Origin of the sequence: Pontibacter sp. JAM-7, assembly GCF_048548695.2 — a bacterium.
Lineage (GTDB): Bacteria > Pseudomonadota > Gammaproteobacteria > Pseudomonadales > Balneatricaceae > Neptuniibacter.
On the sequence record NZ_JBLYIF020000008.1, the window covers coordinates 1 to 57,671 of the forward strand.

Below are 57,671 nucleotides of genomic sequence, written 5' to 3' on the forward strand. Positions count from 1 at the left end.
CCGATGCCCACCAGCTCGATGCTGCCGTCCGGATTTACCTCCGCAACCAGACACACCACCTTGGAGGTGCCGATATCCAGTGCCACAATCATCTTATTAGCCATTGCCATCTGCATTAATGCATTACCCTGCTGTTGCTTCAGGTGCTGTGACGTCACGCCACTTCACAGCCACCCCATTGGTGTAGCGAATATCAATTTGCTCAATCTGCGCAGCCCTTTCGGACAAACCCAATTCATAAACCCGTAAAAAACGTTGCAACCGTTGCTCGATATTTTCACGGCCAACAATGACCCTGATATTGTTATCAAGTTCCAAACTCCAGGCACCACGCGGCTCCAGATTCAAACCAACCACCTGCAACCCCAGCGGCCTAAACACCTGATTCAGATCGTGAAACTGCGCCATGACACGACTGGTTTCCGGTGCGGGCCCCGACAAGCGCGGCAATTCCAAATACTCCTGCTGCAATTGCGGCCAAAATATATCTCCCTGATGATTCAACAGGCCATGCTCACTCCATCTCGCTACAGGGACTTCTTCCTCTACCTCAACTGCCAGCGTCTCCGGCCAATCTCGTCGAATCGCGGCAATATGCACCCAGGGTTGATCTTTCACCTGCTGCCGGATCACATCTATATCTACCTGCAGCAATGACTGCTGAACTCCACCAGCAATCGTCCTGGCCAGCTCATTACGATTCAGGTGACGGGTTTCACCATACAGCCGCACTTCAGCGACAGGACGATCCAGCCAATGCCAGAATTTAGCCGTCAAACCACTGAGCAACCCAACAAACAGCAACAACACACTCACACGGGAGAACACATACCACCAACTCTCAGTCTCTGAACCTGAGACTGAGACTGGCTGGGGTGTTTTATTCGCATGCTGTTGCATTCGGCGACACCGTGGTTAATAAAATTTTCACTACCAGAGCCTCAAAACAGATACCTGCTTCTGCTGCGGCCATGGGCAGCAAACTATGATCCGTCATTCCAGGCGCGGTATTGATTTCCAACAACTGAAAGTTACCGGCTTCGTCTTGCATGACATCGACCCGACCCCAGCCATGGCACCCAAGAACAGAGAATGCCTGCTCTGCCAGCTGTTGCAGTTCGCTGGCTTGCGCAGATGTTAATTCGTGGTCAAACCGGTAGCGGGTGTCATTAGCCAGGTATTTTGCTTCGTAGTCATAAAAATCATGACTGGTTTCCAGCTTGATCACCGGCAAGGCCTGACCTTCTAAAATACCGACAGTAAACTCAGCACCACTCATCCAGCGTTCAGCAATGACACTGCGGTCAAAACCAGCGGCCGTGTTATAGGCTTGTTGTAAACCTGCTGCATCATCCGCCACGCTCATCCCAATACTTGAGCCCTCATGCACAGGTTTGACAATCATCTTGCTGCCCAGGCCAGCCGCAACTGCACTAAAGTCAGTATCCTGTGTCAGCACTGCAAAAGGAGGTGTTGGCAGACCCGCACCACGCCAGAGCTGTTTGGTACGCAACTTATCCATGCCAATTGCTGAGGCTGCCACACCGCTGCCGGTATAGGGCTTTACCAGCATTTCCATCACACCCTGCAAAACACCATCCTCACCACCGGCGCCATGCAAAATTAAGAATGCACGGTCAAATGTTGCGGCCTGCAACTGCTGCACAGGATTCTCCGCACCCTGATCGCCGCCCAGATCAATACCAAAGGCATCTACGCCTGCACGCTGTAAGGCAGACAACACAGCCGCTCCGCTTTTCAGCGAGACAGGACGTTCTGATGATGTGCCACCGTGTACTACAGCCACCCGACCCAAGGTTGCCGCAGTCTGAGCATCGACACGGTACTCGGTCATGACTGCTCCTCTCGTGCTAATGAAACCTGATTCAACTCATGCGCCAACGCGGTAATATCGCCCGCCCCCTGCGTCAGCAACAGATCTCCAGGCTGTAAAATATTGCGTAATAACTCTGCCACTTCTGATTTGTCGTTAACGTATACCGGTTCAATCGCCCCGCGCTGACGAATGCTGCGGCAAAGGTTTCGACTATCAGCACCGGTAATCGGCTCTTCACCCGCGGGATACACTTCTAGCAACAGCAACAGGTCCACTTCAGAGAGCACCTGAGTGAAGTCTTCATACAAGTCACGCGTGCGGGTATACCTGTGCGGCTGATAGATCATAACCAAACGTTTATCCGGCCAGCCTTCACGCACGGCTTTGATGACCGCCTGCACTTCACGAGGATGGTGACCATAGTCATCCACCAACATGGCGGTACCACCGGTAACAGGAACATCACCCAATACTTGGAAGCGGCGACCAACACCGGCAAACTTCTCCAGCGCCTGGCAGATTGCTTTACCTGCAATCCCCTCATCTGTGGCCACAGCAATGGTTGCCAGCGCATTCAGTACATTGTGCTGGCCCGGCATATGCAGCTTCACCTGCAAAGGGTCGAGATTGTCAGGACGCTGCACTGTAAAACTTGAGTACATACCGACCTGTTCGATATTTACCGCCCTAAAATCGGCATCTTCAGAAACACCATAAGTCAGAATCGGCCTGCTAACTTCTGGCAAAATCTCACGTACCACGGGATCATCAATACACAGCACAGCCAGACCATAAAATGGCAGGTTATGCAGAAATTCAATGAAAGTACGCTTCAAACGTGAGAAGTCATTTTCATAGGTTTCCATATGATCGGCATCAATGTTGGTAACAATGGCGACCATGGGTTGTAGGTGCAGGAACGAAGCATCACTTTCATCCGCTTCAGCAACCAGATAGCGGCTGGTTCCCATTTTGGCATTGGTTCCCGCACTGTTAAGGCGACCGCCAATAACAAACGTAGGATCACGCTCGCCCTCAGCAAATACCGATGCCAGTAAACTGGTAGTTGTGGTTTTGCCATGAGTACCAGCAACCGCGATGCCATGGCGATAACGCATCAGCTCAGCCAACATCTCGGCACGCCTTACTACCGGCGTTCGCTGTTCCCGGGCGGCAACCAGCTCAGGGTTTTCTTCATTAACTGCAGTGGAAACCACTACAACATCAGCCGTCGCAACATTGTCTGCAGCATGGCCGATGAAAATTTCCATGCCTAACTGCACCAGACGTTGCGTGGTCGCAGATACCTTCAGATCAGAGCCCGAAATGTCATAACCCTGATTAAGCAGTACCTCAGCAATACCGCACATACCAACACCACCGATACCGATAAAGTGGATACGACGTATACGACGCATTTCCGGAATTTCATGCATAGTTGCCGGCTGTTTCATTAACCCATTTCCTCTTCACACACTGCTGCTACACGCTCCCGAGATTCAGGAATACCCATTGCCCGGGCTTTAGTAGCCATCTGCAGCAGTTGTGACCGATGACTCATAGTATCGGTTAGCATTGCCAGCAGACCTGCAGAAGTCAGTTCATGCTGTTGCACCAACTGTGCAGCACCCGACTGACTTAAAAAATTTGCATTGCCTGTTTGATGATCATCCACGGCATAGGGGAAAGGCACCAAGATAGAAGCCACCCCCGCAATGGCCAGTTCACTGACCGTCAGTGCACCCGCCCGGCATAACACCAGATCAGCCCAACCATAAGCTTCCGCCATATCCTCGATAAAAGGCACCACACGCACATCTGTAACACCGGCATCAGCGTATGCTTGTTCCGCAGACAACAAATTACGCTTACCTACCTGATGCCAAACTTCAGGGCGCTGCTCTGGCGTCATCTGCGTTAACACCTGAGGCAAAAGGTCATTAATTGCCTGTGCCCCCAGGCTGCCGCCCAATACCAGCAGGCGCAAGGCTCCTGTGCGTGACGCAAAGCGTTGTTCTGGCGCGGGCAGATCAAGAATGGTGCCGCGCACCGGGTTGCCCATCACTTCGGTTTTGCAGGTCACTGGAAAGGCCCCACCAAAGGCTTCCAGCACGCGACTGGCAACTTTAGACAACCAGCGGTTAGTCATGCCTGCCACCGCATTTTGTTCATGTACGATAACCGGCACCCGCAGCAGCCAGGCAGCTACGCCACCGGGACCTGAAGCAAACCCCCCCATACCCAATACCGCATCCGGCCGAACCTGACGTAGCACTTGAAGTGCCTGCCACACAGCCATTAGCAGTTTGAACGGTGCCAGCACTAAACTCAGCTTGCTTTTACCACGCAAGCCCCGGACTTCAATCGCATGCAGCGTTATGCCAGCAGCAGGCACCAGTTCACCTTCAATGCCATGGCGGCTACCCAGCCACTCAACATGCACACCACGCTGCTTAAGCACCTCAACCGTCGCCAAGGCAGGGAATACATGTCCTCCGGTACCACCAGCCATCACCAGTAAGGTTTTTACGCTATTCATCAACCACCTCCCGGTGATTTTTGTCACCTCTGAGTTGCTGGCATTTCAGTTCATAATCTACCCGCAAAATAACCGCGAGCATGATACAACTCACCAACAAACTGCTCCCGCCATAACTGACCAGTGGCAGCGTTAAGCCTTTGGTTGGCAACGCCCCCACATTCACTCCGATATTGATCAATGCCTGAGCGGCGAAAATAATGCCAAACCCGTAACAGATATACGCCGGAAAAAAGGCTTTTTGCTTTTCTGCCCGGCGACCAATACGGAAGATGCTCACCACCAGAATGGCGAACAAAACAATCAACACAGCGGCGCCAGCAAACCCCAGCTCTTCTGCCAGTACTGAAAAGACAAAATCAGTATGCGCTTCGGGTAGATAAAACAGCTTCTGGACACTGTTGCCCAGCCCAGTACCAAACCAGTCACCACGACCAAAGGCAATCTGGGCCTGGGATAACTGATAACCACTGCCAAACGGATCGGCCCAGGGGTCCAGAAAACTTTTCAGTCGCGCCACACGGTAAGGCTGTAACCCCACCACGGTGACCAGCAATAACAACACGCCACTCACCACGGTGAGAAACTGAGAAAAGCGCATACCACCAAGGAAAATCATTCCCATGACCGTGCCCATCAGGACCACCAACGCACCAAAGTCAGGCTCGAAATACAGCAACACACAGAAAATACCCAGGGGTAATGTTGGTTTTGCAATCCCCTTCCAACTGCTGCGCACCTCATCCAGTCGGCGCACCAAATAGCCGCCCATGTAAATCACCATGCAAAACTTGGCGACCTCTGATGCCTGTAAATTCAGAGGCCCGAGGGGCAACCAGCGATGGCTGCCATTAACGCCCTTACCGATGCCCGGAATTAACACCAGAACCAGCAATACGCCTGCCATCAACATCCACCAATGACCGGTCTGCTGCCAAAATGAGAGTGGTATACGCCAGACCACCATGGCAGCAAATAAGGCAATGGCCATAAATGTCATCTGCCGAAACACGTAGTAATACGGGGTGCCATTATTACGCATCGCCACATCCAGCGAGGCAGAACTAATCATCACAAACCCGAACAACATCAAACTCAGTGCAGCTCCCAGCACCCATGGATCAAAAGGTAACAGTTTGCTGTTGTCGCGTGCAGCAGATGCTGCCAGCCATGGCCAGTTGAGAGCAATCATTGCAGCCCCTCCACTGCCTGCACAAAGACTTCACCGCGAGCCGGGTAACCACTAAACATGTCAAAGCTGGCACAGGCAGGGGAAAGCAACACTAGGTCCCCGGGTTGCGCCAGACGGGCCGCCTGACCAACAGCTGCAGGTAAACTCTGCGCCGCAAAGCTTTCTATATTACCGACCTCAGCCGCAAGCTGAGCGCCGTCCTGGCCGAAATACACTAACGCCCGGCCATACTGCGCCAGCGGGGCTGCCAACTCACTGAATTCAGCGCCCTTGCCTACACCACCCGCCAGCAAAATGATTTTTTGTTCACCCGTTAATGTCTGCCCCAGCCCATTTAACGCTGCCAGGGTAGCGCCTACATTGGTGCCCTTAGAGTCATTGAAGTAGTGAACACCAGCGATTTCAGCCACCCACTGACAACGGTGTTCAAGTCCGGGGAAGGCACGCAGTGCCGCTAACATCGCCGACATAGGCAAACCGGACATCTGGCCCAGTGCCAGCGCCGCCAGTGCATTGGCAATATTGTGGCTGCCACGGATCTTCAATTCTGTGACATCCAATAGCAGCTCCGGCCCCTGAGCTAACCACTGCCGGCCATCCTGCTGGATCAAACCAAACTGTTTTAGGTCCGGGCAACCCAGACGATAACTCACCGTAGGTATATCTTTAGGCAACAAAGGAGCCGTAAGTGGGTCATCACAGTTTATTACTGCATGGCGACAGCCACGGAATATTCGGTGTTTAGCCTGATAATAGGCCTGCATATTGGGGTAACGGTCGAGATGGTCCGGACTGATATTCAGCACTGTGGCCACTTCAGCCCGCAGTTCATGGGTCGTTTCCAGCTGAAAACTGGACAACTCAATGACATACAGATCCATTGCTGGCTGTTGCAGCATCTCCAGCACCGGCAAGCCGATATTGCCGCAGACACCTACCCGCTTACCGGCGGACCGAGCCATCTCACCGACCAGCGTAGTCACTGTGCTTTTGGCATTAGAACCAGTGATGGCGACAATCGGTGCAGACACCTCACGGCAGAACAGATCAATATCACCAATAACCGGCACACCCGCGGATATTGCAGCCTGTATAGCAGGCTCACTGGTAGCCACCCCAGGACTGACAATTAATTCCGCCGCCTGCTGCAGATAATGGCTATCAAAATCGCCACAACGTAATTCAACATCCGGCAATTCAGCTTTTAACTCTTTAGCACCGGGTGGCTCGGAACGACTGTCGACAACAGCAAATGGCCAACCTTTTTTCGCCAGATAACGAGCACAGGCCAGCCCGGTCTGACCCAGGCCGATCACTATGCGAAATTGATCTGTGGCGATAAGTGCCATTTACGTTCCCGTTTAACGAAGTTTCAGTGACGCCAGGCCAATCAGCACCAGCACCACAGTAATAATCCAGAACCGAACAATTACCCGCGGTTCCGGCCAGCCTTTCAATTCAAAATGATGATGCAGCGGAGCCATGCGGAATATCCGCCGCCCGGTCAACTTGAACGATGCCACCTGCAAAATCACCGATACTGTTTCCGCTACGAAGATCCCGCCCATAATAAACAGCACCAGCTCCTGGCGGATGATCACTGCAATCACACCCAACGCAGCCCCTAGAGACAGTGCACCCACATCACCCATAAATACTTGGGCGGGATAGGTGTTAAACCAGAGAAAGCCAAGTCCGGCACCAACAATCGCACCGCAGAAAATAATCAGTTCACCGGCGCCGGGAATGTAAGGAATCAACAAATAATCAGCAAATTTGGCATGCCCTGACAGGTAGGCAAATACCCCCAGGGCTCCACCGACCAGCACCGTTGGCAGAATCGCCAAACCATCCAGCCCATCAGTCAAATTCACCGCATTAGATGAACCGACGATGACAAAATAGGTAAACACCACAAAGAAGACACCCAGTGGCAGGGTGACGTCTTTCAGGAATGGGATCAGCAAACCGGTCTCAGCCGGGGTTTGCGCAAAGTAATACAACAATAAAGCTGCACCCAGGCCACCCACTGACTGCCACAAATATTTCCAGCGGGCAGGCAGGCCACGAGGGTTCTTTTCTACCACTTTCCGGTAGTCATCAACCCAACCAACTGCACCAAAAATCAGCGTAACACCCAGTGTAATCCAGACATACTTGTTACTTAGGTCACTCCACAACAGCGTACTGCTGGCGATAGCCACCAGTATCAAGGCGCCCCCCATGGTTGGCGTACCTGCTTTGCTCAGGTGAGTCTGCGGGCCATCACTGCGCACTGCCTGACCAATTTGTTTGGTGCGCAGCTGCCGAATCAGCCAGGGGCCAACCCACAATGAAATCATCAGCGCCGTGAGAACGCCAAAAATACCCCTTAGCGTCAGGTACTGAAACACAGCGAAGCCACTGTAGTACTGCGATAAGAAGTCGGCAATCAGTAATAACATGCCTTTTTATTCCCCTTGTTCCAGGCCAGCAACGACCTGTTCCATCCCGGCACTGCGGGATCCTTTGACCAGAATATTAACTCCGGCCTTCGCCCGCGGCAGTAACGCCGCTATCAGTTCATTCTTGTCAGCAAAGTACTGACCGTCCGCACCGGCTGCATTCGCATAGCCAGTAACGGTGTGCCGAGACAGCACACCCGTCACCCACAGGTGACAGATCCCCTTCTGTGCTGCCCGGCAACCAACTGTTGCATGCGCCTCTTCAGCGCCATCACCCAACTCCGCCATATCCCCCAGTACCAACACGGATTCCCCTGGCAATGTCGCCAATAAATCCACCGCGGCTAACACCGAACCTGGATTGGCGTTGTAGCTATCATCTATGACTAATGCGCCATTACTTGACTGGCATGGGCGCATACGCCCTTTTACCGCTGCAAAGCGCTCCAGCCCGGCGACAATTTCAGCCAACGGCAAACCGCCAGCGTCCACTGCCGCGGCAGCAGCCAGCGCGTTCGCAACATTGTGTTGACCCATCACCTGCAACTGCACCAACGCAGACCCAGTTTGCAGATGTAAACGGAAGCAATAACAGCCATTCTCTCCGGCTTGCAGTTCCGAGGCGTAGCAATCGGCTGCCGTGTTATGCAAAGAAAAAGTGGCCTGTTTCTGCCCTGTGGTTTGTTGCAACCAAACATCTGCATGCGGGTCATCAAGGTTAATCACCGCCGTCCCATTTCTCGCTGCTAGCTGGTTAAAAATTTCACCTTTAGCTTTCACCACGCCCTGCAGAGAACCAAACCCCTCCAGATGCGCACCCATGGCATTATTCAGGATCGCCACATCGGGCAATACCAGCTCAGTGGTATAGGCAATTTCTCCCACTGCACTCGCCCCCTGCTCGATCACCGCAACTTCACTGTCATCATCCAGTTGCATCAGCGTCAGCGGTACACCGATGTCATTATTCAGATTACCCTGCGTCGCCAGCACTCTGTGCTGACCAGACAGAATCGACAGCAGCATCTCTTTTACCGTGGTTTTGCCACTGCTGCCGGTGACTGCGTATAACGGTCCCTGAAAGCGACAGCGGTTCGCCAGCGCGATGTGCCCGAGGGCAAGCCGCGTATCCTTTACCTGCCATTGCGGTAGCGTGCTGTCCACTTGCTGGGACACCACCAAACCTGCAGCACCCGCTGCTGCCGCTTGCTGCACAAAGTTATGGCCATTGAAGTTTGGCCCTACCAAAGCAACAAACAGATCACCCTGTTTAATGGAGCGTGTATCCGTGCTGACACCACTAAACGAGGTATCCTTAGTCACGGCGCCGGCAAACTGCTGCAAATCCGATAGATGCCATGTGCCGATCATATCCTCGCCTCCAGCGCCTGCTGACAAACGTCATAATCACTAAAGGAATAACGCTGACCGGCAATCTCCTGGTAATCCTCATGCCCTTTGCCTGCGACCAGTACCAGGTCGGCCTTACCCGCCTGCTGCACGGCCCGGGTAATTGCTGTAGCACGATCCGCTTCTATATAAGGCGTGTGCTGCTTAACGCCCGAAGCCACCATGATGATGATACTGTCTGCATCTTCATGCCGCGGATTATCACTGGTGATAATAACTTCATCTGCCAAGCGATCTGCCACTGCACCCATCAGAGGGCGTTTGCCCTGATCTCTATCACCGCCACAACCAAACACACACCAAAGCACGCCAGAACAATGTGCTCGGGCACCCTGCAAAGCTTTTTCCAATGCATCCGGGGTATGGGCATAGTCAATAATGACCACCGGCCCTTGCCCGGCAAGCAAGGCTTGCATGCGCCCTGGCACAGCTTGCAGGCCAGATACGGCGCTGCTGATCTGTTCGGCAGAATAACCTTCCGCCTCAAGTACAGCGGCAACCAACAACAGGTTATCCAGATTAAACTCACCCAGCAGGCCACTCTTAAAAGGAATCGCACCCAAGCGAGTATTAAACTCTCCTTCTAGCCCCTGCTGAGTTAAACGATAGGCTTTGAGATGAACATCCCCCTGGCTACGTCCGACGCAGCAAGCCTCGCCCGCCAAGTCAGCACGCAGCAACAAGGACTCACCAAAAGCATCATCACGATTGATCACAGCCATTTTCAGTGGGTAATCGGTGAACAGTCGCGCTTTGGCAGCACCATAAGCCTCCATGGTGTCATGGTAATCAAGGTGGTCACGGGTCAGGTTAGTAAACAGACCATAATCAAATGCCACGCCCGCAACCCGCATCTGTTCCAGGGCATGACTGGACACCTCCATCACCACGATCTCCGCCGCATCAGCCTTAAATTCCGCCAGCAGTTTTTGCAGGCTAATCGCATCTGGAGTGGTATGTGTTGCCAGATCAAGCTGGCCCGGAAAACCATTACCAACCGTACCGATTAACGCGGTTTTTCGGCCCAACTGATTCAGCGCCTGCGCCAGAAAATGAGCACAAGACGTTTTGCCATTAGTGCCAGTAATACCAATCAACACCATCTGATGGCTGGGGTCAGCGTAATAACGTGCGGCAACCAAACCGAGCTGGCCCACCAAATTGGGAATAGCAATGACCGGCACATCTACTCGCGGACAGGATGGGAGTTCAGAGGCATCCACCAGTACTGCACAAGCACCAGCTGCTACGGCTGCCGGCACGAAGTCAACACCCTTATGCTGCAGACCGCTGCGGGCGCAGAACAACATTCCAGGCAACACCTGACGGCTATCCTGGCACAGACCAGAAACAGCAATACCGGTGCAGGCTGGTGTTGCCCACTCCGGTATCAGTTCTGTCAGTTGTCTGTTGCGCAGTTGCATTATGTTCTCACCTTAACGTTGTACCACTTGACCGGTAGGTTTCGGCCAATCATCTGGCGGCACATTCAACAATCTCAAAGCTCCGGATAGGGTGCGCGAGAAAACCGGCGCGGCGACTTCGCCACCGTAGTATTCCTGTCCTTTGGGATTATCCACCATCACCACCGTCACCAAACGCGGATTACTGGCTGGAGCGATACCAGCAAAAACCGAAATATATTGATCATCTATGTAACCGCCACTGCCGACTTTATGCACGGTACCGGTCTTACCGGCAACCCGATAACCGGGTACCGCAGCACGCCTTCCGGTACCAGACGCACTGATGACGGTTTCCATCATAGCTCTGACATTTCGCGCCACATCGGTAGGCATCACCCGAACGCCTGTATTCGCTTCCGACTGTCTAATCAGACTCGGCGGTGTCATCACCCCGTCATTGGCTAATGCCAGATAGGACTGCGCCAACTGCAATGGGGTAACAGACAAACCATAGCCGTATGACATAGTGGCGCGTTCTACCACCTGTTTATCTGCAAGATAAGGCAGTACGCCACTGCTTTCGCCCGGATAACCCAGGGTTGTGGCCTGGCCAAGACCAACATTCCGCATCAGGTTAACCACAGCGCCCGGATCCATACTCAAGGCCAGCTTGGTTACACCTACATTACTGGATTTAGTAATGATGCCCGTCAGGTCAAGGTCACCATAATTGCGGTGGTCCCTAATGGTGTTACCTTTAACCCGAATGTAGCCCGGCGCAGTATGCACCACGGTTTCAGGGCGATACTTGCCGCTCATTAAGGCCGCCGCGACGGTCAGCGGCTTCATAGTTGAACCCGGCTCAAACACATCGGTAAGCGCCCGGTTACGCAACAGAGATGGTATCCGTTGCGCCGGGTCATTAGGGTTGTAAGAGGGCTGATTAACCATAGCCAGAATTTCGCCGGTGGCGGCATCCAGCATCACCAGAGAACCACCATCAGCCTTATGTGTCTGTACAGCTGCCTTTAACTCTCTATAGGCCAGATACTGCAACCGCAGATCAATGGTCAGCTGCATATCACTGCCGTTCTGCGCCGGACTCAGTTCACGAATGTGTTTAATTGTGCGGCCAAGTCGGTCCTTCATCACCATCTGTTTACCGGGTTCGGCGTGTAACCAATCTTCAAACGACAGTTCCAGACCTTCCTGGCCTTTACCATCTAAATCGGTGAAACCCACTAGATGCGTGGTGACTTCACCAGCGGGATAAAAACGTTTGTACTCCCGATCAATATGCACACCAGGAATCGCCAGCGCCAGCACTTGCGAGGCCAGTTCAGGGGTTACCTGACGTTTTAGATAAATAAACCGACGTTCGCGATTTTCACTGAGTTTGCGCAACAATACCGGGCGGCTCATCTGCAGTAGCGCCGCCATTTTACCCATGCTGGCATGCTCTAAATTCATTTTCGCCGGATCTGCCCAAATCGTTGCTACGGGCGCACTCACCGCCAACGGCTCACCATGGCGATCAGCAATAATGCCTCGATGCGCAGGGGCCTGAATCACGCGCACTGTGCGTGCCTCACCCTGTCCCTGCAAAAAGTCCTGTTCGGTGATGTACAGGCCGAGCATGCGACCGGTGATACCCAGCGCCACCAGCAACAGCAACAACATCACCAGCCAAAGACGCCAGCCTCGGCTAATGGCTGCTGTGACTGGTTTATCGCTCATTTTCAACCACCTCAATCTGCTCAATCCCCGGCACGGTCATAGCCAGGTGTTTTTCTGCTTGTTTCTCAACCCGGTTATTAGCGGCCCAGGCACTTTGCTCCAGCAGCAGCTGACTCCACTCCACCTGCAGCTCATCACGCTGCTCAACCAAAATCTGATGCTGGTTAAATAAGCGACGGTACTCAAAAGCATTCAGCACCACCGCCAGACAACAACCCACCACCAGCAGCACGCTTGCCGCAGCCACTAAACATCTAGGCAGCAGTTCTTCAGCACTGTAAAACTGACCGACTAGCTCAGCATCCGTGTCACTTTTGGCTGCCGGCCATAATCGACGCAGTAGCTGTTTCACGCTACTTTCTCCGCCACCCGCATCACTGCGCTGCGTGCCCGAACATTGACTTCGGTCTCGGCCTTACCTGCCTTGACCGCTTTACCCACATTTTTCAGACGAATTTTGAGCATCGCCTGAGTTACCGGTATATCCAGTGGCAGGTGCTCATCGCCTTTAACATGCTTACGAATAAAGCGCTTCACTATACGGTCTTCCAATGAATGGAAGCTGATCACCACCAATCTGCCGCCTACCCGCAAGACTTCCAGAGCCTGATCAAGGCAGCGTTCAAGGTCTTCAAGTTCACGATTAATATGTATTCGAATACCTTGAAATGCCCGAGTAGCCGGGTGCTTTCCTTTCTCCCACGCTGGATTAGCCGCCGCCACCACACTGGCCAATCTGCCAGTAGTCGTAATCGGTGCCTGTTCACGCTCAGCTACGATCGCCCGCGCCATGCGTCGGCCGAACCTCTCTTCACCGTAGGTAAATAGAACATCTGCTATTTCAGCCTCGGTTGCATGAGCAATCCAATCCGCAGCACTTTCTCCCCGACTGGTGTCCATACGCATATCCAATGGACCATCCTGCATAAAACTGAAGCCACGACTGGCATCATCCAGTTGCGGCGATGACACGCCTAAATCCAGCAGCACCCCATCGACCTGCCCCATATAGCCGGCTTGCTCTACCAGTGCCTGCATCTCAGCAAAGCTACCGTGGGCAATTTGGAATCTAGGTTCATTAGCGAAGCGTTGACGGGCGTGTTTGATCGCTTCTGGATCTTTATCAATCCCCAGCAACTGCCCGGCATCACCAAGGCTTTGCAATACCAAGCTGGAATGACCGCCCCGGCCAAAGGTGCCATCCACATAAAAACCATCGGGATTCTGAACCAGCGCATTCACTGCTTCCTGCAGTAAGACGGTGATATGTCCATATGCCTGCGTCATGTACTCAGCCCCATATCAGAGTGAAAGATTTAAAAGTTCATCAGGCAGTGCTGTTCCTTCTTCAGCCAGTGCTAAATAGCTGTCGCGGGTTGCCAGCCAGCGCTCCTCACTCCAGATTTCAAACTTCTGCCCCTGCCCCAACAACACAACCTTTTTGTCCAGTTCGGCATATTCCCGCAGTGGCGCAGGCAGTAACACACGACTGCTGCCGTCCAGGTCCAGATCGGTGGCATGACCGATCAACAACCGCTGAATCCGGCGAGCAGCTGGATTAAAGCTAGGCAGAGATTCAATTTTCTCTTGAATCTCCTCCCATTCAGGCAGGGGATACAGCAGCAGGCAACGCTCTTCGGTATCAATCGTAGCAACCAACTGTCCGCCACAGCAGTCAACAAGCCGGTCGCGATAACGCGACGGCACTGCCATCCGCCCTTTGGCATCGAGGTTGATTTGATTAACACCTCTAAACATATCTACTCGCTAACCCACATATAAATCAAAATATCCCACTTTTACCCACTTTATCCCACTAAAGCACACTATAGAAATTAACAACATGTAAAGCAAGGACAATCCCTGCCGCTTAAGAAAAAAACACACCGCGTATTTTTAGGCCAAACAAAAGCCTAAGAAATTCATAATATCCTATATAAATCAATAATTTAAAAATGAATAAGCGCAAAAAAATATACGCATAGATGAGACGCTAATGCAGCCACACTCATGATGAGTGCCACGGGACACGGGGCTTAAAGGCCCAAGAAGCTTAAATAGGCATAGATAAAGCAGAAGGAGGAAAAACGAGAGTTCACCGATAAGCCGGGTTCTGTCTAGGACAGTCATTCATCTGGGATGCACGTCACCATGCACCTCAAGCGACCTACCCGAACCCAGCGCGGGCCACGCCTATTGGGTTCCTATTTGGTCTTGCTCCGGGTGGGGTTTACCTTGCCGTGAGGTGTTGCCACCCACGCGGTGCGCTCTTACCGCACCATTTCAACCTTACCGGCACCCGAGGGTGCTTAGGCGGTATATTTTCTGTTGCACTGGCCGTCGGCTCACGCCGCCCAGACGTTATCTGGCACCTTGCCCATTGGAGCCCGGACTTTCCTCCACTTATAAATAAGCAGCGACTGTCTGGTGAACTCTCGGCGGCAAGACTACCAAAACTCTGCGGTCGGCGCGAGCTGATTTACTCATCCTCAGCCTGCTTTTCCAATGCCAATTGATACAGAGTCTTTTTCTTTATCCCCGTCAGTTTGGCAGCCAGAGCGGCCGCCTGACTCACCGGCAACTCCGCCAGCAAAATATCAAGCACCTCAATAGAGCGTTGATCAGCCTCCGGAGATTTCTCTTTAGCCACCCCTTGCACCAACACAACAAATTCACCGCGCTGCTGATTGCTATCAGCTTCCATCCAAGCAATCAATTCAGTCAGTTGATCTGCCCGAATGGTTTCATAAGTTTTGGTTAATTCACGTGCCACTGCCACAACCCGCTCGCCACCAAACACCTGACGCATATCCTGCAGCGATGCAAGAATCCGGTGTGGCGATTCATAAAACACCAGAGTGCGCGGCTCTGCGGCCAGATTCTGCAAATACTGCTTGCGAGCACTGCTTTTTGCAGGCAGGAATCCTTCGAAGACGAACCGGTCCGTGGGCAAACCCGCAGCCGACAGGGCTGCCACAAACGCCACACAACCAGGAATAGGCACGACACGAAAGCCTGCTTTACGAATTTCACGCACCACCACATAACCAGGATCTGAAATCAGCGGCGTTCCTGCATCCGAAACCAAAGCGACACTGGCACCACTTTCCAGCTGGTGTACAATCGTATCGATTCGCTGACGTTCATTGTGTTCGTGCACAGAGATCAGCCGGGTATCTATATTGAAATGCGCCAGCAAACGGGCGGTATGACGGGTATCTTCGGCTGCAATAACTGCCACCGCCTTGAGCGTTTCCACCGCACGGGGAGACATATCCTCTAGATTTCCAATCGGGGTGGCAACAACGTACAGTGCAGATTCCAACATGACGGACACTATCCTCAAATCCGGATTGAGAAGTATATGAAATTTAGCTACCGACTGTCTCTGTTAACCCTCTGTGTTCTAGTAATTTCCGCCTGTAGTAACAACCTGCCGCGCCCTACGGTCGAAGATGCCACGCCGGAAAACCAAGTTGAGTCACTACTGAAACAGTCCACCAGCGCCAAACCCATCCGTGCCGCAGAACTGCGCATGGAGGCTGCCAAGCTGCTGCTCACGCTGAACGAAAAACAACGCGCGCTTTCCGTGCTCGATCAAATTGATCTGTCACTGCTGACACCCTCCCTGCGCTTTGATATCGCCAAACTCAAAGCTAAAGCGGCTCTGGAACAGAGCGATGCCAGACAAGCATTGATTTACCTCGACCAAATTCCGGAAGCAAGCAGCAACGATTACCCAGCAGCACAGGCCATTGAATACCGTGAGCTGAGAGCCGAAGCCTACCAACAACAAAATGATCCACTGAGCGAAGTCCGCGAACTGATCAAAATTGCCCTGCTCACACCTGCTGCAGAACAGCAGCCTCTGCACGACCGAATCTGGGATCTATTACTCCAATTTAACCCAGACACCCTGCGCCAACTTATTCAGTCAGGCACCAACAGCTACTTTGAACAAGGCTGGCTGGAACTGGCAATGACGTTGCTCAGCAACACCGCACTGGACAGCCAAAACCAGGCCTTGCAGCGCTGGCAAGCACTCTGGACTGATCATCCAGCCAACGCTTTACCGCCCAGCCAGCTCAGCAACATGAATACAGCTCAGCTAAACGCTCAAAAAGTAGCAGTGCTGCTACCCAATAGCGGACAACTCAGCGGACCCGCAACCGCGATTAAAGAGGGAATTCTGCAGGCTCATTTCAGAGATGGCTCCTTGACGAAGCCGGAACTGCTATTTTTGGACTCCAGCCAGATAAATAGCCCATTCCAGCTGATACCACTGCTCAACACGCTGGAAATCGATCTAATTATCGGGCCTCTGGACAAAGAGTTTGTCATCCAGTTAGCCGACCAGGGCACACTCACCTCTCCCGTCCTGGCACTGAACTATAGCGAAGGACCAAGCGCGGCCCAGCTGTTTCAGTTTGGCCTGTCAGCCGAAGACGAGGCACGCCAGGCGGCAACAAAAATGTGGCAGGATGGCCACCGCCAAGTCGCCAGCATTACGCCCGCCACAGAATGGGGCAGCCGAATTGCCTCGGCATTTAACCAACAGTTCACAGAACTGGGGGGCAAAGTGATTACCCAAACTCAACTCGGCAACATCGATACATTTGCCGGCAGCATTGCCAGCCTGCTCAATACTGATGCCAGCCAGAGTCGATTTAAAGCGCTAAAACAACGTCTGCCGGGAATAAAGCTGGAATTTGAAGAGCATCGCCGTACTGATATCGACGCCATCTACCTAACCGCGCTACCGAATGACGCTCGTCAGATTAAACCGATCCTAGCCTTCAATTTTGCCGGCGATTTGCCCATTTACGCCAGCTCGCATGTATACAGCGGCAGCCAAAATCCAGTACTTGATCAGGATTTAAACGGTATTCACTTCTGCGCCTCGCCCTGGACACTACAGCCACCCAGCCAAGATAAAATTTTGCTTACCCAGCAACGCGCCAATGCGGAAAGCCGGTTTGGACGTCTATACGCATTAGGTCTGGATGCCTACCATGTATACCCTTACTTAAACCAGCTACAAGCCGTGCCCGGCACACAAATTCAAGGTGAGACCGGGCAATTAAGCATCAATACACGTGGTGAAATAGTGCGCACCCTCCTCTGGGCCAGATTCCGGGATGGAGTACCTCAACTTATTGAATAGGATCATGCATGGATCGCAAACAACGCGGCAAGGACGCCGAAAAAATCGCAGAAAAGCTACTGGCACGTCACGGCTGCAGACTACGCAGCCGTAACTACCACTGCCGCTTCGGTGAGATAGATCTGATCATGCTGCAGGGAGACATCCTACTCTTTGTGGAAGTGCGTTATCGGTCAAGCCAGACATTTGGCGGTGCTGCTGCTTCTGTCAGCCGCCAAAAACAGCAAAAAATCATTCGCACTGCAATGCATTACCTCAGTCAACAACCCCAAGGGCACACACCAACCTGTCGCTTCGATGTGATAGCTTTTGAGGCAAGTGAAGCAGGCCTGCATCCGGTATGGTATAAAGATGCCTTTCAAGCCTAGAAACAGAAGCCCATACTATGGAACTTCAGGATCGCATCGTTAGCCACTTTCACAACTCGATGGAGATCAACGCGATCACCATTGAGCAATACACGCCTCTGATCGCCCATGCCAGTGAACTTCTGCTGCACTGCTTAGTCAATGAGCACAAGATCTTGTGCTGCGCCAACGGCGCGTCATCCGCGCTTTCACAGCACTTCACAACCTTGCTAATGAGCCGTTTTCAGCAAGAGAGGCCCGGACTGCCCGCAATTAACCTGAGCACCGACGGTGCCACCATGAGCGCCATTTCAGAGGATGGCAGCTTTATTGATGCTCAGGCCAAGCAGATACATGCACTGGGACAGCCGGGTGATATTTTATTACTGCTGTCGATAAGTGGCCGCTCCAGTAATCTGGTTCAGGCAATTCAAGCAGCACATGACCGGGATATGAGTGTGATTGCCCTGAATGGCAATGATGGCGGGGATATCACCGCACTGTTAAGCCCCGACGAAGTGGAGATTTGCATCCCAAGCCAAGATCGGGCACTGGTACACCACTCGCATCTGATGGTGCTGCACATTCTCTGCGATTTAATTGATTACCAACTGTTTGGAAGCGAAACCTGATCATGAAGAAAAGCACAGCTCTGTTATTGATAACCTTGTCCACAACCATCGCACTGTCCGGATGTTCCGATCTGATCAGCGCGACACGGGAACAACCCATTGCCCAGGAGCGTACCGCACGCACGGTAGGTGCTTACGTAGATGATGAAATCATTGAAACCCTGTCGCTGGTAAACCTGAAAAAAGGCAGCGCCGAGCTGGTTGCCTCGAATATCAGCGTGACCAGCTATAACGGCATCGTGTTGCTGACCGGCCAGGCACCCTCGGACCGGGCTCGCCAGGAGGCTGAGCAGGTTGTCAGCAATGTAAAAAAAGTTCGCCGCATCAATAATGAAATTAAAATTTCAGGTGTCTCGTCAGCATTATCCCGTACCAACGATGCCTGGCTTACCACTAAGGTGAAGGCACAGTTACTCACCAATAGTCAGGTCGATGGCTCACGGATAAAAGTGGTTACCGATAGCAGTACCGTCTACTTAATGGGCTTGATGACCCAGGCAGAAGCCAATCGGGCAGTCAGTATCGTACGCGGTATTGCTGGCGTAGAGAAGATTGTGAAGGTGTTTGAATATATCGACTGAGTTTGTTCAGCAACAAAAAAGGGAGGCATGCCTCCCTTTTTTATTTAACAACTTTCAGGGTTGGCTTCTTAGCAGGCCGGCCTGAGGTTTCTGTATTCCGTTCGCTGGCACTTGGCTCTCCGGCTACCGGCGCGGCCTGCAGGTAATATTCAGCGGCAGGCTCTTGACCAAACACCATACCCTGCCCATTTTCCCTGGCATACAATGCCAACAGGGCAGCTAAAGGCACATAGACCTGCATTGGCTGGCCTGAAAACCGGGCACTAAACTCTATTACCTGATCATCCATGATTAACCCCTGCACAGCGCCAGGTGCAATATTTAGGACAATCTGACCATTCTCGACAAATTGTCCAGGCACCTGAACACCTTCTTGCGTGGTATCAACCACGATATGCGGCGTCAAATCGCAGTCTAACAACCAGCTATACAAGGCCCTGGCAATATAAGGACGACTGGGTTTCATGATTACCTCCTCCGTGAGCTACTCACACTTTTTGTGCGCCTGCTCACTGTACAGGAACATTTACTGCCGTTACCAGCAATAAAAAAGGGATGCTTTAACATCCCTTTTTCTGCATTGCAGTGGATCAATCGTGCATTTCACGCTCAGCTTCGGACAAACTCAGCTGAAATGCCTCACGCTCAAATAAACGTTCCATGTAGCGCAGCAGTGGTTTACATGGCCCCTCTGGCAACTCGATGCCCAATACTGGCAAGCGCCATAATAACGGGGCGAGACAACAATCAACCAAGGTAAATTCTTCGCTCATGAAATAAGGTTTTTCAGCGAAAATAGGTGCCGTAGACACCAAACTATCGCGCAACTCCTTACGGGCTGCCTCAATAGCTGCTGGATCTCCGTCACGCATACCTTGCACAATGGTATCGGCCAAGTCACACCAGTCACGCTGGATACGATAGATATACAGACGACTTTCTGCACGCGCTACCGGATATACTGGCAACAACGGTGGGTGAGGAAAACGCTCATCCAGATACTCCATCATCACGTTGGGCTCAAACAGCACCAGGTCCCGATCTAACAGTGTCGGCAGACTATTATAAGGATTTACCGAAGTCAGATCCTCCGGCAGATTACTCTCATCACAGTCATATACTTCAACAGCAACACCTTTCTCAGCCAGCACGATACGTACCCGGTGGCTATATTGGTCTTCACCGTTCGAGTAGAAACACATGGAAGAACGTTTAGCGACAACACCCATTGATGAAACCCCTTCAAAGCAGATGCGCGGCCACCTAACGGGGGCCGCGCCGGAAAAATACCGTCTGATTATATCACACGTATTTTAGTGAACGTCTCTCCAGTACTCTTTCTTCAGCGCAAATGCGACAAAGAAGAACAGTACCAGGAAGATCAGCACGTAGGTGCCGATGCGATGAGAGTCCAGTTTGGACGGCTCACCGATGTAAGCCATAAAGTTAACAAGGTCATATACTACCTTATCAAACTCTTCAGGGCTCAGCTCACCGGTTCCCTTAACAATGCTGGAACAGCTATTCAACGGCAGGTTAGTCAGAGGATCAACTCCCTCACCACGCATACCATGCAACGCCATTTCCTCATGGGAACAGGTTGCAATTTGCACACCCTGTAGAGGCGCCAGCACGTTTGGCATACCTACATCCTTGAATACCGCATTGTTGACGCCCCATGGACGGCTATCATCGGCATAAAAGCTACGCAGGTAGGTGTAGATCCAATCTGGGCCGCGCAGACGCGCCTCCAGAGTCAGGTCAGGTGGAGGGTTACCAAACCACTTACCCGCGTCGCCAGCAGACATAGCAATAGTCATCTGCTCACCGACTTTCTGATCACCAAAGATCAAATGCTCTTGCACCAGTTCAGGATCCATACCCAGGTCAATAGCAGCACGCTCAAAACGCTGGTACTGAGCAGAGTGACAACCCATGCAGTAGTTAACAAAGGTTTTCATGCCGCGCTGCAATGATGCCTGGTTATGCAGATCAACATCCATGTGGTCCAGGTGACCAGAACCACCAGCGGCATTAGCTGTAAGAGGCAGCACCGCCATTACTAATGTGATTAAAAACTTTTTCATCAGCCTGTAACCCTTTCTGGAACTGGTTTAGTACTTTCCATTTTGGTGTAGAACGGCATAGCAAAGAAGTACAAGAAATAAAGCGCAGTACAGATCTGGGCAACAACTGTGCGTCCTGGGCTAGATGCCACAACACCAAGGTAACCCAAAATCACAAAGCTAATGCAGAAGATTACCAACATAATCTTACTCGCCATACCCTTGTAACGGATCGACTTAACCGGACTACGATCGAGCCAAGGCAGCACAAACAGAATGGCAATTGCACCACCCATGACAACCACACCCGGGAACTGAGAACCCAAGATCGGCGGAATTGCACGCAGCATGGCGTAGAAAGGCGTGAAGTACCAGACAGGCGCAATATGTGCTGGCGTTTTCAGCGGGTTAGCCGGTTCAAAGTTTGGTGCTTCAATCAGATAACCACCGCCTTCAGGGAAGAAGAAAATGATTGCACTAAAGACAAACAGGAAGACCACAACGCCAACAATATCTTTGACTGTGTAGTACGGGTGGAATGGGATACCATCCAGCGGCACGCCGTTCTCATCTTTCTTCTCTTTGATCTCAACACCGTCAGGGTTATTAGAACCCACTTCATGCAGCGCAATAATGTGCAGAACCACCAAGGCCAGCAGCACGATCGGCAGCGCAATAACGTGCAGGGAGAAGAAACGGTTCAGGGTAATACCAGAAATCAGGTAATCACCACGAATCCACTCAGCCAGATCAGGACCGATCACCGGTACCGCAGAGAACAGGGATACAATTACCTGAGCACCCCAATAAGACATCTGACCCCAAGGCAGCAGGTAACCCATAAAGGCTTCTGCCATCAGTGCCAGATAGATGGTCATACCAAACAGCCATACCAGCTCACGCGGTTTGCGGTACGAGCCATACATCATGCCACGCAGCATGTGCAGATAAACCACAGCAAAGAAGGCAGAGGCGCCGGTGGAGTGCATGTAACGCAACAGCCAGCCATATTCCACATCACGCATGATGTATTCGATAGATGCAAACGCACCTTCTGCTGACGGGTTGTAAGACATGGTCAGCCAGATACCAGTCAGAATCTGGTTAACCAGCACCAATAGCGCCAGGGAACCAAAGAAATACCAAAAGTTGAAGTTCTTTGGTGCGTAGTATTTAGACAGGTGATCTTCCCACATGGCAGTCGCCGGGAAGCGATCATCAATCCAGCCCATCAGGCCAGGGTTGCCTTTATTCCGAGTACCAGCCATTACGCAACCTCCTGATCTACACCAACAATGATCACGTTATCACTTTCATAGTGATGCGGTGGAATCACCAGGTTACTTGGGGCCGGGGAACCATTCATTACACGACCAGATAAATCAAAGCGAGAACCATGGCACGGGCAGTAATAACCACCAACCCAGTCATCACCAAGATCAGCAGGTGCCAATTCTGGACGATGCGTCGGAGAACAACCCAGATGCGTACAAATACCTACCAAGACAGTAATATCGTCACGTATAGAACGGGCAGGTGTTTGTGGAATATATTCAGGCTGCTGTGCTAAATTTTCAGAATTCGGATCTTGTAGATTTGATAGTTTAGCCAAGTTTGCCAAAGTTTCTTCGCTACGACGAAGAACCCACACCGGCTTACCACGCCAACTGACCACCATCTGCTGACCCGCTTCTAATTTACTAATATCCACCTTGACAGGTGCACCGGCAGTTCTTGCCTTAGCACTCGGCGCCCAGGAAGCCACGAATGGGACAGCCACTCCTACAGCACCCACCGCACCTACTGCGGAAGTTGCGCCGATAAGGAGACGGCGCCGCCCCTTGTTCACGCCATCATTGCTCATTAAATATTTCTCCCCTCAATCGACCTTATTGTCGCCCGAACCCTGCCGGACCCATTTTGGCCGCTAAGAATTTAAAAGCCCGAAATCACGTCTCTTCAAAATGGCCCAAATAGTAATGAAAATACCCATGCGTTACAAGGTGAATTACGCCCAAAAGCCCCTGTCTTAGGCCAAAGTATTGACGCAACGCAGTAGATAAAAAAAAGCCCGTCCGCATGCGGACAGGCTTCTTGAAACGTTGGACCGAAGTCTTCCAGCTTAACGCTTGGAGAACTGAGGACGCTTACGCGCTTTACGCAGACCGACTTTCTTACGCTCAACCATACGAGCGTCACGGGTAACGTAGCCAGCTTCACGCAGAGCTGGGCGCAGAGTTTCATCATATTCCATCAGGGCACGAGTGATACCGTGACGGATCGCACCTGCCTGACCAAAACCACCACCGCCTTTAACGGTAACGAACACGTCAAAGCTCTCTGTGTTGTTGGTCAGTTCCAATGGCTGACGTACGATCATACGTGCAGTCTCACGACCGAAGTATTCTTCGATAGTGCGGTCATTAATAGTGATAGTGCCAGTGCCTGGACGCAGGAAAACTCGTGCAGTAGAAGTTTTACGACGACCTGTACCGTAATACTGTGTAGTAGACATAATCAACTTCCCCTTAGATAGTCAGTTCTTTAGGCTGCTGAGCCTGGTGCGGATGTTCAGCACCGGCGTACACTTTCAACTTGGCGTACATAGCACGACCCAGAGGGCCTTTTGGCAGCATGCCTTTAACAGCCAGCTCGATAGTGCGCTCAGGGAAAGTCTCTACCATCTTTTCGAAAGAGGCTTCTTTCAAACCACCTGGAAAGCCAGTGTGGTGATAGTAAATTTTATCTTTACGCTTGTTACCGGTAACGCCTACTTTTTCAGCGTTGACTACAACAATGTAATCACCAGTATCCACGTGAGGAGTGTATTCAGGCTTATGCTTGCCACGCAGACGGCGGGCAATTTCAGTAGCCAGACGACCCAGAGTTTTACCCTCTGCGTCAACAACGTACCAGTCGCGTTTTACTTCGGCTGGCTTAGCGACGAATGTTTTCATCTCTGTTACCTGTTTCTCTCAGACCTAGCTCAGCAACAGCTCAACCGGCCTGGCTTATAATTATTTGTTGTCAGTCAAGCCGACAACGCATTCATTACCCTCAAACTTAACGGGAAATTTGAGGAGGCGAGATTCTACAGCCGATCACTATAGAACTCAATAAAAAATATCAGGCTTTATGCTCGGTGTTCGCGCGCCAGATATTCATGCGACTGCATCTCGAGCAGGCGGCTTTTGGTGCGCTCTATTTCAAACTCCAACCGCCCTTCTGAATAGATCTCGTGGATCGGTTTTTCAGCACTCAAAATCAGCTTAACGCCACTGTCATAGAACTCATCAACCATATTAATAAAACGCCGCGCGGCATCATCATTACTGCGGCCAAGCGGTGGCACATTACTGACCAGCACCGCATGAAAGATTTTCGCCAGCTCAATATAATCGTTCTGGGATCGCGGACCTTCGCAGATCTCTTTAAAATCAAACCACACCACATCTTCACAGCAACGCCGGCTGCGCATAATACGGCCATTGATATCCAGCTCTTCAGCTATGACCAGCTCCTGCAGATCCGGTGCCAGGCTTTCAAAACTTTCCCGCAGACTGTCGTCAGCCTTATCATCCAGCGGACTGTGGTATAACTCGGCTTGCTGCAAGGCTCGCAACCGGTAATCCACACCACCATCCACATTCACCACTTCGGTATACTGGTTCAGCAGGTCAATTGCTGGCAGAAAACGCGCACGTTGCAGACCGTTCTTATATAAACCATCCGGCACAATATTGGATGTCGCCACCAGGGAAACACCATTACGGAACAGCTCCTGCAGTAGACCGCCCAGAATCATGGCATCGGTGATATCAGTGACAAAAAATTCATCAAAACAGATGATGCGGGTTTCTGCCGCATACTTTTTACCAATTTCCACCAGAGGATTTGGTGTACCACCCAGAGCTTTCAGCTCCTGATGCACTCGCTGCATAAAACGATGAAAGTGCGTACGCGTCTTCTGTTCAAAGGGCAGACTGTCGAAGAAGGTATCCATTAGGTAAGTTTTGCCGCGCCCTACACCACCCCAGAAATACAAGCCCTGAAGTGGTTCAACCGGCTCTGGCTTTTTCAACTTACCTGTCAGACGTTTCAAAAGACCACCCTCAGGAGCCGCAGGCCGGGCCGTCAGGTCATCATATAAACGCTGCAAATGTTTAACAGCCATCTCCTGAGCGGGGTCATAGGAAAAATCATCCCGCGTGAGATCCTGCTTATAGCGTTCCAGTGGAGTCATGATTTTCGAACTTAAAAGTGGTGAATTTTCAGCCAGCGCGAACTTTACCGGCGCTATCGCAATTTAGCAACTGCAACATAAGGATGAGGCTAAAGCCCCAGGAGAACAACCAAAAAAGGCAAAAAGAAAGCCGTAAAGGCACCAGTCATAGCCATCGCCAGCCCGGCAAAGGCACCCGCCATCACGCCATATTCGAAGGCAAAAGCGGTACCCATGGCATGCCCACCAACCCCCAGAGCAAAGCCTTTCACTGCTGGATTATCAACCTTCAACAAGCGATACACCCAGGGAGCAAACAGGCAAGCAAGCGCTCCGGTAATCAATACTAGACCCGCAGCCAGTGAACCGTAACCGCCCAGCTTTTCCGCAACTGCGATAGCAATGGGTGAAGTGACAGATTTCGGCGCCAAGGAGAGCAACATCTCTCGCTCCAGCCCCAAAATCATGCCGACCAGTAAAACCGAAACGGCCGCCAGAACAGCACCCGACAAACAGCCGATCAACAGCGGTAACCAGATGCGTCTGATCATCGCCCGGTTATCATAGAGCGGCACTGCCAATGCGACCACTGCGGGACCCAGCAAAAAATGAATATATTGGCCACCCAACATATAAGTCCGATAACCAGTGCCTGACGCTATCAGCAGCAGAATAATCAAGCTTAGAGAAACCAGCACTGGATGCAGGAATGGGCTTCTACCCGCTTTGGCGTTTACCCAACTCGCCAGCAAAAAGACGATAAGCGTGACCACCAGCCAAAGAGCCGGTAACGGCTGAACGGCACTCCAGTCCAGCATCAGTTTTGCTGCTCTTCATCATTTGGCATCATCTTTTTCAGCACCGCAGCCACAAGCAACAAAGTAATAAACGTACTGACCGACAAAGCAATCAACAGCTCTGCCCATGCCTCTGCCAGCAGATCAAGATACTGCATGATACCCACCCCAGCCGGCACCAATAACAGCGGCAACACTCTTAACAGGCCGTTACTGACCAGGCGCAGTCCTTCCGGCACGTCTTGCACCAACAGCAGGCCAACAAACAACAGCACCATACCCACGACAGAACCGGGGATGGGCACATCAAGCCACCGCACCAACAACTCTCCGGCCAACTGAAAACCCAATAATATTAAAAAACCAATTGCCATCTGCTTTTCCACCCTGCACGCAGAGAAACACCACGAGCCACATTGCCGTTCGAGTTTACCAGCATGAAAGCCAGAACCCACTGCCAACAACCAATAAACATCTTTATTTAGAGCATGATAAGATGAGAACCTGCCATTGTGCACAGCAATATCCAAGCATAATTCAAGGCCTTTACCATGAGCCTTGCCAGAAGCTTTCAGAGGGAAACGTATGCAAAAAATCACCAAAGCGATCATTCCTGTCGCCGGTCTGGGCACCCGTGTATTACCTGCCAGCAAATCGATCCCAAAAGAGATGCTGCCCGTCGTCGATAAGCCTGTTATTCAATATGTTATAGAAGAAGCGATCAGCGCCGGTATTAAAGAGATCATTCTGGTGACCCGCTCAGGCAAAGCCAGTATAGAAGACCACTTTGACTGCCACTATGAGCTGGAATCTGAACTGGCCCGCAAAGGCAAAACTGCAGCACTGGCTCAGGTGCAAGATATTCTACCCTCCGATGTCAGCCTTACTGCCGTCAGACAGCACCAGGCACTGGGGTTAGGACATGCGGTGCTATGTGCAGAATCACAAATTGGCGATCAGGATTTTGCCGTATTACTGCCGGATATGCTGATTCATTCTGCAGCCCAAGATCAATGCGACCTAGCGGATATGGTAGCAGCCTATGAGCAGTCAGGGGTTGGCCAGATCATGGTCGAACCGGTGCCAGAGCATCAAGTTGATCGCTACGGTATTGTCGACTGCGCTGGCGTAACAGTGGCGGCAGGTAGCGCCGCAGATATTATCCGGATGGTTGAAAAACCGAGCATTGAAGAAGCCCCCTCTAATCTCAGCATTAACGGTCGGTACCTACTGCCGGGCAGCATCATGCAGCTGTTGAAAACCACCGCCCCCGGCGCTGGTGGAGAGATCCAACTGACTGATGCCTTAGCGGCTTATCTGGAGCAAGGCAGGCTACAAGCTTTCAATATGCGCGGCAAAACTTACGACTGCGGCAATAAGGCGGGTTACCTAGAAGCTAATGTAGTATATGGTTTGCAACACCCCGAAACAGCAGGTGCGCTGAAAGCCTTTCTGCAGACATTGACCCTTTAGCGCTACGCTATACTACCAGTCAAGAAGCTGAACGATGCCGATAAGATCTTCAAATGACTCCTGGAAGGCTCTGGACAAACATGCCACTGACCTTTCAGAACAACATATACGGGACTTGTTTACCGCAGACACTCACCGTTTCGACAGCCTGACATTCAGAGCAGACCAGGTGTTACTCGACCTGTCTAAACAACGCATTACCGACCACACACTTGCTCTGCTCGATAATCTGGCTACATCTGCCGGACTGGCTGCCTGGATTGAAGATTTGTTTACCGGTCAACCAGTTAACAGTTCAGAGCAACGCCCTGCCCTACATACTGCATTAAGGGCACCGCGCCTACCCAGTCTTGAACTGAATGGTCAGGACATCATGGCCTCAGTCCATGACAACCTCGACCAGATGGACCGTATTGTCCGGCGCATTCACCAAGGTCAGTGGCGGGGTTTTACCGGCCACTCCATCAACACCATCGTCAATATAGGCGTTGGCGGGTCTGATCTAGGCCCACTGATGACATGCAAAGCGCTAGCGGAATGCCAGAACAGTGCAGCAAACCCGGTGCAAGTTCACTTCGTTTCATCCATGGATGGCAGCCAGCTGTCCGAGCTGCTTAGCCAGCTCAACCCGGCCCGCACACTGTTTATTCTGGCATCCAAGTCTTTCACCACCATCGATACGCTAGCCAATGCCGCTACGGCGAGGGAATGGCTAAGAAAATCAGGCCACACCACCACAGACGACATGCTAACCGCGCGGCATTTTATCGCGGTAACAGCGAACACCGAAAAAGCCAGCGAATGGGGCATACCAGAAAGCAACCAACTCGAATTTTGGGACTGGACGGGGGGGCGCTACTCGATGTGGTCTGCAATCGGCCTGCCCATCGCACTAAAACTCGGCATGCATGGTTTCAAGGAGCTGCTGGCAGGTGCCAATGCAATGGATATCCACTTCAGAAGCACACCTTTTATCAACAATCTGCCGGTTTTGATGGCATTGATCGATATCTGGAATATTAACTTCCTTGGCATCCATGCCCATGCGATTCTGCCTTATGACGGTCGACTCGGTCATCTGCCCGCTTACCTTGAACAGCTGGAGATGGAAAGCAACGGCAAGTCTGTAACACGATCAGGCGAGATAGCTGACTTTCATACCTGCCCCATCCTGTGGGGCGAGGTAGGCACCAATGCCCAGCATGCGTTCTACCAGCTACTACACCAGGGCACCGAAGCCGTTATGTGCGACTTCATTGTTGCAGCCCGGCGCTATCACCAATCAGGTAATGATGAGCTGCAGCATCAGCACCGGCTTAACCTGGCAAACTGCCTGGCTCAATCGAGGCTGCTGGCACTGGGGGACTCGATCCTGGAAAATGCCGAAGCCGAACCACCCCACAAACGCTATCGCGGCAACCAGCCCTGTACCACAGTGGTGCTTGATGAGCTGACACCCTTCAGCCTGGGCCAGTTAATTGCTATGTACGAGCACAAAGTATTTGTACAAGCAGTGATATGGGATATCAACCCGTTCGACCAGTGGGGGGTAGAACTAGGTAAAAAGGTCGCTACCAGTCTACTTGGGTCCCTTGAATCGCCGAGCGAAACCAATAATTTTGATCTTTCAACCAACGGACTACTGGCTGAAATCAGCGCCAGACAGAAAACACCATCATGAAAATTACGGTATGGGGAAATCAACTTTTTGCCTGGGTCGCTGCCGCCGCGCTCGCGGAAAACGGCAATCATGTGTTTCTGGTTAGCGGCGACACCCAGGATACTCTGGATGCACTGCTAGCCCGCTCACGCAGCGAACCAGGACTGTCCGATCTACTGCAGCAATGTTTTGACTCCGGGCGACTCGAACTAATGACCGAACCTGCCGGTTTACACAACCCGCTGCATCTGTTGGCACTCAACCCCGATCAATTTGATACAGCAAACCGGTTAGTTACCGCCTTAGCGCAGCAACACCAACAAGAATTACTGATCATAAATCAGTCTAATTTTGGGGTTGGCAGCAGTGACAAACTACAGGAATCACTTGATAAAGAAAAAAACCAGCTAGTCGCATATCTACCAGATATGCTGGCCGAAGGCACGGCACTCAGAAATTACAAACTACCAGAAACACTTATTATTGGTTGCGACGATGAGTGGGGGCAACTGACCCTGAAAGCACTCATGCGCCCATTCAGCAAAAACCTCAAACAGTGGATGGTCATGTCTGCCCGCGAGGCCGAGTTCACCAAATTTGCCAACACCGGCATGCTGGCACTGCGCCTGGGGTATATCAACGAATTAGCCAACCTTGCTGACAAATTAGGCGTGGACATTGAAGCCATTCGCGATGCTCTGATCGCAGATCCCCGCATTGGCCCGCACTACCTGCATCCGGGCTGCGGTTTTGGTGGCCTCAACTTCCAGCAATATATTGAAGCACTGGCAGAACTGATGTTGGAAAGCCGCAGCTCCAAGCTACTGGAAACCGTACTGTCGGAAAACGAGAAACAAAAAGAGCTACCGTTTCGCAAACTATGGCGTCACTATAACTGTGACCTGGCAGGCAAAACCATCAGCATCTGGGGACTGTCGTACAAACCCGGAACCGCCAGCATAGACCATGCACCCAGCCTGAAGATCATCGAAACCCTGCTTTCACAGGGTTGCCAAATACGCGCGCACGATCCTAAAGCCATACCACTTATTCGCGCGTATTTTGCAGATGCAGACAACCTGACGCTCTGCGATAACAGCTATGATGCTTTGGAACAGAGCGATGCACTACTGCTGCTGACTGAGTGGCCGGAATACAGCTCTCCTCTATATGAAGAGATGCATAGCCGCATGCATCAGCCATTGATTATTGATGGCCGCAACCTTCTGGATAAGGCGTTAACACAAAGCCTGGGTTTCACCTATTACGGCATTGGCAGATAAAAAAAAGCGCCCCAAAAGGGGCGCTGGATTTATGCTGTAGCCATTTTGTCAGAGCGTAAGCCTACGGATATCACTCAACAGGCCATTCAAGTAAGTCAGGAATCGCCCAGCATCACTGCCATTAATGGCACGATGATCATAGGACAGACACAGCGGCAACATCAGGCGCGGTTCGAACTCCTTTCCGTTCCAACGCGGCTCAATGTCCGCTTTGGAAATACCCAGAATTGCCACTTCCGGTGCATTAACAATGGGTGTAAATCCGGTACCACCGATGCCACCCAGACTGGAAATCGTAAAGCAGGCACCCTGCATCTCATTCGGCTTCAGCTTGCGGTCTTTTGCTTTACCCGCCAGCTCGACGGCTTCCTGAGATAATTGGTAAATACTCTTCTGGTCGGCATCCTTAATCACAGGCACCATCAAACCATTCGGCGTATCCACCGCCAAGCCAATATTCACATATTTCTTAAAGACAATATGTTCACCATCTGCATGCAGAGAAGCATTAAATTTAGGATGATTTTTCAGCGCCAGTGCCGCAGCTTTAATCATGAATGGCAGCGGAGTCAGTTTCACTCCTGATTTAGCAGCCTCATCCTTCATCTCCTTACGGAAAGCTTCCAGTTCAGTAATATCGGCTTTGTCAAACTGAGTGACATGTGGAATATTCAGCCAGCAACGAGACATATTGTCGCGAGTTAGCTTGTGAATCTTCGACATTTTCTCCAGCTCGACATCGCCGAACTGACTGAAATCTACTTCAGGAATCGGCGGAATACCGCTGCCGGACGCCACCGCAGCTGCCGGCTTGTCCTTCAGTGTCTTCAGGGTAGATTTAACATAAGCCTGCACATCTTCTTTCAAAATTCGGTTACGCGGGCCCGTACCAGTCACCAGACCCAAGTCGACACCAAATTCACGCGCCACTGCACGAACAGCAGGACCGGCATGTACCGATTTGTTTTTCTGTTCCAGCGCTGCCCTATCAACTTTACTGCTCGCAGCAGGTGCTTTCGCAGGGGTCGCTGCAGCAGGCGCTGGTGCAGGAACTGCAGGCGCAGCTGACTGAGACTGTGCAGTCGAAGCCGGAGCGCCACCTGCAACGTCTAGCTCCAGCAGGAGGTCACCTTCGTTTACAGTATCGCCTTCTTTGATTTTCATGGCGACAATAACGCCCGCCTGAGTTGCTGGCACCTCCATAGAGGCCTTGTCTGTCTCAAGCACGATCAGGCCATCACCTTCAGCAACGCTATCTCCCTCTTTAACCAGCACTTCTACCACATCTACGTCAGCAGCACCGGATAGGTCAGGAATCATCACCGATGCCTTACCCCCGCCAGTTGCCGGAGCCGCCGTTACAGATGCCGGCACTGCAGCTGACGCGGATGTAGACTCAGCGGCTGCAGGTGCCGCAGCTCCCGCTACGGTAAGCTCCAGCAACAAGTCACCTTCATTCACTTGAGCACCTTCCTTGATTTTCATCGAGGCAACGACACCAGATTTCGGTGCAGGCACTTCCATAGAAGCCTTATCGGTTTCCAGCACGACAAGACTGTCCCCCTCGCTGACACTGTCTCCGTCCTTCACCAGAACCTCAACAACATCAACATCAGTCGCACCAGACAGATCAGGAATTAACACATTTTCAGTGCCACCAGCAGCAGGGGCCGCCGCCACTGGTGCAGGTGCAGCCGCTGCCGCGGCGGGAACAGGCTCAGGGGCAACACTTACCGCTGGCGCCGATGCCGCACCGGCTTCCAGTTCCAGCATCAGATCACCTTCATTGACCTGGTCACCCTCTTTAATTTTCATGGAAACCACAGTACCGCCCTTTGTTGCAGGCACCTCCATAGAGGCTTTATCGGTTTCCAATACAAGCAGGCTATCGCCTTCGTTTACGGTATCGCCGTCTTTGACCAACACCTCGACAACATCAACATCAGTTGCGCCGGACAGGTCAGGAATATTCATTGTGATAATGCTCACGTTCAATCCTCCAGATTCATTAGCCAGTTGAAGTCCAACGCAGACTTAAACAGTCCACGGTGCCGGTTTATCCGGATTCAGGTTGAACTTCTGCATGGCTTTGGCAACAACCGAAGCCTCTAACTTGCCTTCTTCCTGGAGGGCCTTGAGGGCGGCAACCACTACATAGTAACGGTCCACCTCAAAGAATCCGCGCAGTTTAGCGCGAGTATCAGAACGGCCAAAACCGTCAGTACCCAGTACCTTGAAGCGGTGCGGGATGTACTCACGGAGCTGATCCGCATACAGGCGAACATAATCGGTAGAAGCGATCACCGGCCCCTGACGATCTTCCAAGCAGGTGGTGATATAGGCTTTTTTCGGTTCTGCCTCTGGGTTCAGCATATTCCAACGCTCTGCCGACTGAGCATCACGACGCAGTTCGTTAATAGAGGTGGTGCTCCATATATCGGCCTCTACCCCAAACTCGTCCCGCAACAGATCCGCAGCGGCCTCCACTTCTCGCAGAATCGTACCGCAGCCCATCAACTGGACACGCATGTCACCGGCCTTACCTTCACGCAGCAAATACATACCTTTGATGATGCCCTCTTCAGCACCTGCAGGCATTTCCGGGTGATGGTAATTCTCATTCATCGTAGTGATGTAGTAGAAGCAGTTTTCCTGGTCCTGATACATCCGGCGCAGGCCATCCTGGACTATCACTGCCAGCTCATAACCGTAAGTCGGATCATAAGTAATACAATTTGGAATCATCTGCGCCAACAGGTGACTGTGGCCATCCTGGTGCTGCAGACCTTCACCGTTAAGCGTAGTTCGGCCTGAGGTTGCACCAATCAGGAAGCCCCGCGCCTGCATATCACCCGCGGCCCAGGTCAGGTCCATTACCCGTTGGAAACCGAACATAGAGTAGAAGATATAGAATGGCACCATGGTGCAGTTATTGTTGGCATAGGACGTTGCCGCTGCCAACCAGGCAGAAAACGCCCCCGATTCATTGATGCCCTCTTCCAGAATCTGGCCGGTTTTAGACTCTTTGTAGTACATGATCTGATCAGAGTCATGCGGCACATACTTCTGCCCTTCAGAGGTATAAATACCCAACTGCCGAAACATACCTTCCATACCAAAGGTACGCGCCTCATCGGGCACAATGGGCACCACACGCTCACCCATATTTTTGTCTTTTACCAAGGTGCTCATCACCCGGTTCAGCACCATCTGGGTCGATGCGGTACGCTTGCCACTGTCTTTCAACTGACTAGCAAAATCATCCAGCCCTGGCACTTCCAGCTTTTCAAATTCAGTCCGGCGCACCGGATAAAAACCGCCCAATTTTTCGCGCCGTTCAAACATATACTTCATTTCCGGCGAGTCTGGCGTCGGACGATAATATGGCACCGCTTTTAACTGGTCATCATGCAAAGGAATATTAAAACGATCACGAAAATCGACCAGGTCATCCAAAGCCACTTTTTTCATCGAGTGGGTATCGTTTTTTGCCTCGCCGGACTTACCAGTACCGTAACCTTTTACGGTCTGAGCAAGAATCACCGTCGGCTGACCTTTATGGGTGACCGCCTCATGGTAAGCAGCATAGACTTTATAAGGGTCATGACCACCTCGATTGAGGTTCATGATTTCGGTATCACTCATATCCTTGACCATCTCGAGCAGCTCAGGATATTTACCGAAGAAGTGTTCGCGAGTGTAAGCACCGCCGTTGGCTTTATAGTTCTGCAATTCACCATCACAGACTTCATCCATGCGTTTCTGCAACAAACCTTTTTCGTCACGCTCGAACAGCGGATCCCAATGGCGACCCCATAGGCATTTAATGACATTCCAGCCGGCACCACGGAACATGCCTTCCAGCTCCTGCACGATCTTACCGTTACCACGAACAGGACCATCCAGACGCTGTAGGTTACAGTTAATCACAAAGATCAGATTTTCAAGCTGCTCGCGACCCGCCAGAGAGACAGCACCCAGAGTTTCCGGCTCATCACACTCACCATCGCCGATAAAGCACCAGACTTTACGGTCCCCACGATTAATCAGGCTGCGTGCGGAAAGGTAGCGCATGACATGCGCCTGATAGATGGCCTGAATCGGCCCCAGACCCATGGACACGGTTGGAAATTGCCAAAAATCAGGCATCAACCAGGGGTGCGGATAAGAAGACAGACCATTACCATCGACTTCACGACGGAAATTATCCAACTGCTCTTCAGTCAAGCGGCCTTCAAGGTAGGCACGGGCATAAATCCCAGGGGAGATATGACCCTGAAAGAACACCATATCCGCATCCTGCTCACCCTCATTACCGCGAAAGAAGTAATTAAAACCAATATCATAGAGTGTTGCTGAGGATGAAAATGAGGATATATGGCCACCCAGGCCGTCATCATTGTCATTGGCCCGCATCACCATTGCCATAGCATTCCAGCGAATAAATGAACGAATACGGCGCTCCATAAACAAGTCGCCCGGCATTCGCACTTCATCTTTAACACTGATGGTGTTGCGGTATGGAGACGACATTGCTTCACAACTGTCGACGCCCAAGTCTGATGCTTTACGCCCCAACTGACTCAACAGATAGCGCGCACGATCATCGCCTTCATTTTTTGCTACGGATTCCAGGGCATCCAACCACTCACTGGTTTCTACCGGATCGATATCATCAATCAAATCTTGCACTTTACTATCTCCACTCTGAAGTTAACGCGGCCTTGGCAAACCTTTGAGAACCGTCTGACCGGTGGACATAACCGGCGTAAATCAGCAGTTCCCGAGATGTTTTTAGTTGTAATGTAGTAATACTACAAAAAATTATATTAAAGGTCTAGCAAGCAGATATATCTTTGGTATAACGAAAGGAAATAGTCTTATTTTGTAGTTTTAGTACAAACCAATTAATGATCAGCTTGTAAATTAGATCGCCGCAAGGCACGTTCCAAACGGGTATTTTCCCTTTCGCCTTCCAGGAGCGCTTCTTCAACATACGCCAGATGATCATATGCCGCCTGCCGTGCGCGTTCAGGCTCCCCTTCGAGAATAGCACCCATCAACAGTTTGTGCTGAGCATGAATCTTTTCCCGATGCGCCTGGCGCGGGTAAACATACTTCAGGTTATCCCACACATGCTCCCTAAGCAGACTCAGCAGGGCACGCATCATATGTAATAAAACCATGTTGTGTGTGGCTGATGCGATAGCAAGATGAAATGCCACATCCGCCTCAACCTCTTTCTCTATCTCACTCTGCTCATGACATTTCTGCAATTCAGCATAACAGTCACGAATTGCTGCTTTGTCTGCTGCGGTTCCGCGCATAGCCGCATAGTAAGCAGAAACCCCTTCCAGCGCATGACGAAACTCTAACAAGTCATAGCGAGCCTCGGGATGACGTCGAAATAGATCAAGTAACGGATCCGATAGCGAGCTACCAATATCATGAGTCACAAAGTTGCCACCGCCTTGACGACTTTCGAGCAAACCTTTCGCCACCAGCTTCTGAATGGCTTCTCGAATAGACGGTCGGGACACTTCAAACCTCACCGCCAACTCGCGCTCAGCCGGTAGCCGATCGCCAGGCATAAACACACCCTCCAGCACCATCTCCTCAATCTGCTGCGCAATTACATCCGATAATTTCTGCTGACGCACACGCTTATAAGTCATTAAAAATCGCCCTCAATATATTGGTAATACCAATAATGCGCAAAAAGCCCTCTTTTAATCAAGGCAAAATAACATTGAAGTTTTTAAGCATGAATAAAAGATGCATTAAATTAAAGTGACATAAAAAGCATGAGACAAAAAAGGCATTGACCGAACTGAGCAAAAAAAATACAGTAACTTAATTCATGATGGTAAATTGGTAATACCAGTTTTAAATTACTACCACTATTGTCCTTGCGCCTAGAGTGATGCACTTAGGTTCAGGCACGCTACACTCCATATGCGACCCGCCGACAGTACCAGCCTGTATTGTTCCAGGCAGTACCAAAGCCAATTGACGTGGGCACACACCAGAGGCCTTTGAGATTAATGAACACCAGTCACGCGCACTTTCTGACTTCAATACAAGCATTTATCCCTGAGCAGCGAATTTTCACTGACCCTCTGCACACACTGGCCTATGGAACAGATGCCAGCTTTTACAGATTAATCCCCAAGATAGTAGTACGCATTGAATCTGAACCTGAAATTATTCAAATACTGCAGGCAGCTCAGTACTATCAGATACCGGTTACCTTTCGAGCCGCAGGCACCAGCTTATCCGGACAGGCGATTACCGACTCAGTCCTGATCCAACTAGGAGATGGCTGGAAAGGCCACAGCATTGCATCAGACGCCAACAGCATCACTCTACAACCCGGTGTAATTGGTGCGCATGCCAACAAATACCTGGCCCCCTTTAATAAAAAAATCGGCCCCGACCCGGCATCGATAAACACCGCCAAAATTGGTGGTATTGCCGCCAATAACGCCAGCGGAATGTGCTGTGGTACGGCGCAGAACAGCTACCGAACCCTGCGTAATATGCGTGTAGTTTTAGCCGACGGTACGGTACTGGACACCGCTGACCTGGCAAGCATTACCGCGTTTAAAAAGTCCCATGCGAAGCTGCTACAAGGACTGTTGTCATTAGCAGAGAACACCTGCGACAACACCGAATTGCGGCAAAAAATCGAACACAAATACCGCCTTAAAAATACCACCGGTTATGCCTTGAACGCCCTAATCGATTACCAGGATCCAATCGACATTCTGCAACACCTGATGATTGGCTCTGAAGGCACCCTTGGATTCATCTCCAGCATTACTTACAACACGGTGGATGAACATCCACATAAGGCCTCTGCTCTGATCTTTTTTGATAAAGTACACACCAGCTGCGAAGCCGTCAGTTTATTAAAGACAACACCCGTAGCGGCCGTGGAATTGATCGACCGGGCCGGCCTGAGAGCGGTAGAAGACAAACCTGGCATGCCCGGCTTTATGAAACAACTGCCTGATGATGCCGCAGCCATTCTAGTAGAAACCCGAGCCCCAAATGCAGCGCAACTGGAAAATCAGGTTGCCGAAATCTGCAATACATTAAGTGGACTGACTACCTCGCAACCGATTGAGTTTTCCACTGACCCTGAAGTTAATGCCCGCTATTGGGGTGTTCGCAAGGGCCTGTTCCCCGCTGTGGGTGCCATAAGAGACACAGGCACCACTGTCATTATTGAAGACGTGGCATTTCCCGTTGAGCAGTTAGCTAAAGCCGTTCATGAACTACAGGAGCTGTTTCGTAAATGGCACTATGACGAAGCCCTGATCTTTGGCCATGCGCTTGAGGGCAACCTGCATTTTGTTTTCACCCAGGCATTTGACACCCAAGCCGAAATCGATCGTTATCAGGGGCTGATGGATGATGTCGCTGCACTGGTCGTGGGTCGCTACAACGGCTCCCTGAAAGCTGAGCACGGCACAGGACGTAACATGGCACCCTATGTTGAGCTGGAATGGGGCAGTGATGCCTATGAATTGATGTGGCAGCTGAAAGCGTTGTTTGATCCAAATAACATTCTAAGTCCGGGCGTCATACTCAACCGTGACAATCAGGTGCACCTGAAAAACCTGAAACCGATGCCCGCAGCTGACCCATTGGTAGACAAATGTATTGAATGTGGGTTTTGCGAGCCGACCTGCCCCTCAAGAGATATCACGCTTACCCCACGGCAACGAATTGTACTCTGGCGTGAAATTTCGCGTTTGGAACACACCGGCAACAACCCACAGCAACTTGCACTGCTGCGCAAAGAATATAAGTACCAGGGCGATGAAACCTGCGCCGCCTGCGGGCTGTGCTCTACCACCTGCCCTGTTGGTATTAACACTGGCGACCTGACCCGCAATATTCGCAGTCAAGATAATCAAAACATGACAGGACTCGCCGACTGGCTGGCCAGCCACTATGCCGGTGTCACTCGTACCAGCCGTTTTCTATTCCGCATAGCTGATCTTAGTCACAGGTTATTGGGACGCCGTATCATGTCCGGCCTGACCCATAGCCTGCGACGCATAAGCGGCAATCGTCTACAACAATGGACGCCCGCCATGCCAACAGCGGCCAAAAAACTACCTCAAATCAACGCAAACTCAGAAGCAGAGAAGCCTCGCGTGGTTTACCTACCTAGCTGCGCAAGCCGCACCATGGGTCCGGCAAGAGGCAGCAAGGAGCAGGCATCACTTGCCGAGGTCACCATCGCTATTCTTCAGCAGGCAGGCTTTGAAGTTATTATTCCAAGCCCACTGGAAAGTCAGTGTTGCGGCATGCCGTTCCAGTCCAAAGGCATGTTTAGCGCAGCCAACAAGAAAAGCCAGGAAACAGAAGACCTATTATTGGCTTATACAGAAGGCGGCAAGATTCCCGTCTACTCCGATACCAGTCCCTGCAGCTTGCGCTTGCAACAGCAGCTGGCAAGCCAGTTTCATATCTTTGATTCGGTCGATTTTATTGATCAGTTCGTATTACCCAAGCTAACACTTAAAGCACTGCCAGAAACCGTAGCTATTCATATCACCTGCAGTTCTACCCGCATGGGTCATGCGACAACACTCGAGCGCATTGCCCGCCACTGCGCCCAAAAGGTGGTCATTCCAGATCAGATTACCTGCTGCGGCTTTGCCGGCGATAAAGGCTTTAGCACTCCGGAACTGAATGCTTCAGCCCTGCGCACGTTAAAATCCTCGGTACAGCATTGCGATGCGGGGTATTCTTCAAGCCGTACCTGTGAAATAGGCCTGACACACCACAGCGGTTTGGATTACCAAGGTATTGTGTATCTACTGCATCGGTGTATCGAAGCCAATTCCGGCCAACAGGTGCTCCTCTCGACAGCAGAGCAAAGCTAACGCTATGCGGGCACGTTTCTGACAAAACTTCTACCGCTGTATATATGGCATTTACCGTTGCCAAGTAAATGGGTGTGATATGGAAGCAACAACGTTATTACTGGAGAAAATTTTCCTCACGGTCTTCCCTCTCGTGGCTATAGTCACCCTGGGTTATATCTACGCACGCCAATGCAAACCCGATATCTCCATTGCTAACAAAATGAACATGGATGTTTTCACTCCGGCGCTGATTTTTTCAGTGTTATCGGCGGAATCATTTGATTTAGTGCGCTATCAATCTTTAGCGATTGGTGCGCTGATAGTGGTTCTCGGCTCAGGCATCCTGCTGTATCCAACCTGCAAACTACTAAAGGTGCACCCGAAAACATTTTTGCCACCGATGATGTTCAGCAACAGCGGTAACCTGGGCATTCCACTGATTGTACTCGCGTTTGGCGAAGCGGCATTACCCGCCGCTGTAGTGCTGTTTCTGGTAGAAAACCTGCTGCATTTCACAGTGGGGATCTATATTCTGGATCACCGCACACGCCCGATGACGCTATTGAAAATGCCAATGATCCTAGCAACTATCATTGGCCTGATCTGGAGTGGACTGGATCTGACACTACCCGCTGCGATGCAAACCGGTATTGATATGCTGGGGCAAATCGCCATTCCACTGATGCTATTTGCTCTGGGTATTCGGATGCTTAGCGTCGATCTTTCCAACTGGCGAGTCGGCAGCATCGGTGCCTTATTATGCCCTCTCAGTGGCATTCCATTAGCTTTACTGGCACAGCAATTTCTACAACTGGATCACACTCAATTCGGCTATCTGCTGTTATTTGGCGCACTGCCTCCCGCCGTGCTCAATTACATGCTAGCTGAGCGCTACAATCAGGAACCCCAACAGGTGGCATCAATTGTTCTATTAGGCAACATTGGCAGCCTGGCAATTATTCCGTTGATACTGGCATTTATTCTTTAAAAAGCGGCTTCCGCGGGGACACGGTCGCCGCCGGGGTCGAACTACCTACTCTACAGAGCCAGATGACTGCACCAGCAGATCCGCTCGGTTTTTCTCAAGGGTAGCGTTGCCAATACCTTTAACCTCCAACAACTGCTCCACACTCGTGAAAGGGCCATTTTGGTTACGGTAAGCGACAATCGCTTTCGCCTTGGCAGGCCCAATACCCTGTAGCGATGCCAAGGTTGCGACATCCGCTGTATTCAGGTTTACGGGTTCAGCAAAGGAAAGCGAAGGGAGGGAAAGGCTGCAGACAAACACCAGCAACAGCGCACGAAAAGTTCGCATGAACATAATCTAGCTCCTTGTTTAGTTACACTGTCGATCCATGACAGTGCTTCTTGGTATAGACCGAAGTCAGATTTAAATCAAATCATTCAGTTCCTCACCGATTGACTGCAAAGCCTCATCCGGTGAATCTGCTTGGGTAATTGGACGGCCTATAACCAGGTAATCACTGCCCTTACGCACCGCCTCAGCGGGCGTCATGATTCGCTTTTGATCACCGACAGCGGCAAACGCAGGCCGAATCCCGGGCGTAACCAGTTTAAAATCAGCAGAGAGAACGTCCCTTAAAGGCGTGACTTCCTGTGCCGAACAGACAACACCGTCAAGTCCACAAGACTCTGTAAGCTGCGCCAGACGCAACACCTGCTCGAGCGGATCAATGTCCAGGCCTATATCTGCCAGATCAGACCGTTCCATGCTGGTCAGCACAGTCACTCCAATCAACAGTGTATTGGCCGCAGCTACCTGAGCCAATTCATTAGCTGCCATTTCCATCATACGACGACCACCGCAGGCATGGACATTCACCATCCATACACCCAGTTCAGCCGCTGCCCTTACCGCCTTTGCCGTGGTATTTGGAATATCGTGAAATTTCAGATCAAGAAATACATCAAAGCCACGCGCCTGCAGGGCTTCCACAATAGACGGTCCACAGCGGGTAAACAGCTCTTTACCTACTTTAACCCGACAACGTTGCGGATCGAGCCTGGCAGCCATAGACAGTGCGTCAGCCGCGGTTGAATAATCAAGGGCAACAATAATGCGTCGGGAGTCTTGCGTCATATCGGTTCTCTGAGCTGAATTATTCGCCTTCCAGACCCTGGATCGGCTTAGTCGTACCCCATTGCTTACAGCTTGGGCAGTGCCACAACAGCGTCCGGCCAGAAAAACCGCAACTATTACAGCGATACACCGGCTTGGATGCTTCCAACTGACCTGTCAGGCTACGTAATACCTGCAAACTGTCTTGGGCACTTTCGGAGCCATATTCTATATGAAGATCAATCAGACGGTTAAACCCTTTTATTGAAGGACGGCGCTTCAGTTCTTCCGTGATGAAAGCTCCTGCAGCATAAGAGCCTTGTTCCTGATGGATCATCTCTGCCAGCTCAACCATCACCGTTGTTGATGGTGCCTGCCCCAACAAAACTTTGAGGTAGTTCACATATTCCGCCAACTGTCCCTGCTCGGTATAACACTGACGCAACAGAGGGATCACCTCAGAAACAAACAGCTTATCGTATTGCGGAATCTGTTTAAGGTGGCGTATCGCTTGTTTCCACTGCCCCATGGACATGGCAATACGTGCATTCATCAATCCCATTCGCACCTTGGCACCATCAAAGGCATCGGCTTTTTTCAGATACTGAGTTGCTTGCTGATACTGTTTACGCTGCAGCGCCTGTTCCGCCAGTTCACAGCAATAATGCGCCAACTCATTAGCCAGCTTTCGACGCTCGTCCACTGACAGCTTTTCAGCCGTTTCCAACGCCTCCTGCCACTCGCTCTCTTTCTCATACAAGCGAATAAGCAGTGATAATGCATTATGGCGTGTAGATTTGGTTGTTTGTGCCTTGATGATTTCCTGCAACAGATTTTCAGCCCGGTCCAGCAAACCCACCGCGTAATAGTCACGGGATAGCGCCATCTGCACCCGCATGAAATCAGTTCGATTCAGGTCAGGCCGGGCTAACAGGTTCTGGTGAATCTGGATCGCACGCTCGACATCACCCTTACGGCGGAACAGTTTCGCCAAGGCCAGATGAGCCGGGATAGTGTCGGAATTGATTTCCAACGCACGGATGAAGCTTTCAATGGCCTGATCAACATTTTCGTTTAGCAGATAGTCGAGGCCATTGAAATACTCTGCGCTCAGAGTATGTGCCGGGCGGCGTTTAACAGACCATCCCTGCTGTTTTTTTCCCAACCACCAGCCTATGGCGATGGCAACAAACAGTGGGACAATAAAGAGGTATTCAGCCACCTCAGACGGCATCTTTCAGGGCAGAAACCCGAAGCTGATCAAGTTCCTGCTGGGTATGATTCAAGCGGCGGCGAACTGAACCAAGACGGGTACGCAAGGCGATAATGGTCAGGCCACTGAGAATAGCCCCCAAAAAACCACCGACCACAAAGGACGCAATCAACCAAAGCGACAGGCTTGCTTCAGGCAATTGGAAGAACAGCAGATCAACTACCACTCGCTCAGTGTTATTAACGGTAAACAAAATGCCCGCTAACACCACACACAAACCAAGCAGTACCACTAACAGAGTTTTTAACCAACGCACAAAAAATCACCTCGAAAGTGATAATAATCAAGAGGCAATAGAATCATTTACCTGCTCGCGCAGTTCCTTGCCCGGTTTAAAGTGGGGAACATATTTAGAATCAAGCGAAACGGATTCTCCGGTTTTTGGGTTACGCCCTACACGCGGTGCCCGATAATGCAGAGAAAAACTACCAAATCCCCGAATCTCAATTCTGTCACCCTGAGAAAGGGATTCGGTCATATGATCGAGCATGGTCTTTACAGCCAATTCAATATCTTTAACCGAAAGCTGGTTATGACGATCAACCAGTACCTCGATCAACTCAGATTTTGTCATTGCGCGTCCCCTCAAATTCGCCAGCCGGCCAATAAACGTAAAGCAATCCGTCAGGATTCACCTTTTTTTAACTGCTCTTTAATCAGATCACCAATGGTTGTAGGACCATCCGCCTCCGGCGCATTCTGGCTAATCTGCTGCATTGCTTGTTTTTCCCGCAGCATATCAAGCTGTTTCACCGATAACAGGATTTGACGGTTACGCCGATCCACATTGATGATTTTACTTTCCAGCACCTCGCCCTCATGGAACAGGCTATGTAACGTATCCGTGTGTTCACGGGCCGCTTCGCCAATCCGCAAGGTACCCTCAACCCCCTCAGCTAAGGCGACTTGCAGCGTTTTATCAGTAACAGATGTAATGTTCCCTGTCACCACAGCGCCTTTCTGATTGACGGCGGTATAGGCGGCAAATGGGTCCTGATCAAGCTGTTTCAATCCCAGCGCAACCCGCTCCCGTTCGGTATCAATCGACAGAATAACTGCAGTCAATTCATCGCCTTTCTTATACTGCTTAACGGCCTCTTCCCCACTATCTTCCCAAGACAAGTCAGACATATGAATCAGGCCATCAATATTATGATCCAAGCCGATAAACACACCAAAATCAGTTATCGATTTCACCATACCGGTGATTTGATCACCCTGTTTATAGCTACTGGAAAAAGCTTCCCACGGATTTGGCAGACATTGCTTTATGCCCAGAGATATGCGGCGACGTTCCTGATCAATATCCAGTAACATTACCTCAATTTCCTGCCCTACCTGAACCACCTTGGAGGGATGAATATTGCGGTTAGTCCAATCCATTTCTGACACATGAATCAAACCTTCAATGCCATTTTCTATTTCCGCAAAACATCCATAATCCGTCAGGTTGGTAACACGCGCTTTCGCCCGGCCACCGACATGATAATTTTTGATCAGTGTATCCCACGGATCCTCGGATAACTGTTTAAGGCCAAGGGATACCCGGTTGCGCTCTTTATCGAAGCGCAGCACTTTAACATCAACCTCTTGACCAATCGCCAAGACTTCACTGGGATGCTTGACGCGTTTCCAGGCAATATCGGTAATGTGCAACAGACCATCAACCCCGCCCAAATCAATAAACGCGCCATAATCGGTAAGGTTTTTCACCAAACCTTTTACCACCACACCCTCTTCAAGATTAGCAAGCAGCTTAGCACGTTCCTCACTGTAGGCGGCTTCCAGCACCGCGCGACGAGACACCACGATGTTATTGCGGCGGCTATCCAGTTTAACCAGTTTAAATTCCAGCGTTTGCTGCTCAAGATGCGAAGTGTCGTGCAAGGGTCGAATGTCAACCAGGGAGCCTGGCAAAAAAGCATTAATAGAATTGACGTTCACAGTGAAACCGCCGCGCACACGACCGGTTATTTGGCCTTCAACTACCTGATCTTTCTCGTATGCCTGCTCAAGTTCCTGCCAAGCTTCGGCACGTTTGGCTTTTTCGCGAGATAACTGAGTGGCCCCAAAACCATCTTCGACCGACTCCAGCGCGACTTTCACCTCGTCGCCTATAGCGACGCTGAGCTTGCCCTGGTCATCGAAAAACTGACTGCGTGGGATAAATCCTTCAGATTTGAGTCCAGCATGTACCGTTACAAAATCACCATCAATAGCGACGACCGTACCCGTAACAATAGCACCTGGTGCCATATCCAGCTGTTGAAGACTTTCTTCAAACAAATCAGCAAAGCTTTCGCTCATGACAGCTCAATCCCGCAAAAGTTGAGGCGTTTCAGCGAAGCCCTTTGTGCCTCGCTGTATCCATCACAGCGGCTAGAACCTCTTCGATTGACATCCGGGTCGTATCTAGGATGACTGCATCTGCCGCGGGCTTAAGGGGGGCAACAGCACGGTTCATATCCCGGTCATCTCGTGCCTTAATGTCCTCCAATATAGCTTGAAGACTAGCACCCACCCCCTTGCTTATCAACTGCTTATAGCGGCGCTGCGCGCGTTCTTCAGCACTGGCATCAAGATAGATCTTGACCTCTGCAGTGGGAAAAACCACTGTCCCCATATCTCGGCCATCCGCAATTAGTCCGGGGGTATCAGCAAAAGCCCGTTGCCGAGACAGTAAAGCATCACGTACAGCTGGTATCGCCGCCACAATAGAAGCCGCTTTACCGACATCTTCCGTACGGATCGCATCGGTGACTTCTTCACCTTCCAAAATCACACCGCCCGGCGCATCGCTCTGAGCCAGGAATTGAACATCTAGGTGCGCAGCCAACACCACTAGATCCTCATGATTACTTAACGCCACACCATGATGATGAGCAGCTAGAGCAACCAACCGATAGAGAGCACCACTGTCCAGCAAATGCCAGCCCAGTTCACGTGCCAGCAATTGGCAAATTGTACCTTTGCCCGAGCCACTGGGCCCATCGACAGTAATCACCGGCACCTGTTGTGAAGACATCAGCCTTCCTCCTTACTAACCTTCATTCCGGCATGCTGAGCCAGTTCAACAAATCCAGGGAAGGATGTGGCAACATTGGCGCAGTCATTAATCTTAATTTCACCCTGAGCCCGCAGCGCGGCAACACAAAACGACATCGCAATACGGTGATCGCCATGGCTTTCCACCTCGCCACCCTGCAGAGGGCCACCTTTGATAATGGCACCATCCGGAGTGCCCTCAATATCGACACCCAACGCTTTCAGTCCATCTACCATGACCTGAATCCGGTCACTTTCTTTAACCCGCAGTTCTTCAGCACCCGTGACCACGGTCTCACCCTCAGCGCAGGCAGCGGCCACAAACAGGGCAGGAAACTCATCAATCGCCAATGGCACCTGATCTTCCGGCACATGAATGCCTTTTAGCGGCGCGTAACGCACACGAATATCCGCCACCGGTTCACCACCCACTTCTTGCTCATTGTTCAGGCTGATATCAGCCCCCATCAAGCGCAAGATGTTGATCACCCCGATACGCGTCGGGTTAATGCCAACATGCTCAAGTGTCAGGTCAGAACCTGGGGCAATCGCCGCAGCCACCATAAAGAACGTAGCTGATGAGATATCCGAAGGCACATCGATATAACATGCCTGCAATTGCCCACCAGCACTGAGAGAAGCTTTGGCAGCGTCCTGAACCACCTCATAACCAAAACCTTTTAACATACGCTCAGTATGATCGCGGGTCGGCGCGGGTTCGGTCACCGCCGTTTCACCCTCAGCATAAAGGCCTGCCAGCAACAGGCAGGACTTCACCTGCGCACTCGCCATCGGCATATCGTAATGAATGCCTTTCAGTGGCTGACCGCCCTTGATTCTTAACGGCGGACGGCCCTGTTCGGCCGTTTCTATCTGAGCACCCATCAGCCGCAATGGGTCAGCAACACGACCCATGGGGCGCTTGCTCAATGACTCATCACCCGTGAGTTCAGTATCAAACGCCTGAGCCGCCAGCAAACCTGACAGCAACCGCATAGAGGTACCCGAGTTACCCAAATACAGTGGACCCGGCGGCTGCTTCAGCCCATGCATGCCCACGCCATAGATGGTTACCCGACCTTCATCCGGCCCTTCAATAACCACCCCCATGTCGCGAAATGCCTGCAGGGTAGCCAAGCTGTCTTCACCTTCCAGAAAACCTGCCACCTCAGTCACGCCGTTCGCCAGCGAGCCCAACATAATTGAGCGGTGAGAAATTGATTTATCACCCGGTACCCGAATGCTACCTGTTACGCTGCCACCCGGCTGCGTACGAAAGATTACGCTTAAATTGTTCATATTTTGTGAATATGCTGTACCAGAAAGAATTCTTGAGAAATGTTCCCGCGCGGCCTGAGCCCGGGTAAAGATACCCAGCATGGTCTGCCCATCACCCTGCTCTATGGCGGTTCGCAATTGAGCCAGCCCGGCACTGAAGTGATCCAGCTGCCCCAGCAATGCCTGTTTGTTTGCCAGACAGATGTCATGCCACATGGTCGGATCACTACCAGCGATTCGGGTAAAGTCCCGGAAACCGCCGGCAGCGTAACGAAAAATATCAGTATTATCTTGCTCTCTGGCTAAAGTATCGACCAGAGAAAACGCCAAAATGTGCGGCAGGTGACTGGTCGCCGCCAGCACCTCATCATGACGCGCCACATCCATCAGTAAGACTTCTGCGCCGGTGGAGCGCCATAACGCAGTCAGGGTTGCTACCGCCGCCTCGGACGATTGTGCCAAAGGCGTCAGAATCACCTTGTGCGCTTTGAATAGATCAGCATCAGCGGCAGCCACACCACTTTTTTCAGATCCTGCAATAGGATGACCGGGCACAAAGCCCTCTGGGATTTGGCCAAATACACGCATTGCCGCTTCTACGACATTTTTTTTGGTACTGCCTACGTCAGTCACCAATGTCTGCTTAGAGAGAAACGGGGCAATATGTGCCAGCACCGTTTCCATTACTTTCACTGGCACCGCTAATACGACCAAGTCAGCCTGCTCAACTGCAGACGCCAAGCCCTCTGCAGAAACAGCCTGATCTATTACTCCGCTGAGCAGACCCTGTTCGGTTTCTGCCGGGTCTCGATCGTAACCCAACACCTGCCCAAAGCGACGATTCGCCCGTAAGGCTTTCGCTAATGAGCCACCAATCAGCCCCAGGCCGATAACCAGTGTTGTATTAACCGGGATCAGCGTCATGAATCGAGTACCTCTTTTAATACATCCAGGCAACGGGCGTTGTCTTCCGGCCGACCAATGCTTATCCTCAGGTGTTCCGGCATGCCGTAATTTGCCAGGGGGCGTACAATGACTCCACGCGTCAGCATTGCCTGATACACAGGCCCCGCAGGTTGCTGCATATCAACGGTAATAAAGTTGCCCGCAGAAGGTATCCAGGGCAAACCTAAAACGGCCAGACCTGCTTCCATCTGGCGCATACCAGCCTGATTACAACGCTGTGTCCGCGCTAGAAAATCCGCATCTGCCAGCGCCGCGGTGGCCGCCACTAACCCCAAACTACTCACATTAAAGGGCTGCCTGACGCGACTTAAGATATCCGCCACCTGCGGATCCGAGACCGCGTAACCAATGCGCAGCCCTGCCAGGCCATATGCCTTAGAAAAGGTACGGGTGACTACCAGATTGCGGTACCGCTTTTGCAACACAAGCCCATCTGGAAAACCACTATCAAGCACATACTCGGTATAGGCTTCATCCAGCACAACCAACACCTGCTCAGGCACCTGAGCCATAAATACCTCCAACTCAGCTTGAGTAAACCAGGTACCGGTTGGGTTGTTAGGGTTGGCCAGAAAAATCAGGCGGGTTTTGTTGGTAATGGCTGCAGCCATCCCCTGCAGGTCATGCCCCCAGTCTTTGGCCGCCGTCACAATTGCTTTAGCACCACAAGCTTGCGTGACCAAAGCATAAACCAAGAAGGCATATTCGGAATAAATAACTTCAGCACCAGGCTGCAGATAAGCCTTGGCAATCAGCTCAAGCACGTCGTTTGAACCATTACCCAGTGTTAATTGCGTAACAGGAAGATCAAACTGCTGTGACAGCGCCTGTTTCAGGTGATAACCCGCACTATCAGGATAGAGCGCAACTGCATCCAGTTCTGCTGCCAGCGCAGCCTTCACTTTACCAGAAACGCCCAGCGGGTTTTCGTTACTGGCCAGTTTCACCACCGACGCCAAGCCTAATTCTCGTTGTAATTCCTCAGCTGGCTTACCAGGCAGGTAGGGCTGCAATCCCTGCACGCCTGAGGTTGCCAAGGCTCTGTAATCACAACTCATAGGGATTCCTTAGAGCACCGCACGGGGGTATGAGCCCAGCAGTTTGAGTTCTACACTTACCTGCTGTAACTGTTTTAACACAGCGTTCACCGCTTTTTCAGAGTGGTGTCCGGCGAAATCTATATAAAAAATTGACTGCTGGCGACTGCACCGGGATTCTACCCGTGTGAGACTGATATTGTGCTGATAAAACGGTTCCAATAGCTGATATAAGGCCCCTGGCTGATTATTCACCGACACCAAGATAGAACTCTTATCATCGCCGCTCGGACCGACATCCTGTGTGCCGATGATGAGAAAGCGAGTGCTGTTGTCGGGATTATCCTCGACATTACGCTCAACACTGACCAACTCATATTGTTCCGCGGCCATGTCACCTGCAACCGCAGCGCAATTTTCATCCTGGGAGCTGGCAACCAGTCGTGCCGCTTCTGCATTCGAGCTGACCGCCATTTTTTCACTTGCAGGCTGGTTTTGATCGAGCCAGGTGCGACACTGCGCCAATGACTGCTGATGCGACAAAATACGGCTGATCTTTTTAGGATCGGCACCTTTTTTCATCAGTAGATGCAGATGTACCGGGACTTCGACTTCACCACAGATTTTCAGGTCAAACTGGCGAAACAGATCAACCGTATGGCTGACCACGCCTTCAGTGGTATTTTCAATTGGCACAACACCATATTGCGCAGTCCCTGCCTGAACTTCACGAAACACATCCCGTAACGCTGGCAACGGCAGGTTACTGGCAGAGTGTCCAAAGTGTTTATGTGCTGCCTGTTGAGTAAAGGTACCTTCAGGTCCGAGAAACGCGACCTGCATAGGCGCTTCCAATGCCAGACAAACCGACATGATTTCCCGAAACAATCGGGCAACTTCTTTGTCCGGTAATGGCCCCGGGTTACGCTGCATCACAGCACGCAGCACCTGTGCTTCACGTTCGGGGCGGTAAAAAACAGGAGCCTCATCGCCGCGGTGCTTTTGCTTCACATCCGCAACCTGTTGCGCACAGCTGGCACGCTGATTCAGCAGTGTATGAATCTGCTGATCAATCGCATCTATCTGATCACGCAGTTTACCCAGTTCTTTTTCCTGCTCAGACATGCTGCATGCCCCACTTAGCCGTACTGTTTTTCAAAACTGTGCATAAAATCAATCAACGCATCTACTGCAGTCTCGGTCACAGCATTGTAGATACTTGCCCGCATACCACCGACAGAGCGATGCCCCTGGAGATTCAACAAACCCGCATTTTCAGCTTCCGCCAAGAAGGTTTTGTCCAGTGCTGCATCAGCCAGGGTAAAGGGCACGTTCATCCAGGAACGGTTCTGGGGCCGCATCGGATTGGCGTAAAAGTCACTACTATCGATGCTGTTATAGAGTTTTTCAGCCTTACGGCGATTCACTGCTTCCATGGCTGCCAGGCCGCCTTGTTCTTTCAACCACTGAAACACCAGCCCCGCCAGATACCAGCCATAGGTAGGCGGTGTATTGCACATGGAACCGGCATCAGCATGTACCTTATAGTCAAACATAGTGGGGGCATTGCCCGCTGCCTGACCCAGTAAATCATCACGCACAATAACTACCGTCAAACCGGCCGGTCCGATATTTTTCTGTGCGCCGGCATAGATCAACCCAAAGCGACTGACATCTATTTCTCTGGAGAGAATATTAGATGACATATCCGCCACCAGCGGCACGTCACCCGTCTCAGGGATATAGTCATACTCAACGCCACCAATGGTTTCGTTAGGCGTGTAATGCACATAAGCCGCATGCGGGTTCAGAAACAACTCATCCTGGCGTGGCACCCGGGTAAAGCTTTCAGCCTGAGTAGAACCGGCGATAGCAACTTCACAATAACGACTGGCTTCACTGATCGCTTTGCCCGACCAAATACCCGTATTCAGATAATCTGCGTGGCTGTTACCACCCAGCAAATTCAACGGCACCATCGAAAATTGTGAGGTCGCTCCGCCCTGCAGAAATAGAACTTTATAGTTCTGCGGTATCGCCAACAGGTCACGTAGATCCTGCTCAGCCTGTTCGGCAACACTTACAAACTCTTGACTACGGTGGCTCATCTCCATGATGGAGAGTCCTTTACCATGCCAGTCCAGCAATTCCTGTTGTGCCCGCTCGAGCACCGCATCAGGCAGTCCGGCAGGACCGGCGCTGAAATTGTACTTACGTGTCATGTATCGCTCTTCAATAAGATCTTGAATGAAAAGTGCGGCCCAAAGGAGCCGCACTTTTGAGGTTAGGCTTCTGGTGTATCCGCTGGCTCTGCGGCGCCTGACTCACCCTCCGCTGCAGCATCGGGTGCGACAAGCTCATCAGCTTCCGGCTCCTCAATACGCGCCACTCTCACCAGGTGTTCATCTTCCGAGACCCGGATCAGCGTCACACCCTGCGTATTTCGACTCAGTTCTGAGATACCATCCGAGGTTGTACGCACCAGAGTACCGCGGTTACTGATCAGCATAACATCATCACCATCCAGCACCTGAACGGCACCGGCCAGTTCACCATTACGGGCCGAACACTGCTGAGCGATAACACCCTGTCCGCCACGACCTTTGACTGGGAACTCTTCAATCGGAGTTTTCTTGCCATAGCCATTGGCTGAAGCGGTGAGCACCTTACCGCCATCCTGCGGGATGATAAGCGAGATAACATGAGTCTTCTCATCCATCCGCACCCCACGTACACCGCGCGCGGTCCGACCCATCGGCCGCACGTCACTTTCGCGGAAGCGCATACACTTACCTGCGCTGGTGAACAGCATGACATCATCTTCGCCACAGGTGATTGCTGCACCAATCAGATGATCGTCATCCAATAGATCCAGAGCGATCAGGCCACTACTACGCGGCCGGGCGAAATTGGTCAATGCAGTTTTCTTGACTACACCGGAAGACGTTGCCATGAAAATAAACTTATCTTCGTCATAAGTGCCGACCGGCAGGATAGTACTGATACGTTCATTTTCGTCCAGCGGAAGAATATTCACCACCGGACGACCGCGCGCAGCACGACTGGCTTGCGGGATTTCGAAGACCCTCAACCAGTAAACCTTGCCTCGGTCAGTAAACAGCAGAATGGTATCGTGACTATTGGCAATCAACAGATGTTCAATAAAATCTTCATCTTTGATTGCTGCTGCAGATTTACCCTTACCACCGCGGCGCTGTGCCTGGTAGTCAGTCAACGGCTGTGTTTTGGCATAACCACCATGGGAGATGGTGACAACCATATCTTCCTCAGTGATCAGGTCGGCAATAGTCAGATCCTGACGCGAAGCAATAATTTCACTGCGACGCTCATCACCATACTCATCCAACACCGCTTCCAACTCTTCACGGATCACTTCCATCAAGCGTTCACGCGAACCTAGAATTTTCAGCAATTCCGCGATTTTATCCAGCAGATCGCGGTATTCTGCGATCAATTTTTCATGTTCCAAACCGGTCAAGCGATGCAGACGCAGATCCAGAATGGCCTGAGCCTGAACCGGCGACAGGTGATAACTGCCTTCACGCAAACCAAAGCAGTCATCCAGATCTTCCGGACGGCACGCATCTTCACCCGCTCGCTCCAGCATCTGAATCACATCACCCGGTGCCCAGGCTTGAGCAACCAGGCGTTCTTTTGCTTCTGCCGGGTTCGGCGACTGTTTGATCAGTTCGATAACCGGATCAATATTGGCCAGCGCGACGGCCAGGCCTTCCAGAATATGCCCGCGATCCCGCGCTTTACGTAGCTCATACACCGTGCGGCGGGTTACCACCTCACGTCGATGACGAATAAAGCATTCCAGTGCGCTCTTCAGGTTCAACAACTGCGGCTGGCCATCAACCAGGGCCACCATGTTGATACCGAACACAGACTGCATCTGGGTTTGGGTGAACAGGTTGTTGATGATGACATCTGGCACTTCACCGCGACGCAGCTCAATCACAATCCGCATACCGTCTTTATCGGACTCGTCACGCAGCTCGGAGATCCCTTCCAGCTTTTTCTCTTTCACCAGCTCAGCGATTTTCTCAATCAGGCGAGCCTTGTTCAGCTGGTACGGGATTTCAGTGATAATCAGTGCAAGGCGGCCGGTTTTCGGGTCTTCTTCAACATGATGTTTGGCACGCACATAGATACGACCACGGCCCGTGCGATAAGCCTGCACGATACCGGCACGGCCGTTGATAATACCGCCAGTAGGAAAATCAGGACCTGGAATGTATTCCATCAGCTCATCGATAGTGAGCTCGCCATTTTCAATCAGCGCAATACAACCGCGAATCACTTCCCTGAGATTATGTGGCGGAATATTCGTTGCCATGCCTACAGCAATACCGGAGGAGCCGTTTACCAGCAGGTTTGGCAACCGATTGGGCAATACTGCGGGGATTTTCTCGGTACCGTCATAGTTATCAACAAAATTGACGGTTTCTTTATCCAAGTCAGCCAGCAACTCATGGGAGATTTTGGCCATGCGGATTTCGGTATAACGCATAGCGGCAGCAGAGTCACCATCAATGGAACCAAAGTTACCCTGGCCATCGACAAGCATGTAACGCATGGAAAAATTCTGCGCCATCCGCACAATGGTGTCATAAACAGCACTATCACCATGGGGGTGATATTTACCGATTACGTCACCCACAACACGCGCCGATTTTTTGTAAGGCTTGTTCCAGTCGTTGCCAAGTTCGTTCATGGCAAACAACACCCTACGGTGGACCGGTTTCAGACCGTCACGCGCATCAGGCAAGGCACGCCCAACAATTACACTCATCGCATAATCGAGGTAAGACTGCTTCAGTTCGTCCTCGATATTGACCGGCTGAATCTCTCTGGCTAGATCACCCATTCCGATTCCTTGCTTGTAGTTCTACGGAGACATTCCGCGTCATTTTTAACCGCAGGAGTATACCACATTTGAAACTATGGAATCCTGTTAAATTAAGCTGTTGCGGAGATGACAGCCATGTTGATAAAACGGGATAAGACTCATGCTGTCACCGATATGATGCCGATGCTAAAATGCGTCAAACTTTTTGTTCAGAATCCAGGCCATGACCGATACCAACCACAACATTGACCCGCAGGAAATCGCCAAATTCGAAGAACTGGCCAGCAAGTGGTGGGATCGCAACAGCGAATTCAAGCCGCTGCATGACATCAACCCGTTACGCCTGGACTTTATTGATCGCATAAGCCAGCTGGCGGGCAAACAGGTGCTGGATGTAGGCTGTGGAGGCGGCATCCTTTCGGAATCCATGGCGCAACGCGGTGCAAACGTTACAGGCATCGACATGGGGGCGGCTCCGCTGAAGATCGCCCGACTACACGGCCTCGAATCCGGCGTTAACGTGACCTACAAACAAGTGCCTGTAGAACAGCTCGCCGCTGAACAGCCCGGTTCATTTGACGTAGTGACCTGCATGGAAATGCTCGAGCATGTGCCTGACCCGGCATCGGTTGTACAGGCGTGCGCCGCACTGTGCCGTCCTGGGGGTTACCTGTTTTTCTCTACCCTGAACCGCAATCCAAAAAGCTATCTGTTTGCCATTGTGGCAGCAGAAAAGCTGTTGCAACTGGTGCCAGATGGCACACATGATTTCAACAAATTCATTCGCCCATCAGAACTGGGCAACTGGACCAGGGACAGCGGCCTGAACAGTCTGGAGATAACCGGCCTGACCTACAACCCAATCAGCAAGCGCTATCGCCTGACCCCCGGCGATGTGGACGTTAACTACCTGCTGGCTACCCAAAAACCGGACACACCATGACACCGTCAAACAGCTCAGTATTGTTTGACCTGGATGGCACTCTGATTGATACCGCACCAGACTTTCACCGGGTAATCAACCTACTTCTGCGGGAAGAGGACCGGGCACCTGTAAGCTATGACTTTCTGCGCACCTATGTCTCTAATGGTGCCCGCGCCATGGTCGCGGCGGCATTTAATCTTGCCGAAGACGATCAGAAATTCGATAAACTACACCAACGCATGCTGACCTTGTATTTAGACAATCTGAACCAGGACAGCAAGCTGTTTGAGGGCATCGCTCCATGCCTTAACTGGCTGCAGGAACAGGCAATTCCCTGGGGCATCGTCACCAACAAACCAGAGATATATACCCGCCCATTACTGCATAGCCTCGGCCTTGATAAAACCGCTAGCACCGTGATTTGCCCGGACCATGTTACCCATCGTAAACCACACCCTGAAGCACTGTTCAAAGCGTGCCAGGAGATCGATAGAGAACCCAGAGCATGCATCTATGTAGGTGACCATATCCGGGACATTGAAGCAGGCAAACGCGCCAACATGCTGACCATTGCAGCCGGTTATGGCTATCTAAACGCGAACGAAGATCCTAAAACCTGGCAGGCAGATTATCTGATCAATTCCTCCGCTAACTTGTTACCCCTGCTAGAATCCCTGTATAGGGATACTCCGCAGACTTGATACAGGATTGTACCGAATATGTTTGATTATCAGGCTCCGGCCAATTTGCTGCAGGACAAAGTTATTCTGGTTACCGGCGCCGGCAGTGGCATCGGCCGCACTGCGGCCATCAGCTATGCAGCCCATGGCGCTACTGTCATTTTACTGGGCCGGACGCTGGATAAACTGGAAGCGGTGTATGACGAGATCGAAGCAGCAGGCTACCCCCAGCCGGCGCTGGTACCGCTTAACCTGGATAGCGCGCCCGAACACGACTTTGACGAGCTAGCCTCGACTTTGAATCAGGAGTTTGGTCGACTGGACGGTATTCTGCATAACGCCGGCATTCTAGGAGTGCGCACCCCTCTCTCTTCATATGACCCCGTTATCTGGCAGCAAGTGATGCAGGTCAATGTCACGGCCCCGTTCATGCTGACTCAGGCACTCATGCCCCTGCTGGAAAAAGCTGAAAACGCCTCTATTATTTTCACGTCATCCGGCGTAGGCCGCCAAGGCCGGGCATTCTGGGGAGCTTACAGCGTTTCAAAATTTGCCACTGAAGGCATGATGCAGGTATTGGCTGACGAGCTGGAAAACATCAGCAACATCCGCTGTAACTGTATAAATCCTGGAGCAACCCGCACCCAAATGCGTACCACCGCGTACCCAGCGGAAAACCCCGCAGACAATCCGGCAGCGGAAGAAATCATGCCACTCTACCTGTACCTGATGGGCAACGATAGCCTGACAACTAATGGCCAGTCACTGAACGCCCAATAACCACACCGCTATAAAAAAAGCAGCTTAACGCTGCTTTTTTTTGTTTCCCTCTGGACGGCGTCGCCGACTGGTCGGCTCAACTTTTTGCCGGGAACCCTGTTTTTTCGATTGACGCACCTGCTGGTCACGCTGTTCTGGCGTAGGTTGATAAACCTCTCTTTCCGGCAGATTGACCATTGCCGCAAGGGCGTTCACCTCTTTACCTGGCATCTCTTTCCATTGGCCAACCTTAGCTTCACTGGGCATGAAAACCGGCCCATAGCGTACCCGTTTAAGGCGGCTGACCTGAACACCTTGAGACTCCCACAAACGACGCACTTCACGGTTACGGCCTTCCATCACCACACAATGATACCAGCGGTTGGCACCCTCTCCGTCGAAGAACCGAACATCCGAGAAACGCGCCATACCATCATCAAGCAACACACCATCCTTCAGGTGCTGAAGCGTTTCATCACTTACCCGACCAAGCACTCTTACCGCATACTCGCGGTCAATCTGTGCTGAAGGGTGCATCAGCGCATTGGCCAGTTCACCATCGGTCGTGAACAACAACAGTCCAGTGGTATTGATATCCAACCGGCCAACCGCAATCCAACGCCCGCTTTCCAGGCGCGGCAGCTTCTCAAAAACCGTAGGTCGCCCCTCCGGGTCATGACGCGTACAGATTTCACCCAGAGGCTTGTTATAGATAAGCACCCTACGCGGGGTATCTGTATCAAACATTAAATTAACAGCATGACCATCAACCTGTACTTTATCCTGCGGGCCAGCTCGATCACCCAACGTGGCATACTGGCCGTTCAATTTTACTCGGCCTGCTTCTATCCAACGCTCCATCTCACGACGTGAGCCTAATCCGGAGCGCGCCAAAACTTTATGTAGCTTTTCGTCTGTCATTTGACGCACCTGATGCTATTACGCATTTTTAATCTACAAGAAACAAAAAAGCCCTCTCGAGCATTGCCGAAAGGGCTCATAAATCTGAAGCGCCGATTTTAAATCAGGCAATCTTCTTTAGTAAATCCTTTTGCAAAGTAATCATTAAACGCTTTC

General features: G+C 51.4%; 53 protein-coding genes and 1 other RNA gene (1 of these 54 running past the window's edge). 12 read left to right on the forward strand and 42 right to left on the reverse strand.

What is annotated here, in order from left to right; genetic code table 11:
• Positions 1 to 123: 123 nt before the first annotated feature.
• The 15 genes from ACFVYJ_RS11430 to rsmI form a co-directional block, all read right to left on the reverse strand.
• The gene (locus ACFVYJ_RS11430) at positions 124 to 900 is read right to left on the reverse strand and encodes a cell division protein FtsQ/DivIB (protein ID WP_419414924.1); all 777 of its coding nucleotides are present in this window, start codon (positions 898 to 900) and stop codon (positions 124 to 126) included.
• On the reverse strand, positions 881 to 1,855 hold the full coding sequence (locus tag ACFVYJ_RS11435) for a D-alanine--D-alanine ligase (protein WP_419414923.1): 975 nt from the start codon (positions 1,853 to 1,855) through the stop codon (positions 881 to 883). Before ACFVYJ_RS11435 ends, ACFVYJ_RS11430 begins: the two co-directional genes overlap by 20 nt.
• A complete protein-coding gene (gene murC, locus ACFVYJ_RS11440) occupies positions 1,852 to 3,291 on the reverse strand; it encodes a UDP-N-acetylmuramate--L-alanine ligase (RefSeq protein WP_419414922.1) in 1,440 nt (479 codons plus the stop codon). The genes ACFVYJ_RS11435 and murC overlap by 4 nt, the downstream gene beginning before the upstream one ends.
• Complete coding sequence (gene murG / locus ACFVYJ_RS11445) at positions 3,291 to 4,376, reverse strand: undecaprenyldiphospho-muramoylpentapeptide beta-N-acetylglucosaminyltransferase (RefSeq protein WP_419414921.1); 1,086 nt, start codon at positions 4,374 to 4,376, stop codon at positions 3,291 to 3,293. The genes murC and murG overlap by 1 nt, the downstream gene beginning before the upstream one ends.
• Entirely contained in the window at positions 4,369 to 5,568 is a 1,200-nt protein-coding gene (gene ftsW / locus ACFVYJ_RS11450) for a putative lipid II flippase FtsW (RefSeq protein ID WP_419414920.1), read from the reverse strand. The genes murG and ftsW overlap by 8 nt, the downstream gene beginning before the upstream one ends.
• Positions 5,565 to 6,917 (reverse strand): UDP-N-acetylmuramoyl-L-alanine--D-glutamate ligase, encoded by a 1,353-nt coding sequence (gene murD / locus ACFVYJ_RS11455; protein ID WP_419414919.1) that lies wholly within the window; start codon positions 6,915 to 6,917, stop codon positions 5,565 to 5,567. The genes ftsW and murD overlap by 4 nt, the downstream gene beginning before the upstream one ends.
• Before the next feature lie 12 nt (positions 6,918 to 6,929).
• On the reverse strand, positions 6,930 to 8,012 hold the full coding sequence (gene mraY, locus ACFVYJ_RS11460) for a phospho-N-acetylmuramoyl-pentapeptide-transferase (protein WP_419414918.1): 1,083 nt from the start codon (positions 8,010 to 8,012) through the stop codon (positions 6,930 to 6,932).
• Between the two features lie 6 nt (positions 8,013 to 8,018).
• Positions 8,019 to 9,383 carry a UDP-N-acetylmuramoyl-tripeptide--D-alanyl-D-alanine ligase gene (locus tag ACFVYJ_RS11465; RefSeq protein ID WP_419414917.1) on the reverse strand — a complete coding sequence of 455 codons (1,365 nt, stop codon included), beginning with the start codon at positions 9,381 to 9,383 and terminating at the stop codon, positions 8,019 to 8,021.
• The gene (locus tag ACFVYJ_RS11470) at positions 9,380 to 10,846 is read right to left on the reverse strand and encodes a UDP-N-acetylmuramoyl-L-alanyl-D-glutamate--2,6-diaminopimelate ligase (protein WP_419414916.1); all 1,467 of its coding nucleotides are present in this window, start codon (positions 10,844 to 10,846) and stop codon (positions 9,380 to 9,382) included. Before ACFVYJ_RS11470 ends, ACFVYJ_RS11465 begins: the two co-directional genes overlap by 4 nt.
• 12 nt (positions 10,847 to 10,858) lie before the next feature.
• Entirely contained in the window at positions 10,859 to 12,565 is a 1,707-nt protein-coding gene (locus tag ACFVYJ_RS11475) for a peptidoglycan D,D-transpeptidase FtsI family protein (protein WP_419414915.1), read from the reverse strand.
• The gene (gene ftsL / locus ACFVYJ_RS11480) at positions 12,555 to 12,917 is read right to left on the reverse strand and encodes a cell division protein FtsL (protein WP_419414914.1); all 363 of its coding nucleotides are present in this window, start codon (positions 12,915 to 12,917) and stop codon (positions 12,555 to 12,557) included. The genes ACFVYJ_RS11475 and ftsL overlap by 11 nt, the downstream gene beginning before the upstream one ends.
• Positions 12,914 to 13,852 (reverse strand): 16S rRNA (cytosine(1402)-N(4))-methyltransferase RsmH, encoded by a 939-nt coding sequence (gene rsmH, locus ACFVYJ_RS11485; RefSeq protein WP_419414913.1) that lies wholly within the window; start codon positions 13,850 to 13,852, stop codon positions 12,914 to 12,916. Before rsmH ends, ftsL begins: the two co-directional genes overlap by 4 nt.
• A 15-nt stretch (positions 13,853 to 13,867) precedes the next feature.
• Entirely contained in the window at positions 13,868 to 14,323 is a 456-nt protein-coding gene (gene mraZ / locus ACFVYJ_RS11490) for a division/cell wall cluster transcriptional repressor MraZ (RefSeq protein WP_419414912.1), read from the reverse strand.
• A 328-nt stretch (positions 14,324 to 14,651) separates the two neighbouring features.
• An RNA gene (gene rnpB, locus ACFVYJ_RS11495) (RNase P RNA component class A) lies at positions 14,652 to 15,001 on the reverse strand.
• Positions 15,002 to 15,044: 43 nt separating this feature from the next.
• Positions 15,045 to 15,893, reverse strand: coding sequence for a 16S rRNA (cytidine(1402)-2'-O)-methyltransferase (gene rsmI / locus ACFVYJ_RS11500; RefSeq protein ID WP_419414911.1), 849 nt, complete (start codon positions 15,891 to 15,893; stop codon positions 15,045 to 15,047).
• Positions 15,894 to 15,929: 36 nt separating this feature from the next.
• Between rsmI and ACFVYJ_RS11505 the strand changes: the two genes are divergently transcribed.
• Genes ACFVYJ_RS11505 through ACFVYJ_RS11520 form a run of 4 tightly spaced genes read left to right on the forward strand, consistent with a single transcriptional unit; the run spans position 15,930 to position 19,289 of the window.
• The gene (locus ACFVYJ_RS11505; protein ID WP_419414910.1) at positions 15,930 to 17,729 is read left to right on the forward strand and encodes a penicillin-binding protein activator; all 1,800 of its coding nucleotides are present in this window, start codon (positions 15,930 to 15,932) and stop codon (positions 17,727 to 17,729) included.
• An 8-nt stretch (positions 17,730 to 17,737) separates the two neighbouring features.
• On the forward strand, positions 17,738 to 18,097 hold the full coding sequence (locus tag ACFVYJ_RS11510; protein ID WP_419414909.1) for a YraN family protein: 360 nt from the start codon (positions 17,738 to 17,740) through the stop codon (positions 18,095 to 18,097).
• 17 nt (positions 18,098 to 18,114) lie between these two features.
• Positions 18,115 to 18,708, forward strand: coding sequence for an SIS domain-containing protein (locus tag ACFVYJ_RS11515; protein ID WP_419414908.1), 594 nt, complete (start codon positions 18,115 to 18,117; stop codon positions 18,706 to 18,708).
• A 2-nt stretch (positions 18,709 to 18,710) separates the two neighbouring features.
• On the forward strand, positions 18,711 to 19,289 hold the full coding sequence (locus tag ACFVYJ_RS11520) for a BON domain-containing protein (RefSeq protein WP_419414907.1): 579 nt from the start codon (positions 18,711 to 18,713) through the stop codon (positions 19,287 to 19,289).
• A gap of 40 nt (positions 19,290 to 19,329) precedes the next feature.
• On the opposite strand, the gene ACFVYJ_RS11525 is transcribed toward ACFVYJ_RS11520, so the two are convergent.
• The 10 genes from ACFVYJ_RS11525 to ACFVYJ_RS11570 all read right to left on the reverse strand — a co-directional run bounded on the left by ACFVYJ_RS11525 (position 19,330) and on the right by ACFVYJ_RS11570 (position 26,748).
• On the reverse strand, positions 19,330 to 19,755 hold the full coding sequence (locus tag ACFVYJ_RS11525) for a ClpXP protease specificity-enhancing factor (RefSeq protein WP_419414906.1): 426 nt from the start codon (positions 19,753 to 19,755) through the stop codon (positions 19,330 to 19,332).
• A 124-nt stretch (positions 19,756 to 19,879) separates the two neighbouring features.
• Complete coding sequence (locus ACFVYJ_RS11530; protein ID WP_419414905.1) at positions 19,880 to 20,518, reverse strand: glutathione S-transferase N-terminal domain-containing protein; 639 nt, start codon at positions 20,516 to 20,518, stop codon at positions 19,880 to 19,882.
• A gap of 84 nt (positions 20,519 to 20,602) precedes the next feature.
• Positions 20,603 to 21,376, reverse strand: a complete 774-nt coding sequence (locus ACFVYJ_RS11535) for a cytochrome c1 (protein WP_419414904.1) — start codon at positions 21,374 to 21,376, stop codon at positions 20,603 to 20,605.
• The gene (locus ACFVYJ_RS11540) at positions 21,376 to 22,623 is read right to left on the reverse strand and encodes a cytochrome b (protein ID WP_419414903.1); all 1,248 of its coding nucleotides are present in this window, start codon (positions 22,621 to 22,623) and stop codon (positions 21,376 to 21,378) included. Before ACFVYJ_RS11540 ends, ACFVYJ_RS11535 begins: the two co-directional genes overlap by 1 nt.
• Complete coding sequence (gene petA / locus ACFVYJ_RS11545; RefSeq protein WP_419414902.1) at positions 22,623 to 23,219, reverse strand: ubiquinol-cytochrome c reductase iron-sulfur subunit; 597 nt, start codon at positions 23,217 to 23,219, stop codon at positions 22,623 to 22,625. Before petA ends, ACFVYJ_RS11540 begins: the two co-directional genes overlap by 1 nt.
• Positions 23,220 to 23,477: 258 nt before the next feature.
• Positions 23,478 to 23,870 (reverse strand): 30S ribosomal protein S9, encoded by a 393-nt coding sequence (rpsI, locus tag ACFVYJ_RS11550; protein ID WP_419414901.1) that lies wholly within the window; start codon positions 23,868 to 23,870, stop codon positions 23,478 to 23,480.
• A 13-nt stretch (positions 23,871 to 23,883) separates the two neighbouring features.
• A complete protein-coding gene (gene rplM, locus ACFVYJ_RS11555) occupies positions 23,884 to 24,312 on the reverse strand; it encodes a 50S ribosomal protein L13 (RefSeq protein ID WP_419414900.1) in 429 nt (142 codons plus the stop codon).
• 176 nt (positions 24,313 to 24,488) lie between these two features.
• The gene (gene zapE / locus ACFVYJ_RS11560) at positions 24,489 to 25,598 is read right to left on the reverse strand and encodes a cell division protein ZapE (RefSeq protein ID WP_419414899.1); all 1,110 of its coding nucleotides are present in this window, start codon (positions 25,596 to 25,598) and stop codon (positions 24,489 to 24,491) included.
• An 89-nt stretch (positions 25,599 to 25,687) separates the two neighbouring features.
• Entirely contained in the window at positions 25,688 to 26,395 is a 708-nt protein-coding gene (locus ACFVYJ_RS11565) for an LrgB family protein (RefSeq protein WP_419414898.1), read from the reverse strand.
• Complete coding sequence (locus tag ACFVYJ_RS11570; protein ID WP_419414897.1) at positions 26,395 to 26,748, reverse strand: CidA/LrgA family protein; 354 nt, start codon at positions 26,746 to 26,748, stop codon at positions 26,395 to 26,397. Before ACFVYJ_RS11570 ends, ACFVYJ_RS11565 begins: the two co-directional genes overlap by 1 nt.
• Positions 26,749 to 26,959: 211 nt before the next feature.
• Here ACFVYJ_RS11570 and galU point away from each other — a divergent pair, with 211 nt between their 5' ends.
• The 3 genes from galU to ACFVYJ_RS11585 are packed head-to-tail and all read left to right on the forward strand — an operon-like array spanning position 26,960 to position 30,790.
• Positions 26,960 to 27,847 (forward strand): UTP--glucose-1-phosphate uridylyltransferase GalU, encoded by an 888-nt coding sequence (galU, locus tag ACFVYJ_RS11575; RefSeq protein ID WP_419414896.1) that lies wholly within the window; start codon positions 26,960 to 26,962, stop codon positions 27,845 to 27,847.
• Between the two features lie 34 nt (positions 27,848 to 27,881).
• On the forward strand, positions 27,882 to 29,528 hold the full coding sequence (gene pgi, locus ACFVYJ_RS11580) for a glucose-6-phosphate isomerase (RefSeq protein ID WP_419414895.1): 1,647 nt from the start codon (positions 27,882 to 27,884) through the stop codon (positions 29,526 to 29,528).
• Positions 29,525 to 30,790, forward strand: coding sequence for a nucleotide sugar dehydrogenase (locus tag ACFVYJ_RS11585; protein ID WP_419414894.1), 1,266 nt, complete (start codon positions 29,525 to 29,527; stop codon positions 30,788 to 30,790). Before pgi ends, ACFVYJ_RS11585 begins: the two co-directional genes overlap by 4 nt.
• A 48-nt stretch (positions 30,791 to 30,838) precedes the next feature.
• Here ACFVYJ_RS11585 and aceF read toward each other — a convergent pair whose 3' ends face one another.
• The 3 genes from aceF to ACFVYJ_RS11600 form a co-directional block, all read right to left on the reverse strand.
• On the reverse strand, positions 30,839 to 32,779 hold the full coding sequence (aceF, locus tag ACFVYJ_RS11590) for a dihydrolipoyllysine-residue acetyltransferase (RefSeq protein ID WP_419414893.1): 1,941 nt from the start codon (positions 32,777 to 32,779) through the stop codon (positions 30,839 to 30,841).
• Between the two features lie 45 nt (positions 32,780 to 32,824).
• On the reverse strand, positions 32,825 to 35,482 hold the full coding sequence (gene aceE / locus ACFVYJ_RS11595; RefSeq protein WP_419414892.1) for a pyruvate dehydrogenase (acetyl-transferring), homodimeric type: 2,658 nt from the start codon (positions 35,480 to 35,482) through the stop codon (positions 32,825 to 32,827).
• Positions 35,483 to 35,697: 215 nt separating this feature from the next.
• Positions 35,698 to 36,465 (reverse strand): FCD domain-containing protein, encoded by a 768-nt coding sequence (locus tag ACFVYJ_RS11600; RefSeq protein WP_419414891.1) that lies wholly within the window; start codon positions 36,463 to 36,465, stop codon positions 35,698 to 35,700.
• Between the two features lie 369 nt (positions 36,466 to 36,834).
• Between ACFVYJ_RS11600 and ACFVYJ_RS11605 the strand changes: the two genes are divergently transcribed.
• Both ACFVYJ_RS11605 and ACFVYJ_RS11610 read left to right on the forward strand, forming a co-directional pair.
• Positions 36,835 to 39,693, forward strand: coding sequence for an FAD-binding and (Fe-S)-binding domain-containing protein (locus tag ACFVYJ_RS11605; protein WP_419414890.1), 2,859 nt, complete (start codon positions 36,835 to 36,837; stop codon positions 39,691 to 39,693).
• A 79-nt stretch (positions 39,694 to 39,772) separates the two neighbouring features.
• Complete coding sequence (locus ACFVYJ_RS11610) at positions 39,773 to 40,663, forward strand: AEC family transporter (RefSeq protein ID WP_419414889.1); 891 nt, start codon at positions 39,773 to 39,775, stop codon at positions 40,661 to 40,663.
• Between the two features lie 45 nt (positions 40,664 to 40,708).
• On the opposite strand, the gene ACFVYJ_RS11615 is transcribed toward ACFVYJ_RS11610, so the two are convergent.
• The 12 genes from ACFVYJ_RS11615 to gyrA all read right to left on the reverse strand — a co-directional run bounded on the left by ACFVYJ_RS11615 (position 40,709) and on the right by gyrA (position 54,248).
• Positions 40,709 to 40,996, reverse strand: coding sequence for a ComEA family DNA-binding protein (locus ACFVYJ_RS11615; protein WP_419414888.1), 288 nt, complete (start codon positions 40,994 to 40,996; stop codon positions 40,709 to 40,711).
• Positions 40,997 to 41,065: 69 nt separating this feature from the next.
• Positions 41,066 to 41,776 carry an orotidine-5'-phosphate decarboxylase gene (pyrF, locus tag ACFVYJ_RS11620; RefSeq protein WP_419414887.1) on the reverse strand — a complete coding sequence of 237 codons (711 nt, stop codon included), beginning with the start codon at positions 41,774 to 41,776 and terminating at the stop codon, positions 41,066 to 41,068.
• A gap of 19 nt (positions 41,777 to 41,795) precedes the next feature.
• Complete coding sequence (lapB, locus tag ACFVYJ_RS11625; RefSeq protein ID WP_419414886.1) at positions 41,796 to 42,977, reverse strand: lipopolysaccharide assembly protein LapB; 1,182 nt, start codon at positions 42,975 to 42,977, stop codon at positions 41,796 to 41,798.
• Position 42,978: 1 nt separating this feature from the next.
• Complete coding sequence (locus ACFVYJ_RS11630) at positions 42,979 to 43,284, reverse strand: lipopolysaccharide assembly protein LapA domain-containing protein (protein ID WP_419414885.1); 306 nt, start codon at positions 43,282 to 43,284, stop codon at positions 42,979 to 42,981.
• A 27-nt stretch (positions 43,285 to 43,311) separates the two neighbouring features.
• Complete coding sequence (locus tag ACFVYJ_RS11635; RefSeq protein ID WP_419414884.1) at positions 43,312 to 43,602, reverse strand: integration host factor subunit beta; 291 nt, start codon at positions 43,600 to 43,602, stop codon at positions 43,312 to 43,314.
• 50 nt (positions 43,603 to 43,652) lie between these two features.
• A complete protein-coding gene (gene rpsA, locus ACFVYJ_RS11640; protein ID WP_419414883.1) occupies positions 43,653 to 45,335 on the reverse strand; it encodes a 30S ribosomal protein S1 in 1,683 nt (560 codons plus the stop codon).
• Between the two features lie 31 nt (positions 45,336 to 45,366).
• Complete coding sequence (gene cmk, locus ACFVYJ_RS11645; RefSeq protein WP_419414882.1) at positions 45,367 to 46,053, reverse strand: (d)CMP kinase; 687 nt, start codon at positions 46,051 to 46,053, stop codon at positions 45,367 to 45,369.
• A complete protein-coding gene (locus ACFVYJ_RS11650) occupies positions 46,053 to 48,275 on the reverse strand; it encodes a bifunctional prephenate dehydrogenase/3-phosphoshikimate 1-carboxyvinyltransferase (protein WP_419414881.1) in 2,223 nt (740 codons plus the stop codon). The genes cmk and ACFVYJ_RS11650 overlap by 1 nt, the downstream gene beginning before the upstream one ends.
• Positions 48,272 to 49,375: a histidinol-phosphate transaminase gene (hisC, locus tag ACFVYJ_RS11655; protein WP_419414880.1), complete on the reverse strand. Its 1,104-nt coding sequence runs from the start codon at positions 49,373 to 49,375 to the stop codon at positions 48,272 to 48,274. Before hisC ends, ACFVYJ_RS11650 begins: the two co-directional genes overlap by 4 nt.
• Before the next feature lie 9 nt (positions 49,376 to 49,384).
• Positions 49,385 to 50,479 (reverse strand): prephenate dehydratase, encoded by a 1,095-nt coding sequence (pheA, locus tag ACFVYJ_RS11660; RefSeq protein ID WP_419414879.1) that lies wholly within the window; start codon positions 50,477 to 50,479, stop codon positions 49,385 to 49,387.
• Between the two features lie 14 nt (positions 50,480 to 50,493).
• Positions 50,494 to 51,576 carry a 3-phosphoserine/phosphohydroxythreonine transaminase gene (serC, locus tag ACFVYJ_RS11665; protein ID WP_419414878.1) on the reverse strand — a complete coding sequence of 361 codons (1,083 nt, stop codon included), beginning with the start codon at positions 51,574 to 51,576 and terminating at the stop codon, positions 50,494 to 50,496.
• A 62-nt stretch (positions 51,577 to 51,638) separates the two neighbouring features.
• The gene (gyrA, locus tag ACFVYJ_RS11670; protein WP_419414877.1) at positions 51,639 to 54,248 is read right to left on the reverse strand and encodes a DNA gyrase subunit A; all 2,610 of its coding nucleotides are present in this window, start codon (positions 54,246 to 54,248) and stop codon (positions 51,639 to 51,641) included.
• Between the two features lie 205 nt (positions 54,249 to 54,453).
• On the opposite strand from gyrA, the gene ubiG reads away from it, so the two are divergent.
• Genes ubiG through ACFVYJ_RS11685 form a run of 3 tightly spaced genes read left to right on the forward strand, consistent with a single transcriptional unit; the run spans position 54,454 to position 56,615 of the window.
• Positions 54,454 to 55,173, forward strand: a complete 720-nt coding sequence (ubiG, locus tag ACFVYJ_RS11675) for a bifunctional 2-polyprenyl-6-hydroxyphenol methylase/3-demethylubiquinol 3-O-methyltransferase UbiG (protein WP_419414876.1) — start codon at positions 54,454 to 54,456, stop codon at positions 55,171 to 55,173.
• A complete protein-coding gene (locus tag ACFVYJ_RS11680) occupies positions 55,170 to 55,856 on the forward strand; it encodes an HAD-IA family hydrolase (protein WP_419414875.1) in 687 nt (228 codons plus the stop codon). Before ubiG ends, ACFVYJ_RS11680 begins: the two co-directional genes overlap by 4 nt.
• Positions 55,857 to 55,874: 18 nt before the next feature.
• Positions 55,875 to 56,615 (forward strand): YciK family oxidoreductase, encoded by a 741-nt coding sequence (locus ACFVYJ_RS11685; RefSeq protein WP_419414874.1) that lies wholly within the window; start codon positions 55,875 to 55,877, stop codon positions 56,613 to 56,615.
• A 24-nt stretch (positions 56,616 to 56,639) separates the two neighbouring features.
• On the opposite strand, the gene rluB is transcribed toward ACFVYJ_RS11685, so the two are convergent.
• Together rluB and ACFVYJ_RS11695 are read right to left on the reverse strand one after the other, a co-directional pair.
• Positions 56,640 to 57,515, reverse strand: coding sequence for a 23S rRNA pseudouridine(2605) synthase RluB (gene rluB, locus ACFVYJ_RS11690; protein ID WP_419414873.1), 876 nt, complete (start codon positions 57,513 to 57,515; stop codon positions 56,640 to 56,642).
• 98 nt (positions 57,516 to 57,613) lie between these two features.
• A protein-coding gene (locus tag ACFVYJ_RS11695) for an H-NS histone family protein (protein WP_419414872.1) crosses the window boundary here: on the reverse strand, positions 57,614 to 57,671 show its 3' portion. The gene runs 335 nt beyond the window's last position; 58 of the gene's 393 nt are visible here — the last part of the coding sequence; its start codon lies off the right edge, out of view — the gene reads right to left on this strand; it ends in the stop codon at positions 57,614 to 57,616.

What these genes read in the sequence shown, in the direction of transcription:
- murG (WP_419414921.1), bottom strand. Translation starts at nt 4,376, where the DNA reads ATGAATAGCGTAAAAACCTTACTGGTGATGGCTGGTGGTACCGGAGGA.
- ACFVYJ_RS11520 (WP_419414907.1), top strand. Translation starts at nt 18,711, where the DNA reads ATGAAGAAAAGCACAGCTCTGTTATTGATAACCTTGTCCACAACCATC.
- rpsI (WP_419414901.1), bottom strand. Translation starts at nt 23,870, where the DNA reads ATGTCTACTACACAGTATTACGGTACAGGTCGTCGTAAAACTTCTACT.
- ACFVYJ_RS11510 (WP_419414909.1), top strand. Translation starts at nt 17,738, where the DNA reads ATGGATCGCAAACAACGCGGCAAGGACGCCGAAAAAATCGCAGAAAAG.
- ACFVYJ_RS11470 (WP_419414916.1), bottom strand. Translation starts at nt 10,846, where the DNA reads ATGCAACTGCGCAACAGACAACTGACAGAACTGATACCGGAGTGGGCA.
- ACFVYJ_RS11680 (WP_419414875.1), top strand. Translation starts at nt 55,170, where the DNA reads ATGACACCGTCAAACAGCTCAGTATTGTTTGACCTGGATGGCACTCTG.
- rsmI (WP_419414911.1), bottom strand. Translation starts at nt 15,893, where the DNA reads ATGTTGGAATCTGCACTGTACGTTGTTGCCACCCCGATTGGAAATCTA.
- ACFVYJ_RS11615 (WP_419414888.1), bottom strand. Translation starts at nt 40,996, where the DNA reads ATGTTCATGCGAACTTTTCGTGCGCTGTTGCTGGTGTTTGTCTGCAGC.
- ACFVYJ_RS11465 (WP_419414917.1), bottom strand. Translation starts at nt 9,383, where the DNA reads ATGATCGGCACATGGCATCTATCGGATTTGCAGCAGTTTGCCGGCGCC.
- ACFVYJ_RS11585 (WP_419414894.1), top strand. Translation starts at nt 29,525, where the DNA reads ATGAAAATTACGGTATGGGGAAATCAACTTTTTGCCTGGGTCGCTGCC.
- ACFVYJ_RS11505 (WP_419414910.1), top strand. Translation starts at nt 15,930, where the DNA reads ATGAAATTTAGCTACCGACTGTCTCTGTTAACCCTCTGTGTTCTAGTA.
- ACFVYJ_RS11525 (WP_419414906.1), bottom strand. Translation starts at nt 19,755, where the DNA reads ATGAAACCCAGTCGTCCTTATATTGCCAGGGCCTTGTATAGCTGGTTG.
- ACFVYJ_RS11570 (WP_419414897.1), bottom strand. Translation starts at nt 26,748, where the DNA reads ATGGCAATTGGTTTTTTAATATTATTGGGTTTTCAGTTGGCCGGAGAG.
- ACFVYJ_RS11535 (WP_419414904.1), bottom strand. Translation starts at nt 21,376, where the DNA reads ATGAAAAAGTTTTTAATCACATTAGTAATGGCGGTGCTGCCTCTTACA.
- mraZ (WP_419414912.1), bottom strand. Translation starts at nt 14,323, where the DNA reads ATGTTTAGAGGTGTTAATCAAATCAACCTCGATGCCAAAGGGCGGATG.
- ACFVYJ_RS11610 (WP_419414889.1), top strand. Translation starts at nt 39,773, where the DNA reads ATGGAAGCAACAACGTTATTACTGGAGAAAATTTTCCTCACGGTCTTC.
- ACFVYJ_RS11515 (WP_419414908.1), top strand. Translation starts at nt 18,115, where the DNA reads ATGGAACTTCAGGATCGCATCGTTAGCCACTTTCACAACTCGATGGAG.
- rluB (WP_419414873.1), bottom strand. Translation starts at nt 57,515, where the DNA reads ATGACAGACGAAAAGCTACATAAAGTTTTGGCGCGCTCCGGATTAGGC.
- gyrA (WP_419414877.1), bottom strand. Translation starts at nt 54,248, where the DNA reads ATGGGTGATCTAGCCAGAGAGATTCAGCCGGTCAATATCGAGGACGAA.
- ACFVYJ_RS11530 (WP_419414905.1), bottom strand. Translation starts at nt 20,518, where the DNA reads ATGGGTGTTGTCGCTAAACGTTCTTCCATGTGTTTCTACTCGAACGGT.
- murD (WP_419414919.1), bottom strand. Translation starts at nt 6,917, where the DNA reads ATGGCACTTATCGCCACAGATCAATTTCGCATAGTGATCGGCCTGGGT.
- ACFVYJ_RS11635 (WP_419414884.1), bottom strand. Translation starts at nt 43,602, where the DNA reads ATGACAAAATCTGAGTTGATCGAGGTACTGGTTGATCGTCATAACCAG.
- petA (WP_419414902.1), bottom strand. Translation starts at nt 23,219, where the DNA reads ATGAGCAATGATGGCGTGAACAAGGGGCGGCGCCGTCTCCTTATCGGC.
- pgi (WP_419414895.1), top strand. Translation starts at nt 27,882, where the DNA reads ATGCCGATAAGATCTTCAAATGACTCCTGGAAGGCTCTGGACAAACAT.
- ACFVYJ_RS11685 (WP_419414874.1), top strand. Translation starts at nt 55,875, where the DNA reads ATGTTTGATTATCAGGCTCCGGCCAATTTGCTGCAGGACAAAGTTATT.
- ACFVYJ_RS11430 (WP_419414924.1), bottom strand. Translation starts at nt 900, where the DNA reads ATGCAACAGCATGCGAATAAAACACCCCAGCCAGTCTCAGTCTCAGGT.
- zapE (WP_419414899.1), bottom strand. Translation starts at nt 25,598, where the DNA reads ATGACTCCACTGGAACGCTATAAGCAGGATCTCACGCGGGATGATTTT.
- ubiG (WP_419414876.1), top strand. Translation starts at nt 54,454, where the DNA reads ATGACCGATACCAACCACAACATTGACCCGCAGGAAATCGCCAAATTC.
- pyrF (WP_419414887.1), bottom strand. Translation starts at nt 41,776, where the DNA reads ATGACGCAAGACTCCCGACGCATTATTGTTGCCCTTGATTATTCAACC.
- ACFVYJ_RS11435 (WP_419414923.1), bottom strand. Translation starts at nt 1,855, where the DNA reads ATGACCGAGTACCGTGTCGATGCTCAGACTGCGGCAACCTTGGGTCGG.
- hisC (WP_419414880.1), bottom strand. Translation starts at nt 49,375, where the DNA reads ATGAGTTGTGATTACAGAGCCTTGGCAACCTCAGGCGTGCAGGGATTG.
- rplM (WP_419414900.1), bottom strand. Translation starts at nt 24,312, where the DNA reads ATGAAAACATTCGTCGCTAAGCCAGCCGAAGTAAAACGCGACTGGTAC.
- ACFVYJ_RS11565 (WP_419414898.1), bottom strand. Translation starts at nt 26,395, where the DNA reads ATGCTGGACTGGAGTGCCGTTCAGCCGTTACCGGCTCTTTGGCTGGTG.
- galU (WP_419414896.1), top strand. Translation starts at nt 26,960, where the DNA reads ATGCAAAAAATCACCAAAGCGATCATTCCTGTCGCCGGTCTGGGCACC.
- pheA (WP_419414879.1), bottom strand. Translation starts at nt 50,479, where the DNA reads ATGTCTGAGCAGGAAAAAGAACTGGGTAAACTGCGTGATCAGATAGAT.
- ACFVYJ_RS11600 (WP_419414891.1), bottom strand. Translation starts at nt 36,465, where the DNA reads ATGACTTATAAGCGTGTGCGTCAGCAGAAATTATCGGATGTAATTGCG.
- rsmH (WP_419414913.1), bottom strand. Translation starts at nt 13,852, where the DNA reads ATGACGCAGGCATATGGACATATCACCGTCTTACTGCAGGAAGCAGTG.
- ftsW (WP_419414920.1), bottom strand. Translation starts at nt 5,568, where the DNA reads ATGATTGCTCTCAACTGGCCATGGCTGGCAGCATCTGCTGCACGCGAC.
- ACFVYJ_RS11540 (WP_419414903.1), bottom strand. Translation starts at nt 22,623, where the DNA reads ATGGCTGGTACTCGGAATAAAGGCAACCCTGGCCTGATGGGCTGGATT.
- mraY (WP_419414918.1), bottom strand. Translation starts at nt 8,012, where the DNA reads ATGTTATTACTGATTGCCGACTTCTTATCGCAGTACTACAGTGGCTTC.
- ACFVYJ_RS11475 (WP_419414915.1), bottom strand. Translation starts at nt 12,565, where the DNA reads ATGAGCGATAAACCAGTCACAGCAGCCATTAGCCGAGGCTGGCGTCTT.
- rpsA (WP_419414883.1), bottom strand. Translation starts at nt 45,335, where the DNA reads ATGAGCGAAAGCTTTGCTGATTTGTTTGAAGAAAGTCTTCAACAGCTG.
- ACFVYJ_RS11650 (WP_419414881.1), bottom strand. Translation starts at nt 48,275, where the DNA reads ATGACGCTGATCCCGGTTAATACAACACTGGTTATCGGCCTGGGGCTG.
- murC (WP_419414922.1), bottom strand. Translation starts at nt 3,291, where the DNA reads ATGAAACAGCCGGCAACTATGCATGAAATTCCGGAAATGCGTCGTATA.
- serC (WP_419414878.1), bottom strand. Translation starts at nt 51,576, where the DNA reads ATGACACGTAAGTACAATTTCAGCGCCGGTCCTGCCGGACTGCCTGAT.
- cmk (WP_419414882.1), bottom strand. Translation starts at nt 46,053, where the DNA reads ATGTCTTCACAACAGGTGCCGGTGATTACTGTCGATGGGCCCAGTGGC.
- ACFVYJ_RS11605 (WP_419414890.1), top strand. Translation starts at nt 36,835, where the DNA reads ATGAACACCAGTCACGCGCACTTTCTGACTTCAATACAAGCATTTATC.